Genomic DNA, 57,671 nt, shown 5'->3' with positions numbered 1-57,671 from the left:
ATAGTGTTATGCATCATTGTGTATTTTTCTCTGGTAATGAAACCGTTAGCATACTCACTATTCCGGGTTAGGCAGCATCGAACCTCTATTATTTAAATAGGGGTATAGCTTTAAAAGGGTATATCAATGAGTAACGTATTAATTATTAACGCAATGAAGGAATTTGCGCACTCCAAAGGGGCGCTTAATCTCACTCTCACTAATGTGGCTGCCGATTTTCTACAAGAGAATGGCCATCAGGTTAAAATCACTACTGTTGACCAGGGCTATGATATTGAAAATGAAATTGAAAATTATCTTTGGGCTGATACCGTCATTTATCAAATGCCAGGTTGGTGGATGGGCGAACCATGGATTTTGAAAAAATACATTGATGAAGTCTTTACCTATGGCCATGGCCGCCTGTATCAAAGTGATGGTCGTACGCGCTCCGATGCCACTAAAGGCTATGGTTCTGGCGGTTTGATTCAAGGTAAAACCTATATGCTTTCAGTGACCTGGAATGCACCATTTGAAGCCTTTACTGATCCGAATCAGTTCTTTGAAGGGGTCGGTGTTGATGGCGTTTACCTGCATTTCCATAAGGCAAATCAATTCCTTGGAATGGAATCCTTGCCAACATTTATGTGCAATGATGTGATTAAGCAACCAGATATTGAAGGTGATATTAATCGTTATCGTCAGCATTTGGCCGAAAACTTTAAGCATCAAGCAGTTTGATATCACACCATCACATCTAAATTGGGGTAGCCATGATTACTGTTTTTGCAGAAATAAAAGTCAAACCAGGGCGTCGTCAGACCGTGTTGGACGCTATTGAGAAGCTAATACCGGCGGTGCTGGCAGAAGAGGGCTGTGGTGGCTACGTGCCAATGATTGACGTACCAACCCAGCTTGACTGGCAAAAGAATTCGCCAGACTCAATTTTCATGCTGGAAAAGTGGCAAAGTGTGCATCACTTGGAACTGCATCTGCAAATGCAACATATGCAGATGCATCGTGAAGTGGTTAAAGATGATGTGCTGGATGTGAACATTCATATCCTTGATAACGCTTAATCAGCCTATCCCCAAAGTCATTGGAGTTGCAGGTAGGCGGCAAGCGAATGACTAATCGGTTGAAAATCGATTTGAACAGCATTTATGCCAGCCCGTAGGGTGAGCCTCTTTGAGGCTTATCAGACTGCTGACAAAGTTGATAAAAGGGGAAATGTGCCGAATGGGTCGTAACGGCGTGAGCCGTCGGAGCGCCCATCGGCGCAGTCGCCCCGTCAGCCTCAATGCGACAAAATGGGTTTGTCATCAACCTCAAGAGCCTCTTTGAGGCCCATTAATTCCGATAAACTTATTCATGTAGGGTCAACTACAAGTAAGTGATTCGGAGAACAAATCTGTCGGGAACAGACTTGAACGCTGCTTGCAGCACCCCGCAAAGGCGAGGTCTACGGATGGGCCGAGTAATTAGCGCAGCTAACCCTGTGGCTTCAAGTACGAAGGGGATCTCTGAGCCAATGACTACCCTGCAACTTAATCTGCTCACTGACATAATCCAGAAAACAAGTAATGCGCGCGGCAAGCTGAGTATTACGATAATAAACTGCATTAATCGGCTGCCAGGTTTCCAGAGTTTGATCGGCCATCACCTCAACTAAGCGCCCCGCCAGTTGATCCTCTCGAGTCATAAAATCTGAGAGTTCGACAATCCCTTCGCCCTGTAAAGCCAATAAACGCAGTGTTTCGCCACTGGATGCAGCCAGATTAGGAATGATTGACGAACGTCCACCCGGCAAATGAGGTAGTGACCACTGATTAAGAAACTCGGGCTGAGTAAAACCAAGCAAACTGTGATTTGCCAGCTCCTCAATCGTATGGGGAGTGCCGTGGAGTTGTAGATAATCTGGGCTAGCGAGGATACGCACCCGGCTGGCACCCAACAAACGCGCATGGATAGTTGAATCGCGTAGCGCGCCAATGCGGATCGCGATATCAGTGCGTTGTTCCAGCAAATCGATATTCAGGTCGTCGGTATTCAGCTCAAGGATGATTTGCGGATATAGTGCGCGAAAACCGGGAATCATCGGTACAATCACATGCTGCATAAAAGGCGCTGCCGCATTCACCCGCAACCGCCCAGCCGGTTTCAGCCGCCGTAGAGCAATCTGCTCTTCAGCATCATCGACCGCACCGAGGATCTGCCGCGCATGTTTGAGGAACAATTCGCCCTCTTCCGTCAGCTCCAGCCGCCGTGTGGTACGGCGCAGTAAGGTGGTCGCCAACTTTTGTTCCAGCCGGCTCAATGCCCGGCTGATGCCTGATGTGGTCTGACTACGCTGCTCCGCAGCCGCCGTGATTGAGCCACAGTCAACTACCGAGGTAAACGCCTGCAGCTCTTCTAAGGTCACTTTCATCGCTCAGATCCTGTTATCGATCAAACCTCGATCTCGGCGGTATCCCCTTTCTCTTGTAGCCAATTGCGACGATCTTCGGAGCGTTTCTTCGCCAGCAACATATCCATCATGGCCATTGTTTTATCAATATCGTCATCACCAATGGTCAACTGCACCAAGCGGCGGGTATTAGGATCAAGAGTGGTTTCACGTAACTGCAACGGGTTCATTTCACCCAGCCCTTTAAAGCGCTGCACATTCGGTTTACCGCGTTTACGTTTCAGTTGCTCCAGGACACCGGCTTTCTCTTCTTCGTCCAGCGCATAAAACACTTCTTTACCCAAATCAATACGATACAGCGGCGGCATCGCCACATACACGTGACCATTGCGCACCAGAGCGCGGAAGTGGCGAACAAATAGCGCACACAACAAAGTGGCAATATGCAAACCATCGGAGTCCGCATCCGCGAGGATACAAACTTTACCATAGCGCAGTTGGCTTAGATCTTCGCTGTCTGGATCAATACCAATAGCAACTGAAATATCATGGACTTCCTGCGAAGCAAGAACCTCATCTGAAGAGACTTCCCAAGTATTCAGGATCTTCCCTTTCAGCGGCATGATCGCCTGATATTCTCGGTCACGCGCTTGCTTGGCAGAACCGCCCGCAGAATCCCCTTCCACCAGAAACAGTTCAGTCATGCTCAAATCTTGCGAAGTACAATCGGCCAGTTTGCCAGGCAATGCCGGGCCGCTGGTCAGCTTTTTACGCACCACTTTCTTTGCCGCACGCATACGGCGCTGGGCGCTGGAAATAGCTAACTCAGCCAACTGTTCAGCCGCTTGTACGTTCTGATTCAGCCATAGGCTAAAAGCATCTTTTACCACGCCGGAGACAAAAGCCGCGCACTGACGTGAGGAAAGTCGCTCTTTCGTCTGGCCGGCAAATTGTGGATCCTGCATTTTGACTGACAGCACGTAAGCACAGCGCTCCCAGATATCATCCGCCGAGAGTTTGATGCCTCGTGGCAGAATATTGCGATATTCACAAAATTCGCGCATTGCATCCAGTAAACCCTGACGTAAGCCGTTGACGTGAGTGCCGCCCTGCATGGTAGGGATCAGGTTGACGTAGCTTTCAGTCAGCAGCTCGCCACCTTCTGGTAACCATAACAACGCCCAGTCAATAGCTTCAGTATCACCGGCAAAAGAGCCGACAAACGGCACTTCTGGCAAAGTAATCAAGCCGTTAACTGCTTCCATCAGGTAGTCAGTCAGACCATCGGCATAACACCAGCGTTGTTCAGTATTATTGACCTGATCTTTAAAGACGATTTCTACGCCAGGGCAGAGTACGGCTTTCGCTTTCAGCAAATGTGACAGACGGGAGACAGAGAAACGTGGGCTATCGAAGAAAGAAACATCCGGCCAGAAATGTACGCTGGTCCCGGTATTGCGCTTACCACATGTGCCGATAACCTGTAAATCCTGCACTTTATCGCCATTTTCGAAGGCGATGCTATAGATTTGGCTATCACGGCGCACCGTCACTTCTACCCGTTTGGATAAGGCGTTAACAACCGAAATACCAACACCGTGCAAACCACCAGAGAACTGATAGTTTTTATTAGAGAATTTGCCGCCCGCATGTAAACGACACATGATCAGTTCAACCGCAGGAACACCTTCTTCTGGATGGATATCAACCGGCATTCCACGGCCATCATCAATTACTTCCAGTGATTGATCGGCGTGCAGAATGACGTCAATGCGGCGGGCATGGCCTGCCAGTGCTTCATCGACGCTGTTATCAATCACCTCTTGACCAAGGTGGTTTGGCCGCGTGGTGTCCGTGTACATTCCCGGACGACGACGCACTGGTTCTAAACCGCTGAGTACTTCAATGGCATCAGCGTTATAGCTGGATTCAGTCATGGTTTGATTAATATTCGGCTAATGGTTGGAAGGCTAGCGGTAACATGCCCGGCAGGCCATCACGGCCTACGGTACAATACCCACTGCAGTAACAAAACCGACTGTATCGGGTGATGCTTAAACTGCCATATCAAGCGGTTGCTAGCCCTAAAAAAGTTACAATCGGGGAGAAATAATGATCAAAGCCAACAAAGGCATGATTCCCACCTGATTCTACTGTTTGCCGACAAGGGGTATAATAGGCAACCGCTTGACGGTAATCGAGGATTTCATCCCCGGTTTGTTGCAATAACCAGAGTAAATCCGGTGATCCCAACTGTTCAATCTGCATGGCTTTCAGATCATAAATATGTCGAGACTCTAACACATATTGTTGCCCAGTGTAGGGGTTCTCATTTTCCCCCAGATAATCGCTGAGCAGCTCAAATGGCCGCACTGCCGGGTTAACCACCACGGCGGGAATACTAAAGCGCTGGGAAAGCCAGGTAGCAAAATAACCACCAAGGGAAGAACCTACAATGCCGAGGGATTGCCCCGCTTTATCCATCACGATGCTTTCCAGCATTTCTGCGGCCTCCGCCGGATAAGGCGGTAATTGCGGTATCTGCATCTCAATATGAGGATGGTGTTGCTGCAACCAACTTTTGAAAGTGGTTGCCTTGGCCGAGCTGGGTGAACTATTAAATCCGTGAATATATAGAAGCGTACTCATTCAATAACCATCCGAGTCCATGTCCGGGCAGAAATCATCACTGGCTAACCGACGAACCTCAGTTTCAAGTCTTCCATCAGGCAGTAAGTCGAGGTAGCGCCATCCCGGTGCCACAGTATCAAGTGTAAAATTAGTACAGTGCGGTTTGAACTGCACACAGGTAGAAGGGCTAGCCAACAGGCGCTTACCATACCAATCGAGATCTAAATCCTGATGAATATGGCCGCACAACAAGGTGGTCACGCGCGGATAGCGAGTCAGCACGGCTGCAAGCATATGCGCGTTGCGTAAACTATGTTGATCAAGCCAAGTACAACCCGAAGGCATCGGGTGATGGTGCAATAATATCAGTGTGTAACGTTCTGGATACGCGACCAGGCAGCGCTCCATCCACTCCAACTAATAGTCACTCAGTTCACCGTAAGGGACACCAAAAACTTGGCTATCTAATAACAGTATTTGCCAGTTATCACCCACCAGAACATGCTTTGACGGTGCAATATCGGCATTTGCTAAAGCATCCACCATCGCAGGCTGGAAATCATGATTGCCGGGTAGCCAGACACAAGGTGCTGGCAAACGGGAGATGCCCTCAGCAAAATTCTGATAAGCCGCAACGGAATGATCCTGAGCCAAATCACCGGTCGCAACAATAAGATCAAAGGAGTGTTGCTCAGCAATAATCGCATCTAACACAGCGCGATAACTGCGAGAAGTATTTACACCCAGCAAGGTCTCATGTTCCCCCGCAAAGAGGTGGGTATCTGTTATTTGTAAAATTCTAACCCTGGCCCCACTCGCCATAGGCAGTTTAAACAGGCTTTCCAAATGGTGTCCTTGTTTTTGCACCTTTCCCAACCAGATTCATCACATCTCTGTCTCTCAGTAGGTCAGGCTATAAGTCTGTCTAACAAACCGGAACTGCCATCGCTCCATGCGCCAAGCAATAGCGCAACCAGTCAGCAAGAAACTGGTTAATTTGATGCTTTTCGTCCCGCTGATGCAACTTTTTATTCGGATAATCATAACTTGCTTTGAAGCGGGAGATCTGCTGACTGGCACACACTTCCGCGACCTGCGCATCATGATAAAGCCGCACGACCATAGATGGCAGGCTCCAATGACTGATAACAGGCGCAGTTTGCACAATTTCGACAACAGAAGTGTAGCGGGTTGACTCAATAATTGTCAGTTGATAACTGGCGCCGTTGACCTGATAAGCCACGCTTTCACCCACTTCATCGACACGCGGTATCAAACGACGCAATTGCGCGAAGTTAGTTTCGCATATCCGCATCATTTCAGGAAAATCAGGTGTGTAGCGCTTGCTCATTATTTTCTCTCTTTACGACTGCCATTCTGCTCTTAGCGATTGATGGTGCAACGCCAACCATTGTAATGCAATGACTGAGGCTGCATTATCAATAACACCTTCTTCAACCCAACGATAAGCTTGCTCACGGCTGACAACATGCACCCGAATATCTTCATTTTCATCGGCCAGCCCATGAATCCCACTCGCGGTCGTCGCATCGACTTCCCCGACCATGATAGATAAGCGCTCACTGGTGCCACCAGGGCTGGCTAAATAACTGAGCACCGGTTTACAGCGGCCAACCTGAATCCCCGCTTCTTCTTCCGCTTCGCGACGTACCACTTCCTCGACGGTTTCGCCCTCTTCGATCATTCCAGCCACCATTTCTAATAACCAAGGCGACCGGCTGCTGTCAATGGCGGCAATCCGTAATTGTTCAACCAGCACCACTTCATCACGCACCGGGTCATAAGGTAATAACACGGCGGCATGGCCGCGCTCAAAAATTTCGCGTTTAACCTCCCCACTCATTTCGCCATTAAACAAACGATGACGAAACCGGTATAAATCCAGTGAAAAAAAACCCCTGTACCGCGTTTCACGTGCAATAATTTCCACATCCTTCTTGCCGAAGGTCACCGGTGAGGGTTGTTTTGATGTCATAACGTCTTTCCTTACTTAAGTATCTAGCCTGAATAGTGACTTTTAATGACAGCATGAATGAATGCCAGTCAGGCTAATAGAGGTTGGCAATTTTATAAAGGCGGTTTTATAAAGATTATTTGACAAAAATAGTGTGATACAGGTTAGTTGTCTGAATAGTCATTTAGCTTTGTGATAGATTTAAGTAAATTTAGGCGAGATGGCACAATCTGCCACCTTATCCCATTGGCAGACTCTGATAGAATCGGCAACAATTCGTCTATCGACAGCTACCATAGTAATATTGCCGCACAACTGCTGCACAACAAGGACTGCAAATGAAGAAACTGCTCCCCCTTCTTATCGGGCTGAGTCTGGCTGGTTTCAGTAGCATGAGCCAGGCAGAGAACTTGCTGCAAGTTTATAAGCAAGCCAGGGATAGTAACCCGGATTTACGCAAATCAGCGGCTGACCGCGATGCTGCATATGAAAAAATTAATGAAGCCCGTAGCCCGCTGTTACCACAGCTGGGTTTAGGTGCCGGTTACACCCATACTAATGGTTTCCGTGATGCCTCTGACAGCCCGGATAGCAATGCAACATCAGGCTCTCTGCAACTGACTCAAACCATTTTCGACATGTCTAAATGGCGTGCTCTGACTTTGCAAGAGAAGGCCGCGGGTATTCAGGATGTAACCTTCCAGACCAATGAACAAGCGCTTATCTTGAACACGGCAACTGCCTATTTTAATGTTCTCAGAGCCATTGATAGCCTGTCTTATACCGAAGCGCAGAAGCAATCTGTTTATCGCCAGTTAGACCAAACGACCCAGCGTTTTAATGTGGGTTTAGTGGCAATTACTGACGTACAAAACGCCCGAGCTAGTTACGATACCGTGTTAGCAGCAGAAGTGACGGCCCGTAATAACCTGGATAACGCGTTGGAAAACCTGCGCCAAATTACCGGTGTTTATTACCCTGAACTGGCCTCGTTGAATGTCTCTCGCTTGAAGACAGAACGCCCACAGGCCGTCAATAACCTGTTGAAAGAAGCTGAAAAACGTAACCTTTCGTTGCTTTCTGCTCGTTTGAGCCAAGATTTAGCCCGTGAGCAGATTAAGTCGGCAGAAACAGGCTATATGCCAACCATCGATTTGACGGCTTCAACTTCAGTCACCAATACTCGCTACAGCGGCGGCACGCCAAGTACCCAGCAAGCAAACATGGATGCTGGTCAGAACAAAATTGGCGTGCAACTGAGCTTACCGCTGTACAGCGGTGGAGCGACTAATTCTTCAGTGAAACAGGCACAATACAATTTCGTCGGTGCCAGTGAGCAGTTGGAAAGCGCACACCGTAGTGTGGTGCAAACTGTCCGTTCCTCATTTAATAATATTTCAGCCTCCATCAGTAGCATTAAGGCTTATGAACAAGTGGTTATTTCTAACCAAAGCTCATTAGATGCGATGGAAGCAGGTTATCAAGTGGGAACTCGCACCATTCTGGATGTGTTGACTGCAACAACTAACTTGTATCAATCTAAACAGCAACTCGCCGATGCACGTTATAACTACCTGATTAATCAGTTAAATATCCAGTCAGCGCTGGGTACACTGAACATGAACGATCTGATGGCACTGAATGGCGTACTGGATAAACCCGTCCCAACATCTGCCACCAGCTTGGCACCGGATGATGCTAACCAGAATGCTTATGCTGATGGTACTAGCACTCGGACTGCACCGCGAGCAACAACGGTTAGCCAGCCGACTACCGCTGCTGCCGGTAATCCATTCCGTAACTGATTTTTACGAATGTGAACTCACCGGGTACAGCGTCAAGCTGTGCCCGGTTTATTTTTCTTCATTTCCTCTTTTTTACTCCCCAGCATTTTTCGTCAATGAAAAAAGCGAAGTGACTCGCAGCATTTCGTATAGCTTTGTAAAGTCTGCTACTCATCGTCCCTCAAGCTTTAATTTCATACACATTTCCCCTATTCTTAGGACACTTACTGGGAAAGGGCATTGAACGCCCGGAAATGAGACAAATAATGATGAAACGGACTCAAAACATCCATCAAGAGACTTTCCGTAAATCCTGGCGCAGCTACCGCCTTGCGCCAGTAGCTTTAGCTGTCAGTGCCGTATTTATGCTGGCTGGCTGCGAAAAAACCGATGAAACCGTCTCTTTGTATCAAAATGCTGATGACTGCTCTGCAGCAAATCCGTCCAAGAGCGCGGAATGTACCACTGCATACAACACAGCCTTGCAGGAAGCGGCTAAAACTGCGCCTAAGTATTCAACCCGTGAAGATTGCGTGGCTGAATTTGGTGAATCGCAGTGTACCCAGGCTCCTGCACAAGCCGGTATGATCCCAACATCCTCATCATCTACTGAAACCACCGCCGCTGCACCGCAGCAAAGCGGTAGCATGTGGATGCCGCTGATGGCAGGTTATATGATGGGCCGCATGATGGGCGGTGGCGCAAGCCAGCCATTGTTTACCTCCAAAGCACCAAACAGCCCGGCCAATGGTAAGTTTGTCGACGCAACCGGCAAAAACTTCGGTTCAGCCACCACTGGCCGCACTATGACTGTGCCAAGAACCGCCATGGCGCCGAAACCTGCCGTGACCAATACCATCACCCGTGGCGGTTTTGGTGAGTCAGTAGCTAAACAGTCTTCTATGCAACGTAGTGCCGCGACATCATCTAAAACCAGCACGCGCAGCATGGGTGGCTAAGGTCTGATTAATGAAACGTTTAGCGATTAGCGAACGCCCGGACTGGCGCGAAAAAGCCACCGAATTTGGTTTCCGTTTCCACACCATGTATGGCGAGCCGTACTGGTGTGAAGACGCCTATTACGAATTCACACTGGCACAAATTGAAGAGTTGGAAGACACCACCGCAGAGTTGCATCAAATGTGCCTGCAAGTGGTTGAAAAAGTAGTGAATAGCGATCAACTGATGGCAAAATTCCGCATTCCGAAACATTGCTGGGATTTTGTGCGTAGCTCGTGGAAGTCTAATCAACCTTCGCTCTATTCGCGTCTTGATCTGGCCTATGACGGCATAAATCCGGCCAAACTGCTGGAAAACAACGCAGATACCCCGACCTCACTATATGAAGCCGCTTTTTTCCAATGGCTATGGTTGGAAGACCAGATCAATGCGGGTAATTTGAGCCAGGATTCAGACCAATTCAATAGCATGCAAGAGAAGCTAATTGAACGTTTTGTTGATTTGCGCGATAACCATGGTTTTAGCTTGCTGCATCTGGCTTGCTGCCAGGACAGTGAAGAAGATCGTGGTACTGTGCAATATCTGCAAGATTGTGCGTTGGAAGCCGGTCTGCCAACTGAATTCATGTTTATGGAGGAAATTGGCTTAGGGGAAAAAGGGCAATTTACCGACTTGGATAATCAGGTTATCAGTAATTTGTTCAAGCTCTATCCGTGGGAATTTATGTTCCGCGAAATGTTCTCCACTAAATTGGAAGATGCTGGCGTACGCTGGTTGGAACCAGCCTGGAAGAGCATTATCTCCAATAAAGCCTTACTGCCATTGCTGTGGGAAATGTTCCCAAATCACCCTAATCTGTTGCCTGCTTATTTTGCTGAAGATGATCATCCGGCCATGGATCATTATGTCACCAAGCCGCTATTCTCGCGGGAAGGTGCCAATATTCAGATAGTGGAAAACGGTAAAGAAGTGGCGCGGGTTGATGGGCCATATGGTGAGGAAGGCATGATTGTTCAGCAATTCCACCCACTACCTAAGTTCGGCGATAGCTATACGCTGATTGGTAGCTGGCTGGTGAATGATCAGCCTTGTGGTATTGGTTTGCGCGAAGATCGTGAATTGATCACCCAAGATCTGTCACGTTTTTACCCACATATTATTTTGGGTTAAGCCTGCGCAAGAATAGGTATAAAGGCTAATACCGTAAAATTATTGATAAAACTGAACCAAGGGGAAACACTCCGTTGGGGCCGTAACGGTGTAAACCGTCAGAGCGCCCGTAGGAGTGGTCAACCCTTGGCTCGCTGGTTTTAAGTTTTTATAACGTCAATGCTAACCAAGCTTAATCGACAACATACTCAGCGAACCCATCTCAATCCCATCGGTTGGAATCGAAATCTGCTCTTTACCATCCCAACTCCCCAATACATACAGTAATGGCAGATAATGCTCAGGTGACGGGTTGGACAGTGCAGCCTCTTCATGCTGCATAAAATTGACCAATGGGTGATTATCTCCTTGATAGTTAAGGTTATCTATCACAAATTGGTTGAAGGACTCCGCCCATGGATAGGGGTTGCTTTCGCCCTGCCATCTCACCATACGCAAGTTATGTACTACGTTGCCGCTGGCGACAATCATGACACCTTGCTCACGCAGTACCGCCAGCTTACGACCTAATTCATAGTGATACGCTGCCGGTTGGGTGCCATCAATACTCAATTGCACCACAGGAATATCCGCAGCAGGGTACATTTTGATCAACACCCCCCAGCTGCCGTGGTCTAGCCCCCATTCACTGGTATCAGCCTGTACGGCGATAGGTGCCAACAATTGCTGAATCTGGGCTGCCAACTCTGGAGAACCTGGGGCCGGATATTCGGTATCAAACAATGCCTGTGGAAAGCCACCAAAATCATGGATCGTCCGAGGTTTTTCCATCGCTGTTACTGCGGTGCCACGGGTGTACCAGTGGGCAGAAATGACCAAAATCGCCTTAGGGCGAGGTAACGTCTCACCCAACGCACGCCATGCCTGAGTGTAACTGTTTTCTTCCAGCACGTTCATCGGGCTACCGTGGCCGAGAAACAGTGCAGGCATACGAGAGGTGTTCATAGATAATCCTTACTGTTAAGAAAAATGTGGCGCTAAAACCATAACGAGTACATTACGCGCTTTTTTTTCATTACACAGCCGGATAACAGTGATGAAGATATTCAATAAATTTGAAGAGGATGAATAGCGGGAAAATACCAAGGATAGAGAGGGATAAGTACCAAATAACCGGGCGGCGACCTATTCGGTAGAATAATAGCAACCCGGAGTGTAAACCGCGTTATCAATAGGCAATATCCGCAGATATTGCCATCAGAAATCAGCTGGCTTTTTGTTCTTGCGACTGGCGGTACTCAGCCAAATCATCAATAGTCACGACTGGCATATCATGTAATTTGGCGAACTCAATCACTTCTGGTGCATGTGCCATGCTACCGTCGTCATTGGTCAGTTCACACAATACGCCCGCAGGTTTGTAGCCTGCCAGGGTAGCCAAATCGATAGAAGCTTCAGTATGACCACGGCGGGATAATACGCCGCCCGGCTGTCCGCGTAGCGGGAATACATGGCCCGGCCGATTAAGGTCGGCAGGTTTCGCGTTATCGGCGATTGCCGCACGGATTGTCGTCAAACGGTCAGCGGCAGAAACGCCGGTCGTCACGCCTTTAGCCGCTTCAATGGTCACGGTAAAAGCCGTTTGGAATTGGCTGGAGTTATTGGTCACCATCATAGGTAAATCAAGCTGTTGGCGGCGTTCATCAGTGATACACAGACACACGATGCCACTGCCGTGGCGGATAGTCAGTGCCATTTGCTCTACAGTCATTGCTTCCGCAGCAAATACTATATCGCCTTCGTTTTCACGACTTTCGTCATCCAACACCATAACACCACGGCCATGACGCAGCGCGTCAATAGCACGTTCTACACGCTCAACAGGCGTGCCAAAAACTGATAGAAGGGTCTGATTCATGGTAAGAAACCTCATTAAAATTATGGATTACCAGAATCAGGGCGGTCTTGAGGAGTAAAAGGCCATTTTTCATCTAACAATAGAAATAGCCGAAATAACGCAAGCGAGCTATTTAATAAATAAGCTCGGCAGATACCGTTACTCTCTCCCATCCGGACTATAACCGTCGGCCCCGGAATCACACCGGGTCTGCTGACCTCTACCCTGCTCTCTTTGACAAGAGAAACAACGTGAGCGCTCACGGGCTTTTGCACCACGACACGGAATGCCGCAACACAATTTACCGCCGGTGGGGACTTGCACCCCGCCCTGAGAATAAGCCCCATGACTATAACGCTATTGATTCGTCGGAGCAATTACCAAAATGGTGATGTGCGGAGGTTTATACATTCGGCATCAAGCATTACACTAGTAGGAGTAACTTCACATCTAATTAGGGAAATACCATGATTGACCCGAAAAAAATTGAACAAATCGCCCGCCAGGTGCATGAGTCTATGCCGAAAGGTATTCGCGAATTCGGGGAAGACGTCGAAAAGAAAATTCGGCTAGTGCTGCAATCGCAGTTAACCCGCCTGGATTTGGTTAATCGTGAAGAGTTCGACGTCCAAACTCAAGTGCTGCTGCGCACCAGAGAAAAACTGGCGTTGTTGGAACAACGCATGGGTGAACTGGAGGCCAAATTTAACAGTGCTCCAGCCGCTGTTGATACCACAGCCGCTATTGATGATAAAACGGGCGAGTAAGGTATAAGTCAGTCACCAGTTATCATTAGGGCGCCGTATGGCGCCCTTTTTTATGGCTGTATGACTGACCCTCTCCGCCTGGACATCAGCATCCACAACAGTGAAAACATCAATAAGGCGTATAAGCTTTTCCAACCAATCATTACCAGCAATACACAACACAGAATACTGCCCATCACCGACATCACCCGCGAGCGCCCACTTAATAAGCGAATACCCGCCAGCATGCACAACAAATAAATCAGCACAAAAATGCCATTGGCATAAACAATCAGTAAATCCAATGGCAGGGACAGCCAGTAGGTCAACAGAGTAAAGAACAGACAACTGCCGACCACCGCCGTCAGTGCATTGACCGGGGTTTGCCCGACAGACAGCTGTGCCAGCTTGCTTTGTGGGCGCACCTGCGCCTGTGACCACACCATACGAGCGAAACTTTGAGTATAAATATTCACACTGGCAAAACAGGCTAAATAGCCAATAATGCAAGCAATCCACAGCGCATGTTCACCAAACAATTGCACCACAATGCCCGGCAAAGAGGCCGCTGCGGCTTGCTGTTCACCATAGGCATGGAAATGCAGCACCGCCACTGTGCATCCCCAGTAGACCACCCCCGCAACTAATAACCCAACCAACAGGGCGCGCGGGAAATCACGTTCTGGGTGACGGAACTCTGTCGCCAAGTGGGCGAAAGCTTCCAGCCCAACAAAACACCAGAACATCACAGCCAGCGCGCTAAACATATTTGAGGGGGAAATATCTGGAGGTGCGGGCCAAGGTATCTGTGATAACTGAATGTCGCCTTGCCACCAAATAGCCACCACCAGCGCGATAACCAGCAAGGCAATCAATGTTTGCACATTAGCGCTAGACCCCGCACTGCGAGTCCCCAGTAGCCAGATAATCAGTAAGGTCGCCAATTGCACCATTAATAACCCGGTATCACTCCAGCCAAAAGTGGCTTGCCAGAAACCAGCCGCAATTTGTAACGCAGCAGGTAAGCCGACAGGAATGACGGACAAAAAGAGCCAACCGGTGACTTTCCCAAGTTTAGGCCCGAATGCCATGGTAACAAAATGGGCCGCGCCACCGGCACTGGGGAAATGGCGACCTAAAGCAGCAAAGGCGATAGCAATAGGGAAAACCAACGCAATCAATAGCGGCCAGGCCCATAAACTATCCGCCCCCGCCAGCATTGCCGCGAGTGCTGGCACGGCAAAGACACCGGTTCCCAGCAATGAGGTGGACAGCAACCCGACTCCCTGTGCCAGACTCAACTCCTGTTTTAGTCCCCCCACATCCTCACCTTTTCTATATCGATATACCGAATACCCAAAGTCATTGCTGTTGCGGGTAGGCAGCAAGCAAACGAATCCCGATGAGCTTACTCAAGTAAGTGATTCGGGTAAGTGAACGCAGCTAACCCCCCCGCACTTCAAGGCCGAAGGAGATTTAACCCAAACCATTCTTGATGGACTGAATAATATTAGTGGTCGAAACCCCATCTTCAAAATTCAGCACTTTCACTTCACCACCAGCGGCCCACACTTCTGCACTACCGGCAATTTCATCAGGTTTATAATCCCCCCCTTTCACCAGCAAATCCGGCAAAATATCGGCAATTAAGCGCTGCGGGGTATCTTCTTCAAATGGCACGACCCAATCCACCGCTTCCAGTGCGCCCAAGACAATCATGCGCTGATCCAGTGGATTCACAGGGCGTTTTTCGCCTTTCAATCGTTTGGTAGAGGCATCACTGTTCACTGCCACAATCAGGCGATCACCCAGTTTGCGGGCATTCGCCAGATAGGAAACATGACCAGCATGGAGAATGTCAAAGATGCCGTTGGTCATCACGACTTTCTCGCCGCGCTGGCGAGCTTGCGCCACCGCTTTTTTCAGTTGCTGCTCATCCATCACGCCAAAACCAGTTTCAGCACGGCCACGGATAGCATTTTCCAATTCAATTGGAGAAACCGTCGATGTCCCCAATTTGCCCACCACCACACCGGCAGCGGCATTTGCCAGGAAGCAAGACTCTTCGAGTGTGTTTCCAGCGGCCAATGCGGCAGCCAGCACCCCAATCACCGTGTCACCGGCACCGGTCACATCAAACACTTCTTGTGCTTGGGTCGGTAAATGTAATGGTGGTTTGCCCGGCTGTAGCAAAGTCATCCCTTGTTCAGAGCGGGTTACCAGCAAAGCTGAAAGCTCAAAATCGGCCACCAGCTTCATACCACGACTCACCAATTCTTCATCGTTTTTACAATGGCCGACCACTGCTTCAAACTCGGATAAGTTTGGTGTCAGCAAAGTGGCGCCGCGATAACGTTCAAAATCGCTGCCTTTAGGATCGATAAGCACCGGAACTTTGGCTTTTCGCGCCAGTTGGATCATCGCCTGCACACTATTCAGTGCGCCTTTGGCATAGTCGGACAGCACCAGAGCACCAATCTGTGGTAGCGCTTGTTGAATGCGCTCAAAGATAGGTTGAGGGTCAACACCATCAAAACCTTCTTCGAAATCCAGACGGATAAGCTGCTGGTTACGGGAAAGCACCCGCAACTTGGTGATAGTCGGGTGAGTCGGTACCGAAACAAAATCACACCGCACCTGCACTTCATTTAGCTTGCTGGTCAGTGCGCGCGCGGCATCATCAATCCCAGTCAACCCCACTAATCGGGAAATAGCGCCAAGGGAGGCGATGTTCATCGCGACGTTCGCGGCACCACCAGGGCGTTCTTCGATGGTATCAACTTTGACTACCGGCACCGGTGCTTCAGGTGAAATCCGGCTGGTTGGGCCATACCAATAACGGTCTAACATGACATCACCAACGACTAATACACCGGCGCGGCGAAAATCAGGCAGCGTGACTTTCATACGTTAGCCCCCCAAAGTGAGCTGTTATTAACCCCGAAAACACACATCCCTTCGCTCCAATTTTGTGTTTGTTATATGGTGCCGGATAATATCACAGACACCTTGCATACTATTAATAACGGGAATCTATGCGTCTGTGGGCGCTGCAACCAACCATTTACGCCAGCTGGCGGCCACCTGTGCTCTTTCTGCGGTAAAGCTATCCGCGGAGACTTTGCTTGATTGCTCCTGCAAAGCCAGATGGTGAATCTCATCACGCATGGTGACATAAGCGCGGGTCAATGCTGCGGCTTCCACCTCCGGCATAATGCCGTAATTGGCCATTAACTCAAAAATTCGCACATTATCAGACCAGTGGGTCAAACGCGGCTCACTGGCGGCATAGCGCAATACCAAATATTGGGCGATAAACTCAATATCAGTGATCCCGCCCTCATCGGCTTTAATATCAAAGATATCGCGCTGTTTACTGCCCAAATGATTGCGCATCTTCTCGCGCATTTCGCGCACTTCTTGTTGTAATTGCGGGTCTTGGCGATGGCGACAAAGGATGTGTTGGCGAATGGCGTCAAACTCTTGATGCAACTCAGGGTCACCATAAACAATGCGGGCGCGTACCAGCGCCTGATGCTCCCACGTCCAAGCTTCATTCTGCTGATAATCAGCGAAAGCCTCGACAGTGCTCACCAACATACCCGCTTCCCCGGATGGCCTTAGCCGGGCATCAACTTCATACAGAATCCCTGAGGAGGTACGAGTGCTGAATAAATGCATGATGCGCTGAGCCAAACGCAAATAGAATTGGCGGCCATCAATGCTGCGCTCGCCATCGGTCATCACATCAAGCGGGCAATCGAGCAGAAACACCAGATCCAAATCTGAGCTGTAACCCAACTCCCAGCCGCCCAATTTGCCATAGCCAATCACGGCGAAACCACGGCCCTCGCGCTGCTGCAAATGGCTAGGTTGACCATAACGCGCCACCATTTGATTCCAGGCTTGCTGGATAACCGCATCAATAATGGCCTCCGCCAGATAGGTTAAGTGATCGCTCACTTTCATTACCGGCAGCGCCTCGGTGATATCTCCGGCGGCAATACGCAATTGTTGTGCCTGTTTAAACTGGCGTAATGCTTCCAGTTGTTGCTCTTCATCATCAGGTGGCACCCGCAACAAATATTGACGTAATTCATCACGATAAGCGCTGGGTTCCAACGGCTGATAGAGCGATTGCGGGTCGAGTAATTCATCCAATAACAGCGGGTAGCGAGCTAACTGACTGGCGACCATCGGGGAGGCAGAACATAAGCGAATAACATGTTTCAGTGCCGCGTGGTATTCGACCAGCAATTCCAGATAGGTGGTGCGGGTCACGATACTCAACAACAATTGAATCAGGCGGCTGAGGGCAACATTAGCATCGGGACGTGGACAAACTTCAGCGAACAGACGCGGCATCAATTGATCCAGCACCTCACGGCCACGCGGGCCAATAGTGCGCTTATCAACATCATGGCGAAAATTATTAATAGTGGTCAACAATTGGCGGCGCGCCGCTTCATCTAAATGCGGTGTCAGAGGGGCTAAATCACTCTCTTCCAATGCATCCTGCCACAAACTTTTATACAAACCATGGCAAGGATCTTCGCCAATATCGGGAGTATCGTCGCCGATCAGGTCATCAAATACCAAGCGCACCGCTTGCATATTATGCTCTAACGCGGCGCTCATAGCAGCCCAATCCGTATAGCCCATACCGCAAGCTAATCGGGCCTGATTTAGCGCGTCACTGGGTAATGTTTGTGTTTGCTCATCACCAATAGCTTGTAATAGATTCTCTAAACGGCGCAAAAACAGATAGCTGCCACTGAGCGCAGCCACCTGTTGTTCCGGCAATAACCCTAGCTCTGCCACAGCTTGTAAGGTCGGCAACAAAGCGCGCTGTTGCAGACGCGGTTCGCGGCCGCCTCGAATCAACTGAAATACCTGGGTGATAAACTCGATTTCACGAATTCCACCCGCACCCAGTTTAATATTGTCTTTCAGACCGCGCCGGCGCACTTCACGAGCAATCATCCCTTTCATATTACGCAACGACTGAATCACACTGAAATCAATATAACGGCGGAAAACAAAGGGCCGTAGGGTTTGGCGCAGTTCCTTGCTGTAATGGTCTTCCGCACCGCCCATCAGGCGAGCCTTCACCATGGCGTAGCGCTCCCAATCGCGCCCTTGTTCTTGGTAATAATCCTCCAGTGCGGCAAAGCTCAGCACCAGTGGGCCGCTATCACCAAATGGCCGTAAACGCATGTCCACCCGATAGACAAAACCGTCGATAGTTTGCTGGTCTAATGCCTTAATCAGCCGTTGGCCCAAGCGGGTAAAAAACTGAGCATTATCCAACTGACGCCGCCCGCCTTGGGTCTGGCCGTTTTCCGGGTAAGCAAAAATCAAGTCGATATCCGACGAGAAATTCAGTTCACCGCCGCCTAATTTTCCCATGCCCAAAATCAGCAAGGGTTGCGGCACATTATCCGCATTACAGGGCGTGCCAAACTCGCGACAACACGCCTGATATAACCAATCGCGCGCAGCAACAATCACGGTTTCAGCCAGCCAACTGAGCTGTTGCAAAGTATCCGTCGTAGTGCTGGTTTCCAGTGCCTGAGACCAGGCAATGCGCACCATAACCCGGCGACGAAATAGCCGCAGCGCCGCTAATAGCGCGGCTTCGTCTTGCACCTCGGACAGTGCCTGACTGAGCCATTGTGGATAAAATTGCCACTCCTGCGGTTGTGGCGGCTGCTGATGCAGCTCATCCAGCCAATCAGGGTGAATCAGTAACATGTCACTGACAAAATCACTCAACGCCAATACTGCAATATCTTCTTCACGCAAGCTCGGCGGAGCCGGTAACTCATTAAAGCGCTGCTGTATATTCAGCGCCTGAATCTGTAATTCCGAAGGGAGTGGCAACATAAAGCATTCCTCAAGCGGCTATCTATTAACTAGCTGCACCATTCAGCCAAAACGCTGGCTGAGCTAAAGCTTCCTTACGGGCGGTATCACGCCAGTGGCCCTGCCGCTCCATAATCGCCAGTTGTAGACCAAACCAGCCATCAATGTATGGATGCCATTCATTTTGTGGATAGAAACCAGAGAGTAATTGGAACGCCATGATCTGCCGGTTTAAACGCGGGAGTTGTGCCAAATAACCATCATCATCGAGATGATGACCAAAGGCTTCTTTCAGATCAGCGGCACTGCGGCTGAGCATGATGTCGCAGAAGCGTTTAAATGAACCATTGAATTTAGCCAGCGCTTTGTCATCCATAAATGGCCGCCAGCCAGAAGTCACTAGCCATGAAGTAAGCGCTAACTTACATTTCAGATAATCAGCGCTATAACAGATTAACTCGGCATTAGCATTTTTCGGCTCTAACTGGGGTTCTAGCGCTAACAATGAAGCACGTAATTCGGTGCTGGCTTTACGTGGTACTAACCCACCAAAAATGGCCAAGGTTTGACGTACCATACCTAAAGCTTCAATAACCATAGCCTTAGCTGCTGGTTCACCACGCAACCATAGCTCTTCGTGGTATTGCCAGTGATCCAATGCCATTTCCAGCCCAGCAATCATCCCTTGCTCGACGGTAGATTTCGGCGCGGGCTGTAATACCAACAATGGGCGCAATTCACGCGGCAGATTACCTTGTGCCAAATGATAGCCACGAGCCGCTTTACTCAAGTTCCCCTGGCGCAAACCGCCGATTTGCGCCAGCTCAGCCGCCAGCGCCAATAAATCGGCCTGATTACCTTTTTTGAGTTCCAGCTCAATTTCGCTCAGCGGCTCTGACAGCTCATGGGTACCATCCGCCGCTTTAGAAGAGATTGTACCTTGGTCAAGGGCAAGTTCTATCTCGCTCTCACCGTAAGTGATTACCCACTTCTCACGAGTAAAATCGGTACGGAACAATGGCTGCAACTCGGCTTGTAGCGCATCAACCCCCCAACCTTCCGGCCAGATCTCGGCGGGGAAACGTGCTAAATCTAACTTATCGTTATCAATATCAACGTTATATTCAGGCCGTTGATGTAAACCACCGACGACTTTACCGCCAGTTTTGAGCGTCATTTCATAGCGGCCATCATAACCACGAATCCGTAAGCCAATATCATGTTGGCGCAGACGGTTATCCGCTGTTTCAAAATAGATATTTGTCAAAGTTTGCGGCGCAAAATGCTGGCTTTGCCAAGAGGTCATTCGCTCCGGTAAAACGGCAATGGCTGCAGGAGTAGCAATAAATTTTAATTCTATTTCAACGGTCATAATTTCATTCACACCGGTATGTTGCGAGATTACGGGCATTATGCCTCTTTCGCGGTGATTTGCCTGTTTTACACCAATTTATCTACTTTAAAACAAAAAAACACGCACGCGGCAGCCCTGAGTCAAACTCTATTTTAACCTGTTTTCACAAGTCTATCCTAAGGCTTCATAAGACAAATTTTCACCGCAGTTAAAATAAACAAAAAAGGGCCCAAGCCGCACTGCCTATGAGAGTAAGATAGTTCTCATTCCGGTTTATGCGTTGCGTCGGCAAACTGAACACACTACTATCGTCCCATAAATTCACTCATAAATGACTCTCTAATGCAGAAATTACGCCTAATTTGCCTCGCAGTGCTCAGTCTCAGTATTTCCCTGGGTGCTTACGCTGAAGAAAAACGCTACATCTCTGATGAGCTGGATACCTACGTTCATAGCGGCCCCGGTAACCAATACCGTATTGTTGGCACGCTAAAAGGTGGGGATGAAGTTACCTTGATAAGCGTTAATGACAGCACAAATTACGGCCAAATCCGCGACAGCAAAGGTAAAACCACTTGGATCCCGCTGGATCAATTGAGCGAAACCCCCAGCTTGCGCGTCCGGGTTCCTGACCTTGAACAACAGGTCAAAACACTGACAGATAAACTGGCTAATATTGATAATAGCTGGAATCAACGCACCGCAGAAATGCAACAAAAAGTGGCTGCCAGTGACAGTGTCATTTCCGAATTACAGAAAGAAAATGAGTCACTGAAAAACCAGTTAATCGTCGCTCAGAAAAAAGTCAGCGCCGTGAATCTGCAATTGGATGACAAGCAGCGCACTATTATTCTGCAATGGTTTATGTACGGTGGCGGTGTGGCGGGTATCGGCCTGCTTATTGGTTTAGTGCTGCCACATCTGATACCTAGCCGTAAAAAGAATAATCGCTGGATGAACTGATAGCTATTACCAACTAATACTGTAACGTCAAGAACGAGGGATCCACCCAAAGTCATTGGCGTTCCAGCTAGGCAGCAAACGAGTAAATCCCGTTGAGCTTACACAGGTAAGTGATTCGGGTGACAAATCTGCTGGGAGCAGATAACAACGCTGCGACATCAAGAATGAAGGATTTATATGGAAATCTATCTGGTCGGCGGTGCCGTACGCGACAGCTTATTAAACCTACCGGTCACCGAACAGGATTGGGTGGTGGTGGGGGCAACGCCAGAACAGCTGCTTGCACAGGGCTACCAACAGGTTGGTAAAGATTTCCCTGTCTTTCTTCACCCGGTCAGCCATGAAGAATATGCGTTAGCCCGCACCGAACGTAAATCAGGTCAGGGCTATACTGGTTTCACTTGCTACGCCGCCCCTGATGTCACATTGGAAGAGGATTTACTGCGCCGCGATTTGACCATCAACGCCATTGCCCGCAGTAGTGAGGGAGAGTTATTTGATCCCTACAATGGCCGACAAGATTTGGAGAACCGCGTGTTACGCCATGTCTCTGATGCTTTTGGTGAAGATCCACTGCGTGTTTTGCGTGTCGCCCGCTTCGCTGCCCGTTTTGCCCACTTGGGCTTTACTGTCGCCCCAGAGACTCAATCATTGATGGCCTCAATGGCCAAAAGCGGCGAACTTTCGGCTTTGACACCAGAACGTGTGTGGAAAGAGACTGAAAAAGCACTGAAAACCCAAAGCCCGCAGATCTATTTTCAGGTATTACGCGATTGCGGTGCACTGGCTGTGCTGTTCCCCGAAATTGAGCGCCTATTTGGTGTGCCTGCACCAGAAAAATGGCATCCGGAAATTGATACCGGCATCCACACTCTGATGACGCTAGCTATTGCCGCTCAACTCAGCCCCGAAGTTGATGTGCGCTTTGCTGCACTTTGCCATGATTTAGGTAAAGGGCTGACACCGAAAGAGTTTTGGCCCCATCATCATGGACACGGCCCCGCAGGAGTCAAATTAGTCGAGCAGTTATGCCAGCGTTTACGTGTGCCGAATCCAGTGCGTGATTTAGCTAAACTCGTGGCGGAATACCATGATCTCATTCATACAGTGAATAAACTCCGCCCTGAAACTCTGCTTAAATTGTTCGATACTATTGATGTCTGGCGCAAACCAGAGCGCCTTGAGCAGATGATAATGACCAGCGAGGCAGATGCCCGGGGCCGCACCGGGTTTGAAGAAAATCCTTATCCACAGGGCGATTACTTACGCGCGGCATACCGTATTGCCAATGGAGTATCGGTGCAGGAAGTGGTCGCCAGTGGGCTACAAGGTTTGGCTATTCGAGATGAACTGAAACGCCGCCGCCAACAAGCCTTAGCCCAATGGAAACAAACTCAAGAAGTGATTTTACCCTAAATCATTCTCGCGCTATAAAACAAAAAAAGCCCTGATTATTCAGGGCTTTTTTTTCGTTTACAGACCAGAACACTGTTACATAAAGACCCAGTAGACCGCTGCCGCGACAATAAAGCGATAAATCGCAAAAGGCACGAAAGAGATACGTTTAATCAGTGACAGGAAGGTTTTGATGGCAATCAGTGCGACGATAAATGCAGTAATAAACCCGACGGCAAACATCGGTAAATCGCCCCAGCTCAGGAAATGTAGGCTTTTATACAAATCTAAAGCGCTGGCCCCAAGCATCATCGGAACGGCCAAAATAAAGGAAAATTCAGAGGCCGCATAGCGGTTCACACCGACTAACATCCCGCCTGAAATTGTTGCACCGGATCGCGAGAAACCTGGCCATAATGCCAAACACTGAAAACAACCAATAGCAAAGGCTTGGCGATAGGTAATATCATCCAGCCCAATGGCCTTAGGATTTTTAGGTTTAAACCACTCTGCGGCCAGTAAGAGCAAACCGCCAGCGACCAATGCGTACATGACACTTTGCGGATTAAATAACGATTTAATGACGTCGTGGAAAGCCAATCCCAAACCGACCGCAGGGATCATCGCCAGTAAAATATGGCCCAATGTTAAGTGCCCGCTGGTTTTACCCTCATGAGGCACTTTGCCAAAATGGATACCAATAAGCCCGAATAAGCGCCGCCAGAACACCACCACCACGGCCAAAATCGACCCTAACTGAATAATGACTTCAAAGGTTTTTGCTTTGTCGCCAGTAAAGCCCAATAGCTCACCAACAATAATCATATGCCCAGTAGATGAAACCGGCAGGAACTCAGTCAGCCCTTCAACCACGCCCAAAACAAAAGCTACAAACAGCGAATACATATCCGTCATCTACGATACCCAATGCCCTGTAATAGAAATCCACAAAAAACGGCAATGTGAAAAATTATATTGGCCGTTAACAAAATCATGCCGTTCAATTTCAGTATGTAAAAAATATTACGTTAATCAATAATTCAGACCACATTATCTATATAGCGTTGCATTTTTATGTCGTGGCGTAATAAAAATCAGTGAGGTCGCTGACCGCGCTCAATCACCACACCGACATTGCGCGCCTGAGCGACCGCCCCCGGTTTACTCACCTTAATCCGCACCCAAGGTGACTTAAACTGCTGTAACAATAGCTCGGCAATCTCTTCAGCGACCCGCTCGACCAGCGCAAAACGCTGAGATTCTACGTGTTTGATAACGGCGTCACTAATATCTGCGTAGCTCAGACAATCATTTACATCATCACTGGCAGCGGCTTTACGGTTATCCCAACCCATTTCGATATCGAACACCAACTTCTGTTGAATAGTCTGTTCCCAGTCATAAACACCGATGGTGGTTATGACACTGAGTTCCTCAATAAATACGATGTCCATCACGTCATTCTCTGTTTTTGTGCCTGCCGGATACCACTTCCAGCCGAATATGCGTATTATCCACTGATGTTGCGATTAAAACGACCATTATTCAACAGGGCGGTGTTATGAGTGCTATCGCGCTTGGCATGATTATCTTCGCGTATTTGTGTGGCTCTATTTCCAGCGCTGTTCTGGTGTGCCGGGTTGCCAAGCTACCAGATCCGCGTGAACATGGCTCCGGTAATCCCGGTGCCACCAACGTGCTGCGCATCGGTGGCCGCACCGCCGCCGCCACAGTATTGATTTTCGACGTGCTGAAAGGCATGTTGCCCGTTTGGATAGCTTATCTGCTGCACGTTTCGCCACTGTATCTGGGTCTTACCGCGATTGCAGCCTGTCTTGGCCACATTTATCCGGTATTTTTCCACTTTAAAGGTGGCAAAGGCGTCGCCACGGCATTTGGCGCCATCGCCCCCATTGGCTGGGATCTCACTGGCCTAATGACCGGCACTTGGCTGCTGACGGTTTTACTCAGCGGCTATTCATCTTTAGGTGCAATTATCAGCGCCTTGATCGCACCATTTTACGTCTGGTGGTTCAAACCACAATTCACCTTCCCGGTCGCCATGCTTTCCTGCCTAATTCTGATGCGCCATCATGACAATATCCAACGTTTATGGCGCGGCAAAGAAAGTAAGATTTGGGATAAACTCAGAAAGAAAAAACAAAAAACGCCCGCTGAAGAAGCCGCAGAATTGGAAGAGAAAGAAGATTAGTTTACCTCTCCCGCCCAATAAAGAATGGCTGAGCGGGAGCGAGGCAAGGCGCAAGGAATTGAGAGAGCGGAGCATACATCAGTATGTGAGCATCGCGAGATGACGCGGCAACACAGCCACAGCCCCACTCAGACTTTCGACATCAATAAAGAATGACTGAGCGGAAGCGAGGCAAGGCGCAAGGAATTGAGAGAGCGGAGCATACATCAGTATGTGAGCATCGCGAGATGACGCGGCAACACAGCCACAGCCCCACTCAGACTTTCTGATCAGACTTTCGGCAATTCTGCCAACGGCCAGCGCGGCCGCACCGACACACTCAATTCACTATTCACACCACTTTTCAACCGGATCAACCCAGCATAGGCGATCATCGCGCCATTATCGGTGCAAAATTCTGGGCGGGCGTAGAACACTTCACCGCCACGCTTTTGCATCATTTCGGCCAATTTGCTGCGTAAAGTACGGTTAGCACTCACACCACCAGCAATCACTAAGCGTTTAAAGCCGGTTTGATCCAGTGCGCGTTTTGATTTGATTGCCAGTGTATCAACGACTGCATCTTCAAAAGCACGCGCAATATCGGCACGAGTCTGGTCATCATCGCCATTGGAACGAACAGTGTTCGCAGCGAAGGTTTTCAGGCCGGAAAAACTAAAATCCAGCCCTGGGCGGTCAGTCATTGGCCGCGGGAAAGTAAAGCGCCCTGCGGTGCCAAGCTGTGCCATACGCGACAACATTGGCCCACCAGGGTAATCCAGTCCGAGTAATTTAGCTGTTTTATCAAAGGCTTCACCCGCCGCATCATCGACAGATTCGCCCAATAACAGATATTCGCCAATGCCGGTCACGCTAATTAATTGCGTGTGACCGCCGGAGACAAGAAGTGCAACAAACGGGAATTCCGGTGCGTTATCTTCCAACATAGGTGCCAATAAGTGGCCTTCCATATGATGAACCGGCACGGCGGGAACACCCCAGGCAAAAGCTAATGCCCGGCCTATAGTGGCACCGACCAACAATGCACCGACCAATCCTGGGCCTGCGGTATACGCCACACCATCAATGTCTTTGGCGCTCAAATTGGCTTCTTTCAATGCAGCCTGAATCAATGGCACTGTTTTGCGCACATGATCACGGGAAGCCAGCTCAGGCACAACGCCGCCATAATCAGCATGCAATTTAACTTGACTGTACAATTGGTTAGCTAACAGACCGGTTTCATCGTCATACACTGCAATTCCGGTTTCATCGCAGGACGTTTCTATACCCAAAACTCGCATTACATTTCCCATCATTCACGTGCGGCCGATAGTTTAGCATAACCGCGTCGCCCGTCATGATTTCTGATACCAAATTGAACGAGAAAACGGCATTTTGGCCATCCAATGCCATGAATGTTGTTGATAGTTGTCACATTTGAAAATAACGTTGATAAATTCGATCAATAGCTCTGTTTAGTATATAATCAGCGGCCGTCGCACTCTCGGCACCAACTTTCTTGTAAAGAACGGGGGCGACATCACAGGGGCGTGCCTGTTTCAATTTGCTGTGGTGCTTTACAAAGCAGCATCCATTGAAGTAAAATTCCGCACCATTTTGAGAAGGCTGGCGATTGGCCAGCAGCAAACCGATTTCTATTGAGGTGAGAGGCACATGCCGGTAATTAAAGTACGTGAAAACGAGCCATTCGACGTAGCTCTTCGTCGTTTCAAACGCTCTTGCGAGAAAGCAGGTGTTTTAGCTGAAGTTCGCCGTCGTGAATTCTATGAAAAACCGACTACCGAACGTAAACGCGCTAAAGCTTCTGCTGTAAAACGTCACGCGAAGAAATTGGCTCGCGAAAACGCACGCCGCACTCGTCTGTATTAATTCTTCGGGGGTAACCCCACAGCGTAGTTTTTTATGTTCTAAGAACGCGCAGATCGAGTAGTTGCATACGAAGGCCGTGCCTTCCGAAAGGAATGCGCGGCTTGTTCTCGTTTATGGACTGACCGAATAGGGGCTTATGGCCGGACGAATTCCACGTGTATTTATCAATGACTTGCTGGCTCGCACTGACATCGTCGATCTTATCGATGCTCGGGTAAAGCTGAAGAAGCAAGGCAAAAATTATCATGCGTGCTGTCCGTTCCATCATGAGAAAACACCCTCATTCACCGTTAACGGCGAAAAACAGTTTTATCACTGTTTCGGCTGTGGTGCACATGGTAATGCTGTTGATTTCTTGATGAATTACGACAGACTTGAGTTTGTCGAAAGTATCGAAGAATTAGCCACAATGCATGGGCTGGAAGTGCCTTACGAGGCAGGAACCGGCACCACCCAGATTGAACGTCATCAACGGCAAAGTCTTTATCAACTGATGGAAAGCCTGAGCGCCTTCTATCAACAGTCACTCAAGGGCCAGACCGCTAATCAGGCGCGCGAATACCTTAAACGTCGCGGCTTGAGTGAAGAAATCATCCAACATTTCGCAATAGGTTTTGCCCCTCCAGGTTGGGACAATGCTTTAAAACGTTTTGGGCGCGATGGTGAAAGCCGCACCGCGCTGAACGATGCCGGAATGCTGGTGACTAATGATACAGGGCGGACTTACGATCGTTTTCGTGAGCGCGTCATGTTCCCCATCCGTGATAAACGCGGGCGAGTAATCGCTTTTGGTGGGCGAATTCTGGGTGACGGAGTGCCGAAATACCTCAACTCCCCGGAAACCGAAATTTTTCATAAGGGCCGCCAGTTATACGGCTTGTATGAAGCGCAAGTGAATCACCCTAACCCAACACGGCTACTTGTGGTCGAGGGTTATATGGATGTGGTGGCACTGGCGCAATTTGGTATTGATTATGCCGTTGCTTCACTTGGCACAGCGACGACTGCGGAACATATTCAATTATTATTCCGCGCTACAGATAACGTAATTTGTTGTTATGACGGCGATCGTGCAGGTAGAGATGCGGCCTGGCGTGCATTAGAAACGGCGCTGCCCTATCTAAATGATGGGCGTCAGCTACGCTTTATGTTTTTGCCTGATGGTGAGGACCCAGATACTCTGGTGCGTAAAGAAGGGAAAGATGCATTCGAACAACGGATGGAGGAGGCGCAGCCACTCTCAACTTTCTTGTTCGAAACATTGATGCCACAAGTGGATTTGAGCAGCCCAGACGGGCGAGCTAAATTAAGCACTCTGGCACTTCCTTTAATCAGCCAGGTACCCGGTGAAACCTTACGGCTTTACCTCCGCCAGCAGCTCGGTAATAAGTTGGGCCTGCTTGATGACAGCCAATTAGACAAGCTGATGCCGAAACTGGCTGAAAATACAAATAGCTATCAGCCGCCCCAGCTAAAACGCACAACCATGCGTATACTTATAGGGCTACTGGTTCAAAATCCGCAACTCGCAACACTCATCCCGTCATTACAGGGCGTAGAGCAAGCTAAGTTAGCGGGTTTACCGTTATTTATAGAATTGGTTGAAACCTGTTTGGCTCAACCAGGGCTGACAACCGGGCAGTTATTAGAACTGTATCGTGATAATAAATTCAGCCAACAGCTTGAAACTCTCGCAACATGGAACCACATGATTGTTGAGGATATGGTTGAACAGACTTTTGTCGACACGCTAACCAGCCTGTATGACTCCATATTGGAGCAACGCCAGGAAACACTCATAGCGCGTGATCGTACACATGGATTAAACGCCGAAGAACGTAAAGAACTTTGGTCTTTGAATCTGGCATTAGCCAGAAAAAAATGAATTACCTAACGGCTTAATTGCCGATAAATGTGGGGGCAAATCCCCACAATATGCCGTCATAGCGGGCCACGGCGACAAAAAAAAGCCCCAAATGCTATTGTTGGCGGTTTCGCCGACCGACACCAACCCAAATACTCTGAAGTGTGGATACCGTCTTATGGAGCAAAACCCGCAGTCACAGCTGAAGCTACTTGTCACCCGTGGTAAGGAGCAAGGCTATCTGACCTATGCTGAGGTCAATGACCATCTGCCGGAAGATATCGTCGATTCCGATCAGATCGAAGACATCATCCAGATGATTAATGACATGGGCATACAGGTGCTGGAAGAAGCCCCTGATGCTGATGATTTAATGCTGGCCGAGAACACCACTGATACCGACGATGACGCAGCTGAAGCTGCTGCACAGGTGTTGTCCAGTGTTGAATCCGAAATCGGGCGTACTACCGACCCGGTGCGCATGTACATGCGCGAAATGGGTACCGTTGAGCTATTGACGCGTGAAGGCGAGATTGATATCGCCAAACGTATCGAAGACGGTATCAATCAGGTGCAGTGTTCTGTTGCTGAATACCCTGAAGCGATTACTTATCTGTTGGAACAATATGATCGCGTCGAAGCGGGTGAAGCCCGTTTATCCGACCTAATCAACGGCTTTGTCGATCCCAATGCTGAAGAAGATATTGCGCCGACGGCGACTCACGTTGGTTCTGAATTATCCACTGAAGAAAGGGATGACGACGACGACAAAGAAGATGAAGACGAAGAAGAAGAAGAAGACGACAACAGCATCGATCCAGAGCTGGCACGCCAGAAATTCAGCGAATTGCGTGAACAGTATGAAAACACACGCATGGCAATCAAGAAAAATGGCCGTAGCCACGCCAGTGCTGCTGCCGAGATTCTGAATCTTTCTGAAGTGTTCAAACAGTTCCGTCTGGTACCGAAGCAGTTCGACTATCTGGTCAACAACATGCGTGCCATGATGGATCGCGTTCGTACTCAAGAACGTATCATCATGAAGCTGTGTGTTGAGCAGTGCAAAATGCCGAAGAAAAACTTCGTTACCCTGTTTGCCAGCAATGAAACCAGCGATACCTGGTTTGCAGCAGCGGTTGCTATGGGCAAACCTTGGTCTGAAAAACTGAAAGATGTTTCGGACGATGTGCAACGTAGCTTGCAGAAACTGCGTCAGATCGAAGAAGAAACCGGCCTGACTATTGAGCAAGTGAAAGACATCAACCGCCGTATGTCTATCGGTGAAGCAAAAGCGCGTCGTGCCAAGAAAGAAATGGTCGAGGCTAACCTGCGTCTGGTTATCTCTATTGCGAAAAAATACACCAACCGTGGCCTGCAATTCCTTGATTTAATTCAGGAAGGTAACATCGGTTTGATGAAGGCAGTAGATAAATTCGAATACCGTCGTGGTTATAAGTTCTCAACCTATGCAACTTGGTGGATTCGTCAGGCTATCACCCGCTCTATCGCGGACCAGGCACGTACCATTCGTATTCCGGTGCATATGATTGAGACCATTAACAAACTCAACCGTATTTCGCGCCAGATGCTGCAAGAGATGGGCCGTGAACCAACACCGGAAGAGTTGGCTGAACGCATGCTGATGCCGGAAGACAAAATCCGTAAAGTGTTGAAGATTGCGAAAGAGCCAATCTCAATGGAAACTCCTATCGGTGATGATGAAGATTCACATCTGGGTGATTTCATTGAAGATACCACTCTGGAGCTGCCGCTGGACTCTGCAACCTCTGAGAGCCTGCGCTCTGCCACTCACGATGTGTTAGCTGGCCTGACAGCGCGTGAGGCGAAAGTTCTGCGTATGCGTTTCGGTATCGATATGAACACTGACCACACTCTGGAAGAAGTGGGCAAACAGTTCGACGTCACCCGTGAACGTATCCGTCAGATCGAAGCTAAAGCATTGCGTAAATTGCGTCACCCAAGCCGCTCTGAAGTGCTGCGCAGCTTCCTGGACGATTAATAGTCCTGTTGCAGTGACAAGCCCAAAAAACCCCGGCATGCCGGGGTTTTCTTTTTTGTTTAAAATTTGGACTATCAAGCTAATTTCGGCGTGCTCTTCTCTGCTATGTCCGTAAAAAACCTTAAATTTGCGCAGAAAACACCCATCTAACTCTTCAGCTCTAGACCGCAGGATAAAAACTACCGTATAATCAGCGCCCAAGTCTGGCCCCTTAGCTCAGTTGGTTAGAGCACGCGACTCATAATCGCTTGGTCACTGGTTCAAGTCCAGTAGGGGCCACCAAATTTTAGCTGTTAAATCAGTACATTAAGCCACTTTTAAACGAGTGGCTTTTTTGTATCTGAAAGTTATTGGCGGCAAAAAGGCGACAGAATTGTTCTCCCATTAGATTCTGTGCTGTCTTTCCTGATCCTAAACAGCTATCTAAAAATGTTAATCCAGAGAAAGGTTTTTCAAAAATGACAGATCCGCATTTTCACGGTCTGTTGATTTGCTGATATTTTCCCACTCATACTCGACTTTACTGCGCGCCGCTTCAACCATTTTCACCGCAAATAACGCATCGCTGCCCAGTAGCAAGTGATAAGGAAGTTCGCTCTTCCTTGATAAGGAAAAAATCACCGCAGCGTATTTATCAAGATCACCTATTTCATTGCCAGACAATCTGTCCGTCATTGCCAACATATGCCCTACACTTTCTTCATACTCAGGCATCAATACCTGTGGATTATCTTTAGCCAGCGACGCCCATATCCGTAACCGCGATCGTGCCAGAGTGGCTTTTGCTATTCAGATTTAAGAGGTAACCAGATGTCAGCGCCATGTCCATTACTACCGCCTGCACTTAAAATCGGTGACACAATCGGTTTTTTCTCTGCTTCAGCGCCAGCGACTGTCTCCGCGAATCACCGTTTTAATCGTGCTCAAGATTATCTCAGAGCTAAAGGGTTTAATTTACAGGCCGGTATGCTGACAGGAAAATCGGATTTCTACCGTTCAGGTTCTATTTTGGCGCGGGCAGAAGAGCTGAACAGATTGATCCGCGATCCTAATGTTAATTGTATTATGTCAACTATCGGAGGCTATAACAGTAACTCATTACTGCCCTATATCGATTATAGTGCGTTGCAAGCGAACCCCAAGATTATCATCGGATATTCAGATAGCACCGCCTTGTTATTGGGAATTTATGCCCGCACAGGTCTTATTACATTTTATGGGCCAGCATTGATCCCTTCATTTGGTGAGTTCCCACCTCTGGTCGATGAAACATATAATAATCTTGCAGCTATTCTGATTGAACAACCTCCATTACCTTATTCTTACCCATTACCGAGCTATTGGAGTGATGAACGCATCAACTGGAACGATCAACAACCGATCCGGCCTAAAACACTTTACAACAATAATTGCCAATTTATCGGTAGCAACAGCGTATCCGGACGGGTTATTGGTGGAAATCTTAATACGCTATCGGGCATATGGGGGAGTGTGTATATGCCTGAGATTATGGCCGGCGATATTATTTTTATTGAAGACAGCCTTAAAGATATCGCGACTGTAGAACGTTCATTCGCGATGTTGGCATTAAATGGCATATTTGATCGTGTTGCTGCCATTATTTTAGGTAAACATGAGGGCTTCGACGATGCTGGAAGTGGCCGTACCCCCTATGATGTATTAAAGGAAGTATTAGGAACCAAAACATTACCAATAGTGAATGGGTTCGACTGTTGTCACACACACCCGATGCTGACATTGCCTTTAGGCTGCCAAATCATGATCGATTTTGACTGCCAGCAAGTCTCACTGATAACACCTTATCTTAAATAAAAATCAAAAAAGAGGCGCCGCTTTCACTGGCACCTCAAACATCAAAGAATAATAATAGAATTCAAGGATAGATTTTATATTTCTCGCGTAACTTCAAATAATTATCAACCCCGGGCTGCCAGTAAGACTCCAGATAATGAATGGTCTCATCGACAGTCAATTTCTTCTCGTTGGCTTCTTCCATTAATTTAACTAAATTACGGGTGCCCGTTAATTTCGCTAACCAAAGAGGGCGTATTAAGAAATACTTTTCCTGATAATCCAGGTAATTTTCCTCACTTTGCGGTGGGACGACCATTGAATAACCGGCCTCTTTAAATTTGAACCACCATTCAACAAAGTAACCTATTGTTGGCTTAAAGTCGGATATATTAATGGCAGCAAATTTTTCGCCACATACTTCTTTGCCTGCTTGTGGCCAGCCTGTTTTTTGCTGGTTAATGTCGACGTGATAGCAGGTATTAGTATAAAAATACTTAGATGGGAAACCTAATTGTTCAAAGGGGTGATCAGAACCTCGCCCCATATTGACACTAGTGGCTTCAAATAATCCCAAAGAAGGGTAAAGCTGAATAGCCAAATCACTGCGTAAATTTGGCGAAGGTCTTACTGGCAATGAATAAGGCAAATCATGTGTGTAATTCTCCATGGCGATGACAGTCAAATCCTCAGGTGGAAACTGATAAGCTTTGATGCCAAATGCCTGCCAATTAGAATCATCAAAATGCGTTAGCCAGCCCTCATTAACTATCATGCGGGCAAACTCCCCTGATGTCAGCCCATGCACCATCGGGATAGGATGCATACCAATACCAGAAATATTCTCTTCTTCGAGAATAGGCCCATAGACATAATTTCCGAGTGGGTTAGGCCGATCAAATACCATAAATTGTTTATGATACTTTTGCAGGCTTTCCAACATATGATGCATAGAAATGGTATAGGTAAAATAACGAACACCTACATCCTGTAAATCATAAATAACGATATCAACATCAGATAACTGCGCTTCAGTGGGATGTGCCCGCACACGCCCATCTTTATCTCTCCCATATAAAGAAATAATAGGGAGGCCGCTCTGTTTATCGATGTGATTATTATCCCCTAATCCGGCATCTGCATTCCCACGGATACCGTGCTCAACGGAGAATAATTTTTTTACAGTAAAATGGAATTTATCTTGTTCAGATAACAATTTGTCGATGGTATGACGCCCTTCTTTGTTAATCGAGCTTTGGTTGACCATCAAACCCACTCGTTTATTTTTTAACAGTGGCCCATAAACATCTTCCTGATCAACGCCTAAAATAATTTCTTGGGTAACGCTGGCATAGCCAGCGCTGATAAAAAACAATGAACATAGACATAGTAATATCTGCAGGAAATACCTCATCCTTTGTCTCTCACAATGAATAAATTGATGTTCTGATATATCTTATCAATTATCAGAAATTATGTCTTATCTCCACGGCCCAAAACCAAAAGTTGTTACTGGTTTTGTTGCTATTCGTCCAAGTTTGCTCTGGGCGATAATAGGTATCGGCAAATATTGATGTTTGCTTCGTCACTGGATAAAGCATTTGTAAACCATAGCGGCTACGATTTTTTTCTTTATACACAGTTTCATGATTATTCGAGTCACGGAAACTCTGTCTACCTTTCACCAGAGCCAGACGCGTATAAGGCATAAACAGAAGACCATTATCAAACTTATGACGATAAATACCCCATAAGAAATGTTCTTTGTTATAAAGTGTATTGACCAATTGCTCATAAATGTACAAATAGTTTAACCAAAGTGAGTTCTTTTGATTAAAGGTGATATTTGCGCCAACAAAATGCTCATTTATTTGGCTCCAATCTCGTTTGTATACTCCATAACTCCCTTTGGCACGAGCATAGTCCAATTTACGGTCAATCAGGCGGAATGAGAAGCTGGCATTAAAGCTTAGATTCTCTGAGTATTTATAATACGCCTGTGGACGAATCCAAATTTCATGCCGCTCTTCACCTTTACGAACATCCCCTTTGTACTCAGGATCAGCTAATGCCGGATTACTTATTGAGGGATAATGCCAATTGTCATTACGATAACCTAAACGCAATTTTGTATTACCGCTCTTACCATCATAGGTGAAAGGAAACGTTCTGGTTACTCCCGCCTGCCAACGTGTACGATCATATTCTGGGTTGTTATCTAGATATGTTTTCAAAAACTGTACATCATATAGCCACAATGAATCATTCTGATAAATATAGGCTCCGACATAAGGTGAGGTTGCCATGCTACCTTTAATAAACTTCCAACTGTCATCACTGTCTATTTCTTGCTCTGCACCTATATAAGTTTCGAAGTTCCAGGCTTTTTGTTTTAACTTATCTTGCGCCTCTTTTTTTTCCAGTTCTATTTGTTGGATTCTTTTATTTAATTTATTAATTTCCTGATCATAATCAGTTTCAAATTCATCGGCTAATACAGGTAAGCACAGTGTTAGGGCGCAGAAAACCACAAATCCTTTTAAGATATTCATTTTACCTTCCGCTATTTTATAACATCGTTAGTCCATAGCCACGTGGATAGAGTATCTGGCTATTATCAGGTGTTCTAATATCTACTGGTAATTTACCCTGTGGTTTGGCCAGTACATCTAATTTCCCTTTTGGCCCCTGAAACAGGGTTCTTAGTCCACTGCGAATATTAGTTTCCAAACTGTTTCGCACATTATTGGTAACATCAAAACCCGTGATACCATAAATAGCAATATTAGCCTTTACTCCGGATAAATAAGCAATATCGTAAGGATTCCGACTAGATACCACAACCAAAGGAATGTTAGCTTTATTGGCTTCATCTATAATCCTCTGCGCATTAACGGGATTAAGCTTCAGATTGTAAGTCGCAAGAATAATAAAGTTTTTATCTTTAATTTTCTTTGCTATGTCTTCTGCATTTACATCGTTCTTATCCAACTTAATGACTTCACTGTTAACGGAAAAGTTAACCTTAAATTCATTAGCAATATCATCAAGATGTTTAGCAATGAGTTCGTTACGTGGTTTCTCATCAGAGAATACCATTATTTTATTTTGTGGCTTAACTTGATAGGGAAGAACATTATCATTTTTAATCAGTGTAATTGCCTGTTCAGAAATGAAATTTTCAATGTCCTTATGATTTTTGGATGCGACGACCTTTTCCGCTGTAGCAATATCATGAGGTTCAGGAGAAATACGCTTATTCAGTTTGGTGTAAATTACCCGCTGTGCTGCATCCTCAATACGTTGTTTAAGTGCAGGATCTTTTGCAGCTTCAGTTTTTAAATAATTATAAAGTGCATTGAGTTGTTCAGTACTGGCGCTATTTTTAATTTCCATTGGCATTAAGATAATATCATTACCTGCCATAATAGCCTGCTTGATAGACCAATGACTGTCAAAGTTACTGGTAATCGCCCCCATATCCATAGCATCTGTCAGGATCAAACCATCAAACTTGAGTTGATTGCGTAAAATATCAGTCAGAATGGGCTTTGATAATGTTGCTGGAGTGCCCACTTCTTCGCCCTTAATATTTGTTAACATTGAATTATCCAGGGCTGGCACCACTACATGGGCAGTCATAATTGCATCAGTAACTGGCATGACTTCGACGAAGGGCTTCAGTTCGACTTGCTGCCATGCGGCTTTATCAATATTGACCGTCGGCAAGGAAAAATGCGTATCTGAGGTAACATTGCCATGGCCAGGGAAATGTTTGAGTGAGGTGAGTACATTATATTTGTGAATGCCACTGATATAACTACGAGCTAACTCCCCCACCAATACCGGATTATTTGAATAAGATCGCACGCCAATAACAGGGTTATTCTGGTTATTATTGACATCTACGACTGGACCAAAATTAAAGTTAAAACCTAAGCTGGATAATTCATAGCCATGGATACTTCCAGCCTGCTGAGCAAACTTGGATGATCCCGTCGCACCTAATGCCATATTCCCCGGCATTTCAGTACCGACACGTAGACGGGTGACATACCCCCCTTCTTGATCGGTGCTAATAAATAGAGGGAGATTACTACGCGCTTTCTGAAGATTATTAATTAACTCGACTGTTTGTGGCGTATCAATCAGATTTTCACGGAAAAGAATAATAGAACCTAAATGATAATCGCGAATCATCTTACTGACAGAGTCATTAATTTCAATGAATGCAGTTTTATCACGGTTATCAGAATGACTCCATGAGCGAATATCAACCATCAATATTTGCCCCAGTTTTTCTTCAAAACTCATTTTAAATGTTATTTTTTCAGCTGATATTTTAGGTGATAACCACATTTCTTTAAGTTGTGCATCGGGAATAACATCTGCATAAGTACAGCTGCTAAATAAGAGAATCGCGGATATTACTTTTTTCATTAACTCCTCCATTAGTTATGCTTGCCGGGCGATTTTACTTTTTAGCACACATAATAAAGTGACAATTATCACAGTTGATTGATTCGCCTTTTTTACCTTAAAAGGAATAATAGCATTTCTTTTCCTGCATTTCATTTCAGAAATGCCGCTATATAAGGTGATAAGATCAGGAATAATTTTTCACCATCAGGAATATTTATTATAAAATCATTTAATAGTTATTGAGATATGCAGGCAATTTCTGACGAAAAAGAAACAACAAATCTAAAACCGGCAATGAGATAATTAATTCATATCACTTTCATTGCCTTAGTTTTTATAAAATAACCAATCAAAGCATCAATCATCCAGATTATTTATTGTCATACTTGCATTCAGAATCAAGGGTTTAGCCATTTCTTTTCGTTGCTGCATCAACGCCAAGAATATCAGATCGGTTAAGGTATTTTGAGCCGTTCTGGAAGAAATTGAAGAGCTGCGCCACTCATTTTCATCTGAAATACTTTCAAGGACATAATCTGCAATTTTAGCCAACGGAGAAACTTTACTGCCCGTAATCGCAATGACTGTTGCCCCTTGTGCTTTGGCGACTGTTGCGGCGATTTTCATGTCTTTTCTTCTGCCGGTAAAAGAAAGAACAATCTGCACATCTTTAGGTGTGAGAGTGAGGGCGGCGGCAATCTGTACGTGGAGGTCGGCTTCAACCAGAGTCATTATACCTATTTTCTGCAATTTATAGCTTAGATCTTTTGCTGTAAGTCCAGACCCCCAAATACCCACTATCTGTACTCGCTGAGCAGCATTAATGAGCGAGACCACTTGCTGAAAAACGGAGAAATTAATTTTCCGTGTTGTCTCCATAATCGATGCCGTCTTCTCATGCGCAAGTTTTTGCGCCATCACCATCAATGAGTCTTCGGATGAAATAGAGTTATGTAGCGCTTTATGTGGATAGGATTTAAATAAATTATTCTTGCTTAATTCTTCACTGATGGCGATTTTTAGTGCTGGAAAGCCTTTCATGCCAATCTTCTGACTAAATTTCACAATAGCTGATTGGCTGACTCCTGCATTTTCTGCGAACTGTGAGGAGGATATATTCAGTATGGATTCTGGATTATCCAGAATGTATTTCGCTATTTTTTGCTGATTTTCAGCCAATTCAGGCAGTAACCAGGTTATTTCATTTAAAATCGACATCAAAGGTTCCCGTTAAAGACAATAGATTATTCCAGCGCAAGCACCTTTTATGACTCAGGTGTAACTGCATAAATATTATGAAGATAATTTATTTATTTGTTCTGTTTTATCTGTACTTATTCCTCATAACCCCAGTCATTAGAATAGATTTTACCGTGATAATCATCACGTTTAATAAACAAATAATTCCTTAACATCGCCGATAATTTAAATAAAAGGAAGTCCCCATGAAGATTAATCTAAGCTCAATGGTTACGGAAAGCCGAAACCCCGCCAGTGCTCAAATTGATACGCTATCAACACTGGAGATACTCAAGGTTATCAATCATGAGGATAAAAAAGTGCCCTTCGCAGTGGAGGAAAAACTGCCCGAAATCGCCCAAGCTGTTTCTCTTATCGCAGAAGCTTTCGTGCTCGGCGGCAGATTAATTTATTGTGGCGCGGGGACTTCTGGGCGATTGGGGATTTTGGATGCTAGTGAGTGCCCGCCAACTTACGGTACGCCGCGAGATATGGTCATTGGCCTGATTGCTGGCGGAAACACAGCCATTCTACAAGCAGTTGAAAATGCAGAAGATAGCCGTGAAATGGGTGAGCAAGATCTGCGCAATCTCAATTTTAATGCCCGTGATGTGTTAGTGGGAATTGCAGCCAGTGGCCGCACACCTTATGTACTGGGGGCCATGGCCTATGCACGGCGTGTTGGGGCTAGCGTGGTGGCTATTTCCTGCAATCAAAATAGCGAAATGGGAAATGCGGCAGATATCGCCATTGAGCCTTTGGTCGGCCCGGAAGTGGTCACTGGGTCATCACGGATGAAAGCAGGAACTGCACAAAAGTTAATTCTGAATATGTTGACCACTGGCGCGATGATCCGTAGCGGAAAAGTTTATAGCAATCTGATGGTGGATGTTGAGGCGACAAATGCCAAACTGGTGCAGCGCCAGGTCGATATTGTGGTTCAGGCGACAGAGTGTTCCCCCGAGGATGCGCAAGAAGCGCTCAATGAATGTAACCGCCACTGTAAAACAGCCATTATGATGATCCTGAGTGGTATGTCTGCAGAGGAAGCAGCCGATATTCTCAAGAAAAATAAGGGATTTATTCGCAAAGCGCTACAGGAGATTAAAGCATAATCATGGCGAAAATAACGGGCACCACGATAGATCAAATTTTACTCTTCATTGGTGGGCGTCAAAATATCATCGTCTGCGGAAACTGCATGACGAGACTCCGTCTCACTTTAAAAGACCGTCAGCTGATACAACATGAAAGCTTAAAAAAAATCCCCGGGGTAATGGGGGTGGTGAATGGCGATGACCAATTACAAATCATTCTTGGGCCGGGCAAAGCCCAAACAGCCAGCGAAATGATGAACAAACTACTGAGTTCCGAACCTCAGCAACCAGTTGAAAATATTAATGATATTAATTTAAAGGTGTTAGCCAACCAAACAAAGCAGCAAATGAAAGCGAAACAACAAAGCGCGGTTCATAATTTTCTGACCAAATTCGCCACTATTTTTACCCCACTCATTCCCGGTTTTATTGCTGCGGGATTATTGCTGGGGATCGCAACCTTGCTCCAGCAAACATTGGCCTTGGATGGCGTGATTCAATCCCCATGGTTGGCGGCACTGATTGCTTACATGAAAGTATTCAGCATCGGTTTGTTTACCTTCCTCAGCATCCTGATTGGCTATAATACGCAGAAAGCCTTTGGCGGGACGGGAGTCAACGGCGCAATTATCGCTTCGCTCTTTATTTTACGCTATGTGCCGGAGGGCACTGTCGGCTACTACGGAGGAATGGATAACTTCTTTGGTCTGGCAATTGATCCACGCGGCAATATTATCGGCGTTTTGCTGGCCTGTATGCTGGGGGCGTGGATTGAGCGGCAAGTTCGCCGTTTTATCCCTGATAATCTGGATATGATCCTAACATCATCAATAACCTTGCTGATTACCGGTGCCATCACTTTTGTTGTCATTATGCCGCTGGGTGGCGAGTTGTTTAAGGGAATGTCATGGCTGTTTATGCACTTAAATGGCAACCCGTTCGGCACCGCGATTTTGGCGGGATTATTCCTGATTGCAGTCGTGTTTGGTATCCACCAAGGGTTTGTTCCGGTTTATTTCGCTTTAATGGATGCTCAAGGCTTTAACTCATTATTCCCTATTCTGGCCATGGCCGGTGCGGGCCAAGTGGGTGCAGCGCTGGCGCTTTATGCCCGCTCGCCAAAAGGTTCTGTGCTGCGAACCCAAATTAAAGGGGCTATTTTCCCCGGGTTACTCGGGATTGGGGAACCCCTTATTTATGGCGTGACATTACCGCGCCTGAAGCCCTTTATTACTGCTTGTTTAGGCGGCGCTGTCGGCGGTTTCTTTATTGGTCTGGTTGCTTGGTTGGGGCTGCCGGTTGGCCTGAATACGGTGTTTGGTCCATCGGGATTAGTGTCTATTCCGCTGATGACTTCAGCCCAAGGGATTTTTGCCGGGATGCTAGTTTATATAGCCGGTCTACTGATCTCATATACTGCTGGCTTTGTTCTGACATGGTTTTTCGGGCATAAAGACATTGATTTAAGCTAATTGCGATGATTGATTTGGCCCCGCTACACAGCAGGGCCGCTGCCCGCTACAAAAGTGGATTTTTATATAAATTATATCCCAACTGCTGAGCCACTGATGCCACCATTTTCTGGCCGCGTACGCTATTACCTACTGGGTCAAGGGGCGGCGAAAATGCAGCAATCCCCATGACACCCGGCACAACCGCCAAGATCCCGCCGCCGACGCCGCTTTTACCCGGTAACCCCACGGTATAAGCCCAATCACCTGAGCTGCCATACATCCCTTCCATGGTCATTTCAGCCAAAATAAATGGCATATTTGAGGCCGTCAGCACCTGTTTATGGGTTACAGGATTTCTGCCACCCGCCGCGAAAGTTGCCCCCATGGTGGCCAGCTCAATGGTACTGAACAATGTTGAACATTGGCGGGTGTAGACGTCACAGGCCTCCATCGGATCGCAATACATGGCTTGAGCCGAATAAAGTAGCCAGGCAATGGCCCGATTATGAAAGTTGGTGGTTTGCTCTGAATGGTTAACTTCATCCGAAAGTGCAATCGGCGCACCCGCCAGTTGCTGCTGAATATCCAAAATACGCGCCCAGCGCTCTTCCCGGCTGCTGGCCTTAATTGCACTCACTGTGGACATCGCCCCCGCATTTACCAGTGGTGACAATGGTTTGCCATTATGCAGCTCCAACGCAATCACCGAGTTAAAAGGCAAACCAGTAGGATCTGCACCTATCTTATCCTGCACTGCTTGTGGGCCAATATCTTCTAATGCCAAAGCAAGAGAACACACTTTCGAAATCGACTCTAAAGCAAAGCGAAAATCAGCATCGCCTTGTGAAATAATATCACCATCAACAGTGACAATGGCCAGCCCGGCAAGCTGACTGGGAACACTGGCCAGATACGGAATATAGCTGGCATTCTCCCCGCCAGCGAGTACGGAATATTGCGAATAAGCATCTTTAATAACTTGATTCAGGCGAGCTAGGTTAATAGTCATAACACTGACTCCAACACTTTATATTATTGAGCAGGGGGCTACAGCCACCCTGCATACAGAGAGGAAGGACATTAACTTTTTGGTATATCCGTCACCGGAGTGTTAATTGCCGCCGCCGTGACATCATTGGTATGTATCGCCGAAGTACTCGGGATCCCCGGGTGACCATTTTCTGCTTGCCAGGTAAATGGCGCAAAATCACTATTTGCATCACGCCAATGAGGCTTGCGAACGATATAAATCAAGAATGGCAATGCGACAAAGAACAGTGTAGAGGCAATCAGAATACCGACATATTCTGTTGGGCTGCCCACGGAGATTTGGCTAGGAGGAATAAAGCTGAATACGAAAGCTAGAATTGAGCCAATAAGCCCCGCGCCGCCAATGATCCACATACCAATCGCCCCTCCGGGAATATGATATGGCCGAGGGCGATTCGGCTGACTGTAGCGCAGATAAATAGCCGAACTGAACATCAGCATATACATAATAAGGTACAAAATAACCGTCATCTGGCTCATTATCTGGTATGCCGCCTGCACCGAAGGTAATACTACAAACAGTATCGCCAATAAAGAAACAAGCAGCGCTTGTAGCAGTAGAATATGGGTCGCCATGCCATTCTTATTGGTATGTTGCCACCAGCGCGGCAGATAGCCCGCTTTCGCCACCACCAGCAAACCCGAGGACGGGCCGGCAACCCAGGTCACTACCCCCGCCAAGACCCCAATAGCTAACGCAAAAGCAACAACTGGCCCCAACCATTCCAAATGCGCCCACTTGAACATATCGTCATAAGCCACCAACAGGCTTTGCGTCAGGCTAATTTCAGATTGTGGAATAATAAAGGCAATTGCCAGAGTCCCTAATACGAAAATAAGTACCGTACCCACGGCTGACAACATAATGGCAATGGGATAATTTCTATTAGGGTTATCAACATCTTTAACATGAATGGCATTCATCTCCATACCGGCGTAGAACAAGAAAATACTGGCTGCCAGCACCACGTTATCAAAGTTGGAAAAATCAGGAACCACTTTATCCCAGGCTAAATCTATTTGTGGAGCTCCACCGCCAATTAAGTAAGAGAAACCCAACACAATCAAAATGATCGCAGGAATAATAGTCCCAATAATACCGCCCCATTTTGAAACTTTAGCGAATGTATCTACGCCTTTAAAAGCAATAAAGGTCGCGAGCCAATAAATAAATAGCACTATTCCTAAGACAAAGAATTTATTGGCAGACAGGGCCTCGTCCCATCGTTGTTCAGGGCCGATAAAGGCCAGTGATACGGCGGCAAAGGTCAGTGCGGTGGGGAACCAGACTGTCACTTCAATCCACAACATGAACATGGCGAGAAAAGCTAACCGGGGGCCAAATGCTTCGCCAACCCAGCGAAATACCCCTCCTTTCTCCGGCCAGCCTGTGGCTAATTCCGCCGCCACCAGTGATACAGGAATTAAGAAAAATACCGCGGCAAAGAGATAATAGAAAATTGAACTCAGGCCATATTCAGCTTCTGCGGGTAATCCTCTGAGGCTGACGACGGCGACAATATTCATGATTGCCAGTGTAGCAATACTCAGCTTTTTGACTGGAACAGGGGATTTACCTGTACCGGAAGTATTATTCGACATAATTTATCCACCTTATTCACGGGCATGACGCCGCCTTGATCTAAAGGTTAAAAATCAGAATAAAACCGCCATCCGGCTTATGTATGATTAAAACTATTCTGACTTGCCTCGCCCCCAAGGGATGGATGCTCACTGAGGTATTTCAGTGAAGATTTAAAATCGTCTAATAATAGCCCGGCGAAATCCATTTCGAATCCTCGGCGACACATAATGCGCATGACCACCACATCAGACATCTTCCCACTCAAGGTGAATGCCGGAACTTGCCAACCACGCAACCTCAAACGTTCAGAAAGGTCATATAAGGTATATCCCGTTTTTGCCCCTTCTTTGATGCGGAAACAGATGGCGGGAATACCCTCATATGGGCCCCCACTGCAATAGAATTCATAAGGCCCAAGTGGGGCAATTTCTTTGGCTAGGAATTCTGCCACCTGATAACAGGCGCTTTGTACCTTGGTATAACCTTCACGTCCTAAGCGTATGAATTCATAATATTGGGAAATAACTTGTCCTGCCGGGCGCGAGAAATTGATAGCAAAAGTGCCGACCTGACCGCCAAGATAATCGACATTAAATATGAGTTCTTCAGGTAAGGCTGCCGCATCACGCCAAATAACCCAACCACATCCCAAAGGTGCTAATCCGAATTTATGCCCAGAACTGCTGATTGATTTGACCCGTGGTAAGCGGAAATCCCACTCGATATCCGGCGCAACAAAGGGCGCTAAAAAGCCACCACTCGCCGCATCAATATGCATATCAATATCCAGGCCGGTATCTTTTTGCAGCTTATCCAGTGCATCATGTAAGGGTTTAGGGAATTCATAATTACCGGTGTAAGTCACACCGAAAGTCGGCACTACACCAATAGTATTTTCGTCACAGGCCTCTATCATCCGCTGTGGGTCCATAAATAATTGTCCCGGGATCATAGGAATTTCACGTATTTCGACATCCCAATAACGAGCAAATTTATGCCAGCAAACTTGTACCGGCCCACAGACAAAATTAGGTTTATTCGTGGGTTTACCTGCAGCTTCCCTTTTTTTGCGCCAGCGCCACTTCATCGCCATGCCGCCTAGCATGCAAGCTTCTGAGGAACCAATGGTATTCGTCCCTACCCCTTGCTCGCCTTTTGGCGTAGGAGCATTCCACAAATCGGCCATCATGTTCACACAGCGCATGTCTATTGCCGCCGACTGCGGATATTCCTCTTTATCAATCCAGTTTTTATTTATCGAAAGGTCCATCAGTTTATGGACATTATCGTCGTCCCACGTCTGACAGAATGTCGCGAGATTCTGTCGCGCATTACCATCAAGAAATAGCTCGTCATTTATGATTTGAAAGGCAATATCCTCACGCATTTCCTCTTTAGGAAACTTTTTATTTTCTGAAATATTACGAATAGCTTGAGAACCAAAACGAGAATCTAATAACGCAGAACGATAATCATCCAGAGATTTGCTAGTCATTTCCTACCCCTATCCTAATTGAGATGAACGATCAATTAAAAATCAGTAAAATCAAATAACTATAGAAGTTTAAATTATTATTGATATTTATTTAGTAGCAAAAAAACACATCATCAGAATGCTATTCTGATTTCACATGTTTATAAAAGTTAGCACTGGAAAAAAAATGTGCCACTCCAAATACAAATATGTTTTTAGGAAAAAGATGCTTACCTTATTATTCAGTGACTACTTTTAGGAATTTTTCCTAATATTCAACCATGAATCTCTCATATAGTATTTTGCAGGTGTTATTAGAGGGCAATTCAATTGCCCTATTTTAGGACTTAATGACTTTTTCCCGATGGCAATCATTGGCATCCAATATCTGACCTTGCTGTGAAGATACCGCCAGTTTACTAATAGGTTTCCCACTGAGATTATCAACTAAAATAGAATGCTTCTCGCCCGCAGAAAATAGATGTTCTTCACCCCATTGGCGCAAACTGACAAGAATCGGGAATAATTGACGCCCCTTATCTGTCAGTACATATTCATGGTAAGCACTGCCATCAGAGGCGGGAGCTACTCGCAAAATTCCGTGTTCTACTAAATCACGCAGACGACCCGCCAAGATATTTTTCGCCAATCCAAGATTGTTACGAAACTCACCAAAACGGCGAATCCCATCAAAAGCATCACGAATGATCATTAACGACCAGCGATCTCCCAAGATCTCAAGCGTTCTGGCAACAGGACATTCTTCTGCTGCTATCCGAGCTTCACTCATTTTGGACATTTTCTGACTCCGCATCATCGTGGAAAAACTAGTTGTATATTAAAACCACCTCTGTTAGAAATCAATTAAGTGGTTTTAATTTGAAACCAGATAAATCATCAGGCATCTTTATGTCCATCACAAAAGAATCAGAAAAAGCCAGTATCCGGCACTTGCCAACACCAGCGTTTGTACCCTACCTCACCTCAATCATGGTGCTGCTCTTTGCTATGGCGTCTGCCTTAGCTGTTGCTAATGTCTATTTTGCTCAACCTCTGCTGGATATCATGGCGGCGGATCTCAATGTAAATCCGTCGGCAATTGGTTTGGTAGTGACTCTGACACAGGTCGGTTATGCCCTGGGGCTGATATTTATTGTACCGTTGGGTGATCTTTGGGATCGCCGGAAATTGATTATCGGGCAGTTATTGCTGTCTGCTATTGTATTGATTTTAGCCAGCCTTGCCCCCACTTTTTCACTGCTCTTGATGGCAATGCTGATTATCGGTCTGATGGCAGTGGTGGTGCAGGTGCTCGTGGCTTTTGCGGCTGCACTGGCTCCAGAGCAGCAAAAAGGCAAAGTCGTGGGTCAGGTCACCAGCGGTATTGTTCTCGGGATCCTCCTGGCGCGCTTTATCTCAGGCACGATGGCCGATTTTGCTGGTTGGCGTTCCGTCTATTTTTGTTCTGCGGCAGTGATTTTATTGATGGCGGTTATGCTTTATCGCGTCATGCCACACGCAGCTAAATCGGCGCCATCATCATATCGGCAACTGATATTTTCGCTGTACGAGTTATTTATCAGTGAGCGCGAACTGCGCATACGGGCTACTCTGGCGTTGTTGATATTTATGGCTTTTAGTGTGTTATGGACAGCAATGGTGTTGCCGCTGAGCAGTCCGCCCTATGCTCTATCACATAGCCAGGTAGGATTATTTGGGCTAGCAGGTATCGCAGGGGCATTAGCCGCAAGCCGTGCCGGGCAGTTGGCAGATAGGGGGCTGGGACGGAAAACAACACAAATCGCTTTGATGTTGCTGCTGTTTTCCTGGCTGCCAATCGCATTTTTGCCCCACTCACTCTGGTGGTTAGTTATCGGCGTGATGATATTGGATTTTGCGGTACAAGCGCTACATGTCACCAATCAGAGCATCATATTGACGCTACGGCCTGATGCCCAAAGCCGTTTAGTCGCGGGCTATATGCTGTTCTACTCGATCGGCAGTGGCATCGGGGCCATAAGTACGACATGGGTATATTCACATGCTGGATGGTCAGGTGTCTGTCTCCTTGGCGCGATAATCAGTACCATTGCAATACTGTTTTTACATCTGACGTACAGGAAACATTCCACAGTATAATCAATTGAATATCATAAATTTTATTTATGTCTTTTTTGTTCGAACTATACTCATGATAGTTATCGATAAATGAGTTCAGACCTTACAGGAGCTATTGTTATGCTGAATATAGACCGGAAATACCTTATAAGCGTTGATGAAAAAACGTTAAAAAAACAGCAGCTTATTATGCGAGTTATTGCCGTGTTACTGCTGCTCGGCGGGATTTTTTGTCTGATTAATCCATTAGCTTCCGGGGCCGTATTGAGCACTATCATCGGTATTCTACTGCTGCTTAGCGGGATTGCGATGATAGTCGGGATGATAGCCAACCGCACTCATAACCTTTGGCCTATGGTTACCGGAATATTGCTAGGAGTGGCATACATCGTGATGGGTTATGTATTCATTACCAATCCTACAGTGGGGATGATAAGTCTAGCGATAGTATTAGCGGTGCTGTTTGCTTTTGGTGGCGTCATGCGGCTGATAACCGGCTATAGAACATGGGGATTACCGGGTGCATGGCTGCAAATTTTACTGGGTGTATTGGACTTAATCATTACCTATCTGCTGGTCAGTGCCGGGCCCTTGATGTCAATCACCATGGTCACCACTTTGGTCGGGATTGAGATGTTGTTTAGCTCATTTGGCTGCTTTATGGTTGCAGGTTTATATAAACGTTAATATTAACACCTCTCCCTAAGCGGTATCGTGGACGGCGATACCGCTGGCCTGGGAATATTTTCATGTTCTCGACTCCTTATTGATACTCACCATGGGAAGCGCCACAGTGAGTATTAATATATCTAAATTAATCACCCCCAATAAATACAGGCAGGTTACGTGAAACTCACTGATTTTTTAATTGCTCTATTGATTACTGCCATCTGGGGAGTCAATTTCTCTATTATCAAACTGGGCTTAATTACCGCAGATCCACTTATTTTAGCCGGTATTCGTTTTGCCCTCTGCGCATTACCCGCCGTATTTTTCATTAAGAAACCAGATACCTCATGGCATTATATAATAGGTTACGGCCTCTTATTTGGTATCGGTCTATGGGGCATTGTCAACTTGGGTATCAAAGCCGGTGTGTCGGCGGGGATCGCTTCTTTAGTGCTGCAATTTGGGGCTTTTTTCACTATGCTCCTTGGCGCATTTCTATTTCGCGAAAAATTATCCAGATATCAATATATTGGTATCATCGTCGCATTACTCGGATTAACCAGCATCATTTTCGTCAGTGACGGTTCAGTAACACTCGTCGGCCTGGCATTCGTCTTATGCGGTGCAGTCGTCTGGGGATTGGTCAGTATCATTATTAAAAAATCCAATACTAAACAGGTATTTGCTTTTTTGGTATGGTCGAGTCTATTTTCCCCTATCCCATTATTCCTACTGAGTTATCTGTTTAATGGCGCTAGCGGGTTTACTGAGTTGGCGTCTCAGTTTAATGCCACCACGCTGTTTTCTATTTTATTTCAGGTTTACCCAAATACGTTATTTGCCTATTGGATCTGGAATTCATTACTCACCAAATACCCTGTTTCAGTGGTCGCGCCATTATCCCTATTAGTGCCCATTTTTGGTATGTTAGGTTCAGTGATGATTTTCAATGAAAGTATTCCAACAGGGAAAATTATCGCGATGGTATTCATTATTAGTGGGCTGATTATCGGCCTATATGGCAAACGACTGATTGACCGACTAAAAAGGAAATCCTCAGTGGCTCTCATTGAATAAAATGCAGTCATATTCATGACGGCTATCACAATCAGCACATTGTGATTTCCCAAGCTGCACTGCACCGTCTAAATTTGAATAAAAAATCTCATCCGACCACTTACTGAACTCAACGGTGGCGAAGAGAAATAACAATAATGGAGACTGCAATGTTAGCTTATCCTCACCTACTCGCGCCCCTAAATCTTGGTTTTACCACCTTGAAAAATCGCGTATTAATGGGGTCGATGCATACCGGGCTGGAAGAGTTGCCCGATGGCCCACAGCGCCTGGCCGCGTTCTATGCGGAACGAGCGGCAGGAGGCGTCGGCTTGATTGTCACTGGCGGCATTGCGCCCAATAAAAAGGGCGTGGTGTATCAGGGCGCATCGGTGCTAAATGACGCCTCACAAGTGCCGCACCATCAAATTGTGACCGATGCAGTGCATCGTGCCGGCGGTAAAATCGCGCTACAAATTCTGCATGCGGGCCGTTATAGCTATCAAAAACAGCCGGTTGCACCCTCAGCATTACAAGCGCCAATTAACCCTTTTACTCCTCAGGCATTGAGTCACGACGAAGTGCTGCAAACCATTGCCGACTTTGCAAACTGCGCGCGATTAGCCAAACAGGCGGGTTATGACGGTGTAGAAGTCATGGGTTCTGAGGGATATTTGATTAATCAATTTATTACCGCCAAAACCAATCATCGCAATGATGAATGGGGAGGTGACTTTACGCGTCGAATGCGCTTTGCCGTTGAAATCGTGCGGGCAGTCCGAGAGGCGGCCGGCCCTGATTTTATCTTAATTTACCGCCTTTCTATGCTCGATTTAGTCGAGGACGGCTCCAGTTGGGATGAAATTGAACAGTTGGCGCTGGCGGTCGAACAAGCGGGTGCCACCCTGATTAACACCGGCATTGGCTGGCATGAGGCCAGAATCCCCACTATCGCCACCATGGTGCCACGCGCCGGATTCAGTTGGGTGACCCGTAAATTGATGGGGAAAGTGAATATTCCATTGATCACCACCAACCGGATTAATGACCCCGCAGTGGCGGAGCAAGTGCTGACTGACGGCTGCGCAGATATGGTGTCAATGGCGCGTCCATTCCTCGCTGATGCCGCTTTTGTGCAAAAAGCGGCTCAAGATCGGGCGGATGAAATTAACACCTGTATCGGCTGTAATCAGGCCTGTCTGGATCAGATTTTCGACGGCAAACTGACTTCGTGCCTGGTTAATCCTCGCGCCTGCCGTGAAACTGAAATGCCCGTATTACCGACAGACGCGCCGAAGCGGCTCGCGGTGGTCGGCTCCGGCCCTGCTGGGTTGGCTTTTGCTGTCACGGCGGCCAGCCGCGGTCATCAGGTCACACTCTTTGAGGCGGCGACAGATATTGGCGGCCAGTTCAATATTGCCAAGCAAATCCCCGGTAAAGAGGAGTTCTACGAAACACTGCGTTATTTCCGTCGCCAATTAGTGCTCCATGGTGTCATTCAGCAGTTAAATACCCCGGTACACGCCAGGCAATTGGCTGATTTTGATGAAATCATTCTCGCTTGTGGTATTCAGCCGCGTTTGCCCGCCATCAAGGGTATTAACCATCCGAAAGTGCTGACCTATCTGGATGTATTGCGTGATAAAAAACCGGTCGGTGAACGGGTGGCTATTATTGGCGCGGGGGGCATTGGGTTTGATACTGCCGAATATCTCAGCCAATCCGGTGATTCCAGCAGCCTGGATAGCCGCGCATTCAACCACGAATGGGGCATTGATCAAGATTTAGCCCATCGCGGCGGGCTATCGCCAGAGGGAAGCAAAGCCCATCCATCACCACGAGAAATTTTTCTATTGCAGCGAAAGACCAGCAAAGTCGGTGAAGGGCTTGGGAAAACAACCGGTTGGATTCACCGCACCAGTTTGGCGATGCGTGGCGTGAAGATGCTCAACAGTGTCAACTACGAAAGTATTGATGATGAGGGCTTGCATATCATTCGGGCGGAACAAGCCAGTTGTCTCCCCGTCGATACCATTATTATTTGTGCGGGCCAGGAGCCACGTCGAGAATTGCATCAGCCCTTGCTGGATATGGGCAAAATCGTGCATTTGATTGGCGGTGCTGACGTCGCCGCAGAGCTAGATGCCCGCAGAGCCATTGATCAAGGAACACGGCTGGCGCTGGCGATATAAGCATGAGTAAAAAGCGGGAAGTGGTAAATACCACGCCCCGCAGCGTCCAGGACAATCGCTTCGGGGTTAATTTTAGCAAAGGATTATCCAAAGTCCTTGGCGTCACCGGTAGGCAGCAAGCAAACAAATCCCGATGAGCTGACTCAAGTCAGTGATTCGGGTGAGTGCGCGCCGCTAACACCCCGGTGGCTTCAAGGACAAAGGATTATCCAAAGCCATTGGCGTCACCGGTAGGCAGCAAGCAAACAAATCCCGATGAGCTGACTCAAGTCAGTGATTCGGGTGAGTGCGCGCCGCTAACACCCCGGTGGCTTCAAGGACAAAGGATAATTAGAAATCGCTGTACGACATATCCAGACTACCACTGCCACCGCCCTCAGAGCGGGATGAAGCCGTTTTTACCGCTTTAAGCACCATAAACTTCTGGTTGGAATCCAGTGTCTCGCAGTTACCAAACAAACGTTTCAGTTTGTGGAAGTAATCCAGATGGCGGTTCCCGACGATCATTAGCTCGCCGCCCACTTTCAGGCAACGTTTGGCATCACAGAACATCTGCCAGGCCACGTGGTCACTGACCGCGTGTTGTTGATGGAATGGCGGGTTACAGAGTACCAACTGTAAGCTCTCGCGCTCCACACCAGCCAAACCATGGCTTACCATAAACTCACAACGCGACAGATCTTGCGGGCGATTATAGGTGATATTCAGCTCGCTGGATGCCACCGCCATGTAGGACTCATCCACGAATAACATTTCTGCCAGCGGGTTTTGTTCCAGCGCGATTAAGCCAACCACCCCATTACCGCAGCCCAAATCGGCTATTTTACCTTCTACATCATAAGGTAAGATTTCCATGAAGAAACGCGCACCGATATCCAAATTATTGCGAGAAAAAACGTTCGCATGGTTATGGATGACATATTCAGTGTTTGCCAATGGCCAATCCGTGGTTTCCGGCGCCTCTGACTGTGGAATATCGGCGACTTCACAGTGAATCAGCCGTGCTTTTTTCCATGCCAGCGTCGTTTTGGTCGGCCCCAGAATTTTTTCAAACAATTGCAGGGTGGAATTATGCACATCACGGGATTTCGCCCCGGCAATAATCACTGTATCCGGCGCGACAACGCGACGCAATGCATGCAATTGATGCTCCAGCAGCGCTAATGCTTTAGGGATCTTAATCACCACCAGCTTAGGAGCCGCAGGCAAGGCATCCATACTGCTCAGCAAAGTGACAGCTTCTTCATCCAGATGATTTAAACGCAAATTATGCGCCGTCGCCAACTGACTCATATAAGAGTCACTGACACTAAATGGACGATGAGCATGTAAAGCACAGGCCAGCGTGCCAAACTGGTCGTTAAACACCAGTACCGGACGGCCATCAATTTGGCTTAAGTCAATGTTTTGTAGCAGATATTCATCTGCTGCTTCCCACGCCTGTAAGGTGTTGGAATTTTCTTGTGGGGGAAAACGTTCAAGCTCAAGGCTTTGTGTCCCCAGTAAGAGTTGGCTCATCACCGCTCCTGAATAATAAATTTGGGCTGTTTATCCCCTAAAATGGGCGCTCAGTAAAATGTTTTTTTGCTTAAATGTCGTTTTATCGAAACCAAGACCGGCAAAAAGGGAGAAATGCTTGGGTTTGGCCGAGAAAAAAGACTAACAAACGCCTCAAAAGCGCTTAATGGTGAGTGTATTTTACCCTGATACCAATCATTACCAAATCTTAGTTTTATGCCAATTCATTAGCAATCGATACTATTCCTGTTAACCCAACATAAAATATCCAGCCAGACGAATTTTAATAGATTATTAATTCTATATTATGCGTCATTCATAAAACTAATTAAATAATGAATAACTTATTATTTAATAATATCCAAATTTATTTTAATGGGTAATAACATAATATTTTGATATCAACCCGAACATTTTGATTGAAAACCCTATAGCGCGTCATTCATAAAGTTTTAATATTAATTACCAGGAAGGTAAACCAATAATGTATATATCAAATATCATTCAGCCGGATGACCATACCCTTACCCAGAGAATATCTTCAAATCATGCCAAATACCGTTTATCTCCATGTGCCAAAGCCATCGGAGCCCTGTTGTTGGTATTCGGTAGCGCAGCGGCTTGGGCTGATAACCAACCGAAATTAACACCGGAACTAGCATTATCAACATCACAACCACCTCAAACTTTTCGGGTAAACAGTCCGGACCTTGACGCACGTAAGACCAACCCCCAACGCGAAGACACCAATATTGCTATGGTTACCGCCCATATAGTGGAGATTGCAACTGGCTTGCCAGATATAGTGCCATCAATACAGAAATCACAAGAACCAATGCCGCAACCGCCAGAACCATTGCATATTGATGTCGTGACAATAGCAACCAATCTGGTGGAACTGGCAGCTACCATGCCAGAGTTCTTGGAAGTAAGGCAGGAACTACTACAACTTAATGAAGAAAAAACCGCACGTGAGACCAACCCCCAACGCGAAGATACCAATATTGCTATGGTTACCGCCCATATAGTGGAGATTGCAACTGGCTTGCCAGATATAGTGCCATCAATACAGAAATCACAAGAACCAACGCCGCAACCGCCAGAACCATTGCATATTGATGTCGTGACAATAGCGACCAATCTGGTGGAGCTGGCAGCTACCATGCCAGAGTTCTTGGAAGTAAGGCAGGAACTACTACAACTTAATGAAGAAAAATCCGCAGCCGGAGCTGTAGCTAAACCCGCTGACGGAGCTGTAGCTAAACCCGCTGACGAAGCTGTGGCTAAACCCGCAGCCGAAGCTGTGGCTAAACCCGCAGCCGGAGCTGTAGCTAACCCGCTGACGGAGCTGTGGCTAAACCCGCTGACGAAGCTGTGGCTAAACCCGCAGCCGGAGCTGTGGCTAAACCCGCTGACGGAGCTGTGGCTAAACCCGCTGACGGAGCTGTAGCTAAACCCGCAGCCGGAGCTGTAGCTAAACCCGCTGACGAAGCTGTGGCTAAACCCGCTGACGGAGCTGTGGCTAAACCCGCTGACGAAGCTGTGGCTAAACCCGCTGACGAAGCTGTGGCTAAACCCGCAGCCGGAGCTGTAGCTAAACCCGCAGCCGGAGCTGTAGCTAAACCCGCAGCCGGAGCTGTAGCTAAACCCGCAGCCGGAGCTGTGGCTAAACCCGCTGACGGAGCTAAACCCGATGCAAAAGCTAAAACAGCGCCATCCCGCCCCCAGAAAAAGGCCCCTGTACTGGTATCTAAACCCGCGCCCATCATTGGCCACAATCCGCAAGTCGGTAGCTATATTGCTAACCAGATCGCGGCTCAACAGATGTTTATTACCGATGACTTACAACACCGCCTCGGAGAAACTCGATACATTGACCCAGTAACAGGCGAGGAAAAAGGCAGTAGCTTGTGGCTCAACACTTCAGGGGCCAAAAATCGCTTTAACTCTGGCAATGACCAGTTACGGACAAAAAGTAACCGCTACGCTATCCAACTCGGGGGAACTGTGAGCGAATGGAGCAGTGGTGGAGATGACCAAGGGATTTTAGGGATAACTGCGGGTTTGGGTAAATCAACCAACCACAGCCATTCTACATCCTCTCACCATCAGGCTCAGGGTTCTGTTGATGGTTATAACCTCGGTTTATACAGCATCTGGTACGCTGATAACCAAACCCGGCTTGGGCCTTACATTGACCTGCTAACGCAATACGGCTGGTTCAATAATCAAGTTAAAGCGCCAAATGTCACGACTGCCGCACATTACAAATCTTACCTGTTTACTGGCGCACTGGAAACCGGCTACAAAATCCAACTGCTCGAAACAGCCGATACCAAGCTTTCGATACAACCCAGAGCAAAAGTACTGTGGCAACGTACTAGCGGGTTACTGCATAAAGAGCCTAATGCAATACTCATTAACGTCGAAGAAAATAATACAGTGACCACTAAATTAGGGATACGCACTGTACTTGAGTTCGATATTGATACCTTATCATCGGCCAAAAATCTGCAAATTAGCCCTTCTTTTGAAGCTAATTGGATCCATAGCCGTGCCAATCAAGGGGTTCAATTATCGCGAGCCTATGCCACCCCGCAGCGGGTACAGGACAAGCTAGAGTTAGCGAGTGTCAATGTTTCGCCACAAGGAAATAATAACATTGCAGACCTTAAGCTGGGTATTGAAGCTAACATTGACAGTAATCTACGGTTGTGGACTTATTTAGGCCATCAATTCGGTGGGCATAACTATAGTGATACTCAAGCCACTGTGGGGATGAATTATCATTTCTAAGCTGAAATATTTAACTCGTTTTCCCTATTAAATTGAAAACATCCATATCGGCAAAATGTAGTCACAGTGATGCCGATATGGGTAACTTTCAGTTTAAACAGCGGGATTTTATATAAGCTGCCAATCTCTATTTAAGCTGATTATTTTTGTTCAAAGAATCGCCTTTTGTCTAACCCTCTGAAAAACGCTATTATCAGCGTCAATATACACAGAGCCATTGGCAACCAGAGCAAATACATATGCAGGAACTCACCTATCTGCACGGTTACCCCGAACACTTACAGTCTCAGGTACACCAACTCATTACTGAACAGCGGTTGGGCAATGTATTGCGCCAGCGTTACCCCCAACCACATGATTACAATACAGACAAAATGCTGTATCAATATACTATTGATTTGAAAAACCAATATCTGCGCAATGCTCAGCCGTTAAGTAAAGTGGCCTATGACAATAAAATTCAAGTCATGAAACATGCATTAGGCCTACATACCGCTATCTCCAGAGTGCAAGGCGGCAAATTAAAAGCCAAAGCAGAAATTAGAGTGGCGACAGTATTTAAAAATGCCCCTGAAGCCTTTCTGAAAATGATTGTGGTTCATGAATTAGCACATTTGAAAGAGAAAGATCACAACAAAGCGTTCTACAGTTTATGCTGCCATATGGAGCCGCAATATCATCAGTTAGAGTTTGATACACGCCTCTATCTAACACACTTGGATCTATTTGGCGCGATTTACTAGACTTTGACTTGCCTATTTTGCCATAAAAACCAATCCGTTAATGGCGGGTGGTTCAATGTGTTTTTCTTCTGTAGGAATGGAGTTCACTATGATTCGTTTCGCTGTTATTGGCACCAATTGGATCACCGCGCGTTTTGTTGATGCCGCACACGAAAGTGGCAAAATGAAACTGGTCGCCGTTTACTCCCGTAAATTGGAGCAAGCCAAAAAATTTGGCGCTGATTATAACGCTACTGAATGCTTTGATGATCTTGAAGCAATGGCAGCCAGTGATCAGATTGATGCTGTGTATATCGCCAGCCCAAATTCTTTGCATTACCCTCAAGCTAAATTGTTCCTCAGTCATAAAAAGCACGTCATTTGTGAAAAGTCATTGGCGTCTAATTTTGCAGAAGTTGAAGCTTTAGTGGCTTGTGCCCGCGAACATGAAGTGGTGCTCTTCGAGGCCTTTAAAACGGCCTATCTACCTAATTTTACTCAATTAAAACAATCCCTACCGCGAGTGGGTAAATTGCGTAAAGCCTTTATCAATTACTGCCAATATTCATCCCGTTATCAGCGCTATCTGAATGGTGAAAATCCGAATACCTTTAATCCTGCATTTTCGAATGGCTCGATTATGGATATCGGTTATTACTGCCTGGCAAGTGCTTTGGCTTTATGGGGAGCCCCTAAATCCGTGCTCGCGAGCGCAAGCTTATTACCGAGTGGTGGTGTTGATGCCCACGGCACTGTTTGTCTAAATTATGGTGATTTTGATGTGGTTATTATTCACTCAAAAGTAAGCCAATCGGATATTCCCAGTGAAATTCAGGGCGAAGATGGTTCATTGGTTATCGAAAGCATTTCTGAATGCCTGTCCGTGGCCTTTACTCCTCGAGGCAGTCACTCACAAGATCTGACACAACCTCAGCATATTAATACTATGCTGTATGAAGCTGAGGTTTTTGCCAATCTGGTTGAAACTCATCAGGTAGAACACGACGGTTTGCAGTTGTCATTACTGACATCACGTATCCAAACGGAGATCCGCCGCCAAACTGGCGTTATCTTCCCGGCGGATACCCAACCACAGCTATAAGTTAATTTGCTTTCAGTGATTGACCTGCAGGCCGTTTTGAATTATTTTTGCGCGGCAAAGGGGAGTAACTTCATTGCCGGTCTGCCGTCATTACGGTGCGAAAGCACCCGGTTACCGGGCAACCTCATTAATGTACGGGCACCGGCTAAGTGCTAATACATTATTAGAGTTGTAAGTGAGACCTTGCCGGAAGGCGAGGTTTGCTTGCAGCTCAGACATAGCGGCTGGCGTCTTCCGACGTTGGCCGTTTTTGTTTTATGAGGTTCCTTAATGATGAATACCGTGGGTACTCCCTTATTGTGGGGTTGTTTTGCCGTTGTTGTGACAATTA

47 protein-coding genes, 1 tRNA gene, 2 pseudogenes and 1 riboswitch (1 of these 51 cut by a window edge) are annotated in these 57,671 nt (G+C 47.0%); of the genes and pseudogenes, 25 read left to right on the top strand and 25 right to left on the bottom strand.

The genetic code is table 11. The annotated features are described in order from the left end of the window. Positions 1-126 precede the first annotated feature (126 nt). The gene (locus DX162_RS08760; protein WP_004390124.1) at positions 127-720 is read left to right on the top strand and encodes an NAD(P)H-dependent oxidoreductase; all 594 of its coding nucleotides are present in this window, start codon (positions 127-129) and stop codon (positions 718-720) included. 32 nt (positions 721-752) lie between these two features. Continuing rightward, on the top strand, positions 753-1,058 hold the full coding sequence (locus DX162_RS08755; RefSeq protein ID WP_004390125.1) for a putative quinol monooxygenase: 306 nt from the start codon (positions 753-755) through the stop codon (positions 1,056-1,058). Between the two features lie 425 nt (positions 1,059-1,483). On the opposite strand, the gene DX162_RS08750 is transcribed toward DX162_RS08755, so the two are convergent. The 6 genes and pseudogenes from DX162_RS08750 to nudF all read right to left on the bottom strand — a co-directional run bounded on the left by DX162_RS08750 (position 1,484) and on the right by nudF (position 7,013). Continuing rightward, the gene (locus tag DX162_RS08750) at positions 1,484-2,407 is read right to left on the bottom strand and encodes a LysR family transcriptional regulator (RefSeq protein WP_004390126.1); all 924 of its coding nucleotides are present in this window, start codon (positions 2,405-2,407) and stop codon (positions 1,484-1,486) included. A 20-nt stretch (positions 2,408-2,427) separates the two neighbouring features. Next, entirely contained in the window at positions 2,428-4,323 is a 1,896-nt protein-coding gene (gene parE / locus DX162_RS08745; protein ID WP_004390127.1) for a DNA topoisomerase IV subunit B, read from the bottom strand. Between the two features lie 130 nt (positions 4,324-4,453). Next, positions 4,454-5,035, bottom strand: coding sequence for an esterase YqiA (yqiA, locus tag DX162_RS08740; protein WP_032819635.1), 582 nt, complete (start codon positions 5,033-5,035; stop codon positions 4,454-4,456). Further along, positions 5,036-5,863 (bottom strand): annotated as a pseudogene (cpdA, locus tag DX162_RS08735) (3',5'-cyclic-AMP phosphodiesterase). 79 nt (positions 5,864-5,942) lie between these two features. Then, the gene (locus DX162_RS08730; protein ID WP_004390131.1) at positions 5,943-6,368 is read right to left on the bottom strand and encodes a DUF1249 family protein; all 426 of its coding nucleotides are present in this window, start codon (positions 6,366-6,368) and stop codon (positions 5,943-5,945) included. Between the two features lie 12 nt (positions 6,369-6,380). Beyond that, complete coding sequence (nudF, locus tag DX162_RS08725; protein WP_032819636.1) at positions 6,381-7,013, bottom strand: ADP-ribose diphosphatase; 633 nt, start codon at positions 7,011-7,013, stop codon at positions 6,381-6,383. Positions 7,014-7,330: 317 nt separating this feature from the next. Here nudF and tolC point away from each other — a divergent pair, with 317 nt between their 5' ends. The 3 genes from tolC (at position 7,331) to DX162_RS08710 (ending at position 10,906) form a co-directional block, all read left to right on the top strand. Beyond that, a complete protein-coding gene (gene tolC / locus DX162_RS08720; protein WP_004390133.1) occupies positions 7,331-8,797 on the top strand; it encodes an outer membrane channel protein TolC in 1,467 nt (488 codons plus the stop codon). 248 nt (positions 8,798-9,045) lie between these two features. After that, on the top strand, positions 9,046-9,735 hold the full coding sequence (locus tag DX162_RS08715) for a DUF1190 family protein (protein ID WP_032819668.1): 690 nt from the start codon (positions 9,046-9,048) through the stop codon (positions 9,733-9,735). Positions 9,736-9,745: 10 nt separating this feature from the next. Next, on the top strand, positions 9,746-10,906 hold the full coding sequence (locus tag DX162_RS08710) for a glutathionylspermidine synthase family protein (protein ID WP_004390135.1): 1,161 nt from the start codon (positions 9,746-9,748) through the stop codon (positions 10,904-10,906). A 162-nt stretch (positions 10,907-11,068) separates the two neighbouring features. Here the strand turns inward: DX162_RS08710 and ygiD are convergent, their stop codons facing one another. Both ygiD and ribB read right to left on the bottom strand, forming a co-directional pair. Beyond that, positions 11,069-11,851 carry a 4,5-DOPA-extradiol-dioxygenase gene (gene ygiD, locus DX162_RS08705; RefSeq protein WP_032819638.1) on the bottom strand — a complete coding sequence of 261 codons (783 nt, stop codon included), beginning with the start codon at positions 11,849-11,851 and terminating at the stop codon, positions 11,069-11,071. A gap of 259 nt (positions 11,852-12,110) precedes the next feature. Continuing rightward, positions 12,111-12,764 carry a 3,4-dihydroxy-2-butanone-4-phosphate synthase gene (gene ribB / locus DX162_RS08700; RefSeq protein ID WP_004390138.1) on the bottom strand — a complete coding sequence of 218 codons (654 nt, stop codon included), beginning with the start codon at positions 12,762-12,764 and terminating at the stop codon, positions 12,111-12,113. Positions 12,765-12,900: 136 nt separating this feature from the next. Then, a riboswitch (FMN riboswitch) is annotated at positions 12,901-13,085 on the bottom strand. A gap of 125 nt (positions 13,086-13,210) precedes the next feature. On the opposite strand from ribB, the gene ubiK reads away from it, so the two are divergent. After that, positions 13,211-13,510: a ubiquinone biosynthesis accessory factor UbiK gene (ubiK, locus tag DX162_RS08695; protein WP_004390140.1), complete on the top strand. Its 300-nt coding sequence runs from the start codon at positions 13,211-13,213 to the stop codon at positions 13,508-13,510. Between the two features lie 50 nt (positions 13,511-13,560). On the opposite strand, the gene yjeH is transcribed toward ubiK, so the two are convergent. The 4 genes from yjeH to DX162_RS08675 form a co-directional block, all read right to left on the bottom strand. Further along, entirely contained in the window at positions 13,561-14,811 is a 1,251-nt protein-coding gene (yjeH, locus tag DX162_RS08690) for an L-methionine/branched-chain amino acid transporter (protein WP_004390141.1), read from the bottom strand. A 154-nt stretch (positions 14,812-14,965) separates the two neighbouring features. Next, positions 14,966-16,396, bottom strand: a complete 1,431-nt coding sequence (gene hldE, locus DX162_RS08685) for a bifunctional D-glycero-beta-D-manno-heptose-7-phosphate kinase/D-glycero-beta-D-manno-heptose 1-phosphate adenylyltransferase HldE (RefSeq protein ID WP_004390142.1) — start codon at positions 16,394-16,396, stop codon at positions 14,966-14,968. 126 nt (positions 16,397-16,522) lie between these two features. Next, positions 16,523-19,375 (bottom strand): bifunctional [glutamate--ammonia ligase]-adenylyl-L-tyrosine phosphorylase/[glutamate--ammonia-ligase] adenylyltransferase, encoded by a 2,853-nt coding sequence (gene glnE / locus DX162_RS08680; RefSeq protein WP_004390143.1) that lies wholly within the window; start codon positions 19,373-19,375, stop codon positions 16,523-16,525. 25 nt (positions 19,376-19,400) lie between these two features. Next, the gene (locus DX162_RS08675; protein WP_032819669.1) at positions 19,401-20,726 is read right to left on the bottom strand and encodes a CYTH domain-containing protein; all 1,326 of its coding nucleotides are present in this window, start codon (positions 20,724-20,726) and stop codon (positions 19,401-19,403) included. Between the two features lie 324 nt (positions 20,727-21,050). Between DX162_RS08675 and DX162_RS08670 the strand changes: the two genes are divergently transcribed. Continuing rightward, positions 21,051-21,671 carry a TIGR04211 family SH3 domain-containing protein gene (locus DX162_RS08670; protein WP_004390145.1) on the top strand — a complete coding sequence of 207 codons (621 nt, stop codon included), beginning with the start codon at positions 21,051-21,053 and terminating at the stop codon, positions 21,669-21,671. A 177-nt stretch (positions 21,672-21,848) separates the two neighbouring features. Continuing rightward, complete coding sequence (locus DX162_RS08665) at positions 21,849-23,087, top strand: multifunctional CCA addition/repair protein (protein ID WP_004390146.1); 1,239 nt, start codon at positions 21,849-21,851, stop codon at positions 23,085-23,087. Between the two features lie 75 nt (positions 23,088-23,162). Here the strand turns inward: DX162_RS08665 and bacA are convergent, their stop codons facing one another. Together bacA and folB are read right to left on the bottom strand one after the other, a co-directional pair. Beyond that, positions 23,163-23,981 (bottom strand): undecaprenyl-diphosphate phosphatase, encoded by an 819-nt coding sequence (gene bacA / locus DX162_RS08660; RefSeq protein ID WP_004390147.1) that lies wholly within the window; start codon positions 23,979-23,981, stop codon positions 23,163-23,165. Positions 23,982-24,160: 179 nt separating this feature from the next. Next, positions 24,161-24,520 (bottom strand): bifunctional dihydroneopterin aldolase/7,8-dihydroneopterin epimerase, encoded by a 360-nt coding sequence (folB, locus tag DX162_RS08655; protein ID WP_004390148.1) that lies wholly within the window; start codon positions 24,518-24,520, stop codon positions 24,161-24,163. Positions 24,521-24,627: 107 nt separating this feature from the next. On the opposite strand from folB, the gene plsY reads away from it, so the two are divergent. Next, positions 24,628-25,278, top strand: a complete 651-nt coding sequence (plsY, locus tag DX162_RS08650) for a glycerol-3-phosphate 1-O-acyltransferase PlsY (RefSeq protein ID WP_025377005.1) — start codon at positions 24,628-24,630, stop codon at positions 25,276-25,278. Between the two features lie 269 nt (positions 25,279-25,547). Here the strand turns inward: plsY and tsaD are convergent, their stop codons facing one another. Further along, complete coding sequence (tsaD, locus tag DX162_RS08645) at positions 25,548-26,561, bottom strand: tRNA (adenosine(37)-N6)-threonylcarbamoyltransferase complex transferase subunit TsaD (protein ID WP_032819640.1); 1,014 nt, start codon at positions 26,559-26,561, stop codon at positions 25,548-25,550. 373 nt (positions 26,562-26,934) lie between these two features. On the opposite strand from tsaD, the gene rpsU reads away from it, so the two are divergent. The 4 genes from rpsU (at position 26,935) to DX162_RS08625 (ending at position 31,316) form a co-directional block, all read left to right on the top strand. Beyond that, positions 26,935-27,150, top strand: coding sequence for a 30S ribosomal protein S21 (gene rpsU / locus DX162_RS08640; RefSeq protein WP_001144069.1), 216 nt, complete (start codon positions 26,935-26,937; stop codon positions 27,148-27,150). 136 nt (positions 27,151-27,286) lie between these two features. After that, positions 27,287-29,035: a DNA primase gene (dnaG, locus tag DX162_RS08635; RefSeq protein ID WP_004390153.1), complete on the top strand. Its 1,749-nt coding sequence runs from the start codon at positions 27,287-27,289 to the stop codon at positions 29,033-29,035. 157 nt (positions 29,036-29,192) lie between these two features. Continuing rightward, positions 29,193-31,034: an RNA polymerase sigma factor RpoD gene (gene rpoD / locus DX162_RS08630; RefSeq protein ID WP_004390154.1), complete on the top strand. Its 1,842-nt coding sequence runs from the start codon at positions 29,193-29,195 to the stop codon at positions 31,032-31,034. Between the two features lie 205 nt (positions 31,035-31,239). Next, positions 31,240-31,316: transfer RNA gene (locus DX162_RS08625), tRNA-Ile, on the top strand. Between the two features lie 150 nt (positions 31,317-31,466). Here the strand turns inward: DX162_RS08625 and DX162_RS08620 are convergent. Next, on the bottom strand, positions 31,467-31,748 hold the full coding sequence (locus DX162_RS08620) for a Rossmann-fold NAD(P)-binding domain-containing protein (protein ID WP_004390155.1): 282 nt from the start codon (positions 31,746-31,748) through the stop codon (positions 31,467-31,469). Between the two features lie 96 nt (positions 31,749-31,844). On the opposite strand from DX162_RS08620, the gene DX162_RS08615 reads away from it, so the two are divergent. Next, positions 31,845-32,867: a S66 family peptidase gene (locus tag DX162_RS08615; RefSeq protein ID WP_004390156.1), complete on the top strand. Its 1,023-nt coding sequence runs from the start codon at positions 31,845-31,847 to the stop codon at positions 32,865-32,867. A gap of 61 nt (positions 32,868-32,928) precedes the next feature. Here DX162_RS08615 and DX162_RS08610 read toward each other — a convergent pair whose 3' ends face one another. From DX162_RS08610 to DX162_RS08595, 4 genes are all read right to left on the bottom strand, one after another. After that, on the bottom strand, positions 32,929-34,260 hold the full coding sequence (locus DX162_RS08610) for an exo-beta-N-acetylmuramidase NamZ family protein (protein ID WP_032819643.1): 1,332 nt from the start codon (positions 34,258-34,260) through the stop codon (positions 32,929-32,931). A 52-nt stretch (positions 34,261-34,312) separates the two neighbouring features. Beyond that, positions 34,313-35,398, bottom strand: coding sequence for a hypothetical protein (locus DX162_RS08605; RefSeq protein ID WP_004390158.1), 1,086 nt, complete (start codon positions 35,396-35,398; stop codon positions 34,313-34,315). A gap of 16 nt (positions 35,399-35,414) precedes the next feature. Continuing rightward, the gene (locus tag DX162_RS08600) at positions 35,415-37,286 is read right to left on the bottom strand and encodes a glycoside hydrolase family 3 protein (RefSeq protein ID WP_032819644.1); all 1,872 of its coding nucleotides are present in this window, start codon (positions 37,284-37,286) and stop codon (positions 35,415-35,417) included. A gap of 339 nt (positions 37,287-37,625) precedes the next feature. Then, the gene (locus tag DX162_RS08595; protein ID WP_004390160.1) at positions 37,626-38,486 is read right to left on the bottom strand and encodes an SIS domain-containing protein; all 861 of its coding nucleotides are present in this window, start codon (positions 38,484-38,486) and stop codon (positions 37,626-37,628) included. 227 nt (positions 38,487-38,713) lie between these two features. On the opposite strand from DX162_RS08595, the gene murQ reads away from it, so the two are divergent. Together murQ and murP are read left to right on the top strand one after the other, a co-directional pair. Continuing rightward, positions 38,714-39,622 carry an N-acetylmuramic acid 6-phosphate etherase gene (gene murQ / locus DX162_RS08590; protein ID WP_004390162.1) on the top strand — a complete coding sequence of 303 codons (909 nt, stop codon included), beginning with the start codon at positions 38,714-38,716 and terminating at the stop codon, positions 39,620-39,622. Positions 39,623-39,624: 2 nt separating this feature from the next. Beyond that, positions 39,625-41,076 carry a PTS N-acetylmuramic acid transporter subunit IIBC gene (murP, locus tag DX162_RS08585; RefSeq protein ID WP_032819646.1) on the top strand — a complete coding sequence of 484 codons (1,452 nt, stop codon included), beginning with the start codon at positions 39,625-39,627 and terminating at the stop codon, positions 41,074-41,076. A 46-nt stretch (positions 41,077-41,122) separates the two neighbouring features. Here the strand turns inward: murP and glsA are convergent, their stop codons facing one another. The 4 genes from glsA to DX162_RS08565 form a co-directional block, all read right to left on the bottom strand. Then, entirely contained in the window at positions 41,123-42,067 is a 945-nt protein-coding gene (gene glsA / locus DX162_RS08580) for a glutaminase A (RefSeq protein ID WP_004390164.1), read from the bottom strand. Between the two features lie 71 nt (positions 42,068-42,138). Beyond that, entirely contained in the window at positions 42,139-43,710 is a 1,572-nt protein-coding gene (gene gadC / locus DX162_RS08575; RefSeq protein ID WP_004390165.1) for a glutamine/gamma-aminobutyrate antiporter GadC, read from the bottom strand. Positions 43,711-43,787: 77 nt separating this feature from the next. Next, positions 43,788-45,188 carry a glutamate decarboxylase gene (gene gad, locus DX162_RS08570; RefSeq protein WP_004390167.1) on the bottom strand — a complete coding sequence of 467 codons (1,401 nt, stop codon included), beginning with the start codon at positions 45,186-45,188 and terminating at the stop codon, positions 43,788-43,790. Positions 45,189-45,507: 319 nt separating this feature from the next. Next, positions 45,508-45,966, bottom strand: coding sequence for a winged helix-turn-helix transcriptional regulator (locus DX162_RS08565; protein ID WP_032819648.1), 459 nt, complete (start codon positions 45,964-45,966; stop codon positions 45,508-45,510). Between the two features lie 110 nt (positions 45,967-46,076). Between DX162_RS08565 and DX162_RS08560 the strand changes: the two genes are divergently transcribed. The 4 genes from DX162_RS08560 (at position 46,077) to DX162_RS08545 (ending at position 51,202) form a co-directional block, all read left to right on the top strand. Then, entirely contained in the window at positions 46,077-47,306 is a 1,230-nt protein-coding gene (locus DX162_RS08560) for an MFS transporter (RefSeq protein ID WP_032819673.1), read from the top strand. Between the two features lie 99 nt (positions 47,307-47,405). Further along, entirely contained in the window at positions 47,406-47,972 is a 567-nt protein-coding gene (locus DX162_RS08555; RefSeq protein WP_004390170.1) for an HdeD family acid-resistance protein, read from the top strand. 159 nt (positions 47,973-48,131) lie between these two features. Next, positions 48,132-49,031: an EamA family transporter gene (locus DX162_RS08550; RefSeq protein ID WP_004390171.1), complete on the top strand. Its 900-nt coding sequence runs from the start codon at positions 48,132-48,134 to the stop codon at positions 49,029-49,031. Positions 49,032-49,180: 149 nt separating this feature from the next. Further along, entirely contained in the window at positions 49,181-51,202 is a 2,022-nt protein-coding gene (locus DX162_RS08545; RefSeq protein ID WP_004390172.1) for an oxidoreductase, read from the top strand. A gap of 330 nt (positions 51,203-51,532) precedes the next feature. On the opposite strand, the gene rlmG is transcribed toward DX162_RS08545, so the two are convergent. Continuing rightward, the gene (rlmG, locus tag DX162_RS08535) at positions 51,533-52,720 is read right to left on the bottom strand and encodes a 23S rRNA (guanine(1835)-N(2))-methyltransferase RlmG (RefSeq protein WP_032820570.1); all 1,188 of its coding nucleotides are present in this window, start codon (positions 52,718-52,720) and stop codon (positions 51,533-51,535) included. A 484-nt stretch (positions 52,721-53,204) separates the two neighbouring features. On the opposite strand from rlmG, the gene DX162_RS08530 reads away from it, so the two are divergent. The 5 genes and pseudogenes from DX162_RS08530 to DX162_RS08510 all read left to right on the top strand — a co-directional run. Continuing rightward, a complete protein-coding gene (locus tag DX162_RS08530) occupies positions 53,205-54,170 on the top strand; it encodes a hypothetical protein (RefSeq protein WP_004391964.1) in 966 nt (321 codons plus the stop codon). Next, the gene (locus DX162_RS08525; RefSeq protein WP_227744194.1) at positions 54,071-55,516 is read left to right on the top strand and encodes an autotransporter outer membrane beta-barrel domain-containing protein; all 1,446 of its coding nucleotides are present in this window, start codon (positions 54,071-54,073) and stop codon (positions 55,514-55,516) included. The genes DX162_RS08530 and DX162_RS08525 overlap by 100 nt, the downstream gene beginning before the upstream one ends. Positions 55,517-55,740: 224 nt before the next feature. Then, positions 55,741-56,259, top strand: a pseudogene (locus DX162_RS08520) (M48 metallopeptidase family protein); the annotation flags it as partial. A gap of 88 nt (positions 56,260-56,347) precedes the next feature. Continuing rightward, complete coding sequence (locus tag DX162_RS08515) at positions 56,348-57,340, top strand: Gfo/Idh/MocA family protein (RefSeq protein ID WP_032820573.1); 993 nt, start codon at positions 56,348-56,350, stop codon at positions 57,338-57,340. A gap of 270 nt (positions 57,341-57,610) precedes the next feature. Next, positions 57,611-57,671 carry the beginning of a TerC family protein gene (locus tag DX162_RS08510; protein WP_004391968.1) on the top strand. The gene runs 926 nt beyond the window's last position, so only the first 61 of its 987 coding nucleotides appear in the window; the start codon lies at positions 57,611-57,613; the stop codon falls past the right edge of the window.

The organism is Yersinia kristensenii (assembly GCF_900460525.1).
In the GTDB taxonomy this organism is placed as follows: domain Bacteria; phylum Pseudomonadota; class Gammaproteobacteria; order Enterobacterales; family Enterobacteriaceae; genus Yersinia; species Yersinia kristensenii.
Note: the sequence above shows the minus strand (reverse complement) of the source record. Positions and strands in the feature narration are given on the sequence as shown.

Coding starts and splice junctions, on each gene's coding strand:
- DX162_RS08760 (WP_004390124.1), top strand. CDS start 127: ATGAGTAACGTATTAATTATTAACGCAATGAAGGAATTTGCGCACTCC.
- DX162_RS08755 (WP_004390125.1), top strand. CDS start 753: ATGATTACTGTTTTTGCAGAAATAAAAGTCAAACCAGGGCGTCGTCAG.
- DX162_RS08750 (WP_004390126.1), bottom strand. CDS start 2,407: ATGAAAGTGACCTTAGAAGAGCTGCAGGCGTTTACCTCGGTAGTTGAC.
- parE (WP_004390127.1), bottom strand. CDS start 4,323: ATGACTGAATCCAGCTATAACGCTGATGCCATTGAAGTACTCAGCGGT.
- yqiA (WP_032819635.1), bottom strand. CDS start 5,035: ATGAGTACGCTTCTATATATTCACGGATTTAATAGTTCACCCAGCTCG.
- DX162_RS08730 (WP_004390131.1), bottom strand. CDS start 6,368: ATGAGCAAGCGCTACACACCTGATTTTCCTGAAATGATGCGGATATGC.
- nudF (WP_032819636.1), bottom strand. CDS start 7,013: ATGACATCAAAACAACCCTCACCGGTGACCTTCGGCAAGAAGGATGTG.
- tolC (WP_004390133.1), top strand. CDS start 7,331: ATGAAGAAACTGCTCCCCCTTCTTATCGGGCTGAGTCTGGCTGGTTTC.
- DX162_RS08715 (WP_032819668.1), top strand. CDS start 9,046: ATGAAACGGACTCAAAACATCCATCAAGAGACTTTCCGTAAATCCTGG.
- DX162_RS08710 (WP_004390135.1), top strand. CDS start 9,746: ATGAAACGTTTAGCGATTAGCGAACGCCCGGACTGGCGCGAAAAAGCC.
- ygiD (WP_032819638.1), bottom strand. CDS start 11,851: ATGAACACCTCTCGTATGCCTGCACTGTTTCTCGGCCACGGTAGCCCG.
- ribB (WP_004390138.1), bottom strand. CDS start 12,764: ATGAATCAGACCCTTCTATCAGTTTTTGGCACGCCTGTTGAGCGTGTA.
- ubiK (WP_004390140.1), top strand. CDS start 13,211: ATGATTGACCCGAAAAAAATTGAACAAATCGCCCGCCAGGTGCATGAG.
- hldE (WP_004390142.1), bottom strand. CDS start 16,396: ATGAAAGTCACGCTGCCTGATTTTCGCCGCGCCGGTGTATTAGTCGTT.
- glnE (WP_004390143.1), bottom strand. CDS start 19,375: ATGTTGCCACTCCCTTCGGAATTACAGATTCAGGCGCTGAATATACAG.
- DX162_RS08675 (WP_032819669.1), bottom strand. CDS start 20,726: ATGACCGTTGAAATAGAATTAAAATTTATTGCTACTCCTGCAGCCATT.
- DX162_RS08670 (WP_004390145.1), top strand. CDS start 21,051: ATGCAGAAATTACGCCTAATTTGCCTCGCAGTGCTCAGTCTCAGTATT.
- DX162_RS08665 (WP_004390146.1), top strand. CDS start 21,849: ATGGAAATCTATCTGGTCGGCGGTGCCGTACGCGACAGCTTATTAAAC.
- bacA (WP_004390147.1), bottom strand. CDS start 23,981: ATGACGGATATGTATTCGCTGTTTGTAGCTTTTGTTTTGGGCGTGGTT.
- folB (WP_004390148.1), bottom strand. CDS start 24,520: ATGGACATCGTATTTATTGAGGAACTCAGTGTCATAACCACCATCGGT.
- plsY (WP_025377005.1), top strand. CDS start 24,628: ATGAGTGCTATCGCGCTTGGCATGATTATCTTCGCGTATTTGTGTGGC.
- tsaD (WP_032819640.1), bottom strand. CDS start 26,561: ATGCGAGTTTTGGGTATAGAAACGTCCTGCGATGAAACCGGAATTGCA.
- rpsU (WP_001144069.1), top strand. CDS start 26,935: ATGCCGGTAATTAAAGTACGTGAAAACGAGCCATTCGACGTAGCTCTT.
- dnaG (WP_004390153.1), top strand. CDS start 27,287: ATGGCCGGACGAATTCCACGTGTATTTATCAATGACTTGCTGGCTCGC.
- rpoD (WP_004390154.1), top strand. CDS start 29,193: ATGGAGCAAAACCCGCAGTCACAGCTGAAGCTACTTGTCACCCGTGGT.
- DX162_RS08620 (WP_004390155.1), bottom strand. CDS start 31,748: ATGCCTGAGTATGAAGAAAGTGTAGGGCATATGTTGGCAATGACGGAC.
- DX162_RS08615 (WP_004390156.1), top strand. CDS start 31,845: ATGTCAGCGCCATGTCCATTACTACCGCCTGCACTTAAAATCGGTGAC.
- DX162_RS08610 (WP_032819643.1), bottom strand. CDS start 34,260: ATGAGGTATTTCCTGCAGATATTACTATGTCTATGTTCATTGTTTTTT.
- DX162_RS08605 (WP_004390158.1), bottom strand. CDS start 35,398: ATGAATATCTTAAAAGGATTTGTGGTTTTCTGCGCCCTAACACTGTGC.
- DX162_RS08600 (WP_032819644.1), bottom strand. CDS start 37,286: ATGAAAAAAGTAATATCCGCGATTCTCTTATTTAGCAGCTGTACTTAT.
- DX162_RS08595 (WP_004390160.1), bottom strand. CDS start 38,486: ATGTCGATTTTAAATGAAATAACCTGGTTACTGCCTGAATTGGCTGAA.
- murQ (WP_004390162.1), top strand. CDS start 38,714: ATGAAGATTAATCTAAGCTCAATGGTTACGGAAAGCCGAAACCCCGCC.
- murP (WP_032819646.1), top strand. CDS start 39,625: ATGGCGAAAATAACGGGCACCACGATAGATCAAATTTTACTCTTCATT.
- glsA (WP_004390164.1), bottom strand. CDS start 42,067: ATGACTATTAACCTAGCTCGCCTGAATCAAGTTATTAAAGATGCTTAT.
- gadC (WP_004390165.1), bottom strand. CDS start 43,710: ATGTCGAATAATACTTCCGGTACAGGTAAATCCCCTGTTCCAGTCAAA.
- gad (WP_004390167.1), bottom strand. CDS start 45,188: ATGACTAGCAAATCTCTGGATGATTATCGTTCTGCGTTATTAGATTCT.
- DX162_RS08565 (WP_032819648.1), bottom strand. CDS start 45,966: ATGTCCAAAATGAGTGAAGCTCGGATAGCAGCAGAAGAATGTCCTGTT.
- DX162_RS08560 (WP_032819673.1), top strand. CDS start 46,077: ATGTCCATCACAAAAGAATCAGAAAAAGCCAGTATCCGGCACTTGCCA.
- DX162_RS08555 (WP_004390170.1), top strand. CDS start 47,406: ATGCTGAATATAGACCGGAAATACCTTATAAGCGTTGATGAAAAAACG.
- DX162_RS08545 (WP_004390172.1), top strand. CDS start 49,181: ATGTTAGCTTATCCTCACCTACTCGCGCCCCTAAATCTTGGTTTTACC.
- rlmG (WP_032820570.1), bottom strand. CDS start 52,720: ATGAGCCAACTCTTACTGGGGACACAAAGCCTTGAGCTTGAACGTTTT.
- DX162_RS08530 (WP_004391964.1), top strand. CDS start 53,205: ATGTATATATCAAATATCATTCAGCCGGATGACCATACCCTTACCCAG.
- DX162_RS08515 (WP_032820573.1), top strand. CDS start 56,348: ATGATTCGTTTCGCTGTTATTGGCACCAATTGGATCACCGCGCGTTTT.